Genomic DNA, 57,671 nt, shown 5'->3' with positions numbered 1-57,671 from the left:
CCCAACATTGGTCTGAATCGGCGCAAAAAACGCTGGACAGCCCCCGGCGTGTCCCAAGGCAGCCAAACCTGCCGATCTCCGGGTTGCAGCAGCTTCTGGCCTTCAGTGCGGCCTGTGGCGGTACTGTGCGTTAGCAGCAAGCGCAAATGGGGCCGCTGTTGGCGCAGCGCCGTCAACAAGATAGCGGCCGCACGGGTTTCACCCAGTGATACCGCATGAATCCAAATCCAACCAGCCTTAGCATCTTGTTCGGGTGTTGCTGCGCTATGGTGATTTCCGTAATGCCCGAACCGTTCTTCCACAGCCAGCCCATACCCTGGCTCGGCCACAGCCCGACGGCGCAACTTGTACCGTAGTAAAGGTTGTGCCAAATAGATCAGGGTGCTATAGAGAGCACGGGCCAAGGAGGGCATCAGCATCAGGCGTCAACGCAATCAGTGTGCAGCATGGCCCAGCTGGGCATCTGGCTTAACACGCTGCAGCAGGGCTAACATGGTCGCTTCAATACGCTGTAGAGCCTCGGGGGTTTGTCCCTCAAAACGCAAAACCAGTACTGGTGTGGTGTTGCTGGCCCGAATCAGCCCAAAACCATCTGGCCAATCCACCCGCAAACCATCAATCGTGCTCACTTGGGCTGGAGCAGCGAAAGTTTGGGCGGCCAAAGCCTGTAATTGGGCACTGAGGCGGTGCGGCTCCCCTTCAACACAGGGCACATTCAGTTCGGGGGTGGAGTGGCTGCAGGGCAGGGCATTGAGCACAGCACTGGGATCGACATGGCGGCTCAGGATTTCCAGCAAGCGGCAACCGGCATAGGTGCCATCATCAAACCCAAACCAACGCTCCTTAAAGAAGATATGGCCGCTCATCTCGCCACCCAGCGGGGCCGCGAGTTGCTTCATTTCTGCCTTGATCAGTGAATGGCCTGTCTTGTACATCACTGGTATGCCGCCTGCGGCCACAATGGCCGGTGCCAGCCGCTGTGTGCATTTGACATCGAACACGATATGTCCCCCTGGCACACGGCTGAGCACGTCTTGTGCAAACAACATCATTTGGCGATCGGGAAAGATGTTCTGTCCATCTTTGGTGACGATGCCTAAGCGGTCTCCATCGCCATCAAAGGCCAATCCCAATTCAGCACCACTGGTGTGCAAAGCGGCGATCAGATCGCGCAGATTTTCGGGCTTGCTCGGGTCAGGGTGGTGGTTAGGAAAATTGCCGTCTACTTCGGAGAACAGCTCAATCACTTCGCAACCCAATGCCCGAAAAATCGCTGGAGCCGAAGCACCAGCAATCCCGTTGCCACAGTCGACCACGATCTTCATTGGACGGGCCAAATGCACATCATTGCAAATACGCGCTTGGTAAGCAGCCAGAACGTCTGCTTGACGCACCTGTCCGCCCGGAACCAATTGCCAGCTTTCCGTCTCCATGGTGTGGCGCAATGCTTGAATTTCTTCACCATGAATGGCCCGCCCCGCCAGCACCATTTTGAAGCCGTTGTAATCTTTAGGGTTGTGGCTGCCTGTGACTTGAATACCCGACTGGCACAAGGTGTGGGCCGCAAAATACAGCAGCGGTGTAGTGACCATGCCCACGTCAATCACGTCAATGCCCACGTCGATCAAACCGGCAATCAAGGCAGCACTCAATGCAGGCCCAGACAAACGACCATCACGCCCTACGGCAACGGTGGTTTGCCCTTCGGCCCGCGCCGCAGTGCCAAAGGCCCGGCCCAGCCCCCGTGCCACCTCTTCGTTTAATGTGGCAGGCACGATACCGCGAACGTCATAAGCCTTGAAGATAGAGGGAGAGGGCTGCACAGGTTGGAACTTTCAGGAAAGGGAAAAGAAAAAGTCGGCGGCATTGTAGGCGGCAGGCCATTGTCAGGAAAATGCCTACATCCCTTGCTATAAGTCTTTTTGTATTCCATCCTTTGTAGGAAACACATGCCCTTTCATCCCAACACCGTTCAGTACCGTGCCCACAGCCCGTGGGGGGAGCTGGCCTTGGCTGCATCACCGCAGGGTTTGTGTGGTCTGTGGTTTGTCGGTCAGCGCCACATGCCAACATGTCTAGATGCGTGGCCACACCATGCCGACAACCCGTATGTGCATGCTACCTTGGAACAATTACAAACCTATTGGGAAGGCCAACGAACCACATTTGACCTGCCGCTGGATTGTTCCAGTGGCACGCCCTTCCAACAATCGGTGTGGCAGGCGTTGCGCCACATCCGTTACGGCCAAACATGCAGCTATTCGGCGCTGGCCAAGCATTTGGGTAAACCCTCTGCAGTGCGTGCCGTGGCGGCTGCCGTAGGCCGCAATCCGATCAGCGTGATCATTCCTTGCCATAGAGTGCTGGGCCAAGATGGCAGCCTGACTGGCTATGCCGGTGGGTTAGAACGCAAGTCTGCTTTGTTGCAGCTCGAATCTGCACAGTGCCAAAGCATGTCAATCGGGTTAACCCCTGCTCTTTGACCAGCGACAGACGGCGCTGGTGCAACGATACTCCACGCCGACACACAGGAACACTGACACATGAACGCGATGGATCCGCTCCAGGCTCTGAGCCAGCGTGAGCAAGAACTGCTGACCACCTTGGAGGCCACTGGCGGCGGACGCTGGACTTGGGACTTGCGTAACCACCAGCTTTCATTTCATGGTGATTTCTACCGTCCTTATGGTTTGTTGGAGTTGCCCGAGCGCCAGCGTACGGCCTATTGGCGCAGCCTGCAACATCCTGACGATATGGCTGTCACAGCAGCACAGCTGCGGCCTGTGCTGAGCGGAAAGACCAAAAACTACGAAGTCGAATTCAGGGTGCGCAACACCGTTGGTAGCTGGCGCTGGGTGCGGGTGCGTGGTTGTACCACCGCACAAGAACACCGGGGCCGGGCACTGCGTATTGTTGGCATCATCACCGACGTTACCGAACAGCGTGCCACAGAAGAAGCACTGCGGGCCTCAGAGGCCAAATACAACACGATCTACCAAGCCCTGCCAGATCCAGCAGGGATGGCCCGCGTGGCCGATGGCTGCTTTGTAGAAGTCAATCCAGCGTTTTGCACTTTAATGGGCCTGCCCCGCGAGTCCATCGTGGGGCACACCTCGGCAGCACTGAAAATATGGGCCACTCCCCATGAACGCTCCCGGTTGATGCAGCTCTATCAGCGCCACGGCAAGGTAGACAAATTACCCATGGTGGCACAGCGCCCTGATGGCACCAAAGTGCATGGTCTAATGTCGGCCTACCCGGTGCCTACTGCCGATGAAGAATGTTTTGTCTTTGTGTTTCACGACATCACGCGTGAGCAACGCATCTACGAGGAGTTGCAAGCCAGCAATAGTCTGTTGCAACAAGCCGGACGTTTAGCACGTTTGGGCGTCTGGGAGGACTTGCCGGGTCGTGGGCCCGTGTACTGGTCAGACGTTTGTTACGAAATTCATGGTTTGCCGCCGGGCAGTCCACTGCCGCGCGATTATGTCCAGCGCCATGTGGCGCCTACTTGGCACGACACGTTTCGCAATGCGCTGCGCCAGTGCATCCGCCAGCGGGTGGAGTGGAATTTAGAAATTGAGATCGTCAGGGCTGATGGCCGCTTGGTTTGGATGCGTGCGCTGGGTGAGCCTGTCGTGGAAGAGGGCCGGGTAGTGCGTATCCGTGGGGTTATGCAAGACATTGATGCATCCAAACGGGCCGAGGCACAGGTACGTGAGCGCGAGGCACTGCTCTCACTCACTATGGCGGCTGCCTCCCTAGGGCGTTGGGATTGGGACATGCAAACCGGCCTCATCCAAGGTGACGTCCGCTGGCGGGCCATGCGGGGACTGCATCCCAATGAAGAAGGGGCCAGTGAACCAGTGCCGTGGCAGCAATGCACGGTGGCTGAAGATGTACCCAAAATTGCACGAGAACTGGATCGGCATACCCGACATTCGGTCACGCACTTTGATGCCACCTGGCGTGTCCCCCAACACAGTGGTGGTATGCGCTGGATTCGCAACCTCGGTAAAAGTGTGGCCCACGATGTCAGTGGTCATCCCGTGCGGATGTTGGGGGTGTCGATGGACGTCACGCCCCAACACGAACACGAACAACAACTGCACCGGCTGGCACACCACGATGCACTCACGGGCCTGCCCAACCGTGTGTTGTTAGCTCGTTGCCTCACGCAAGCCATGGAACAGGCCCGCACCTTGGGCACCCTCCTTGGAGTAGCCTACCTGGATCTGGACGGCTTTAAACCCGTCAATGACCAACACGGACACGAAGCAGGAGACCACTTATTGGTGGTGGCTGCCAATCGCCTCACCCATGCATTGCGTGCCACCGATTGTGTGGCCCGATTGGGAGGAGATGAGTTCATTATTTTGCTGCCCGGTCTACACAGCAGCATCGATTGTGAACAAACCCTACACCATGTCATGGAAGGTCTGGCTGCACCGTACAGTCTTGGCCATGAATCAGTCACCGTCACCGCCAGCATTGGCTACACCTTGTATCCACAAGATGATGCCGATGCCGACACCTTGCTGCGCCATGCCGATCAGGCGATGTACCACGCCAAACAAGCGGGGCGCAATCGCTTCTTTCAGTTTGATGCAGCTTCTGAACGCGCGGCACAGCAAGTGCTGGCCCATACCGCTCGCCTACACACAGCCCTGACCCAACACCAGTTTGTGCTCTACCTGCAACCCAAGGTTGATATGCGCCAAGGCACGGTGATTGGTGCCGAAGCCTTGGTGCGCTGGAATCATCCTGAAAAGGGACTGTTGGCCCCTGGCAGTTTTTTGCCGCAAATGCAAGGCACCGCCTTAGAAACCATATTTGGTGCCTGGGTGGTAGACACCGCGCTCGATATGGCGGTGACACTGCACAACCACGGCTTGCTGCTGCCCGTGAGTATCAATATTGCGGCACCGCATTTGCAGCAGGCAGACTTTGCTGATTGGTTGGCCCAGCGGATGGCCTGTTATCCCCAACTCCCCAAAGGCAGCTTACGCATCGAAATCACTGAGACGGCCGCCCTTTACAACCTAGAGCCTGTGGCACAAACCCTCTTACAGCTGCGGGAAATGGGCGTATGTACTGCATTGGATGATTTTGGCACAGGCTACTCCTCCCTGACCTACCTGCGCCGTTTGCCCCTAGAGACCATCAAGATCGACCAAAGCTTCGTGCGAGGCATGGCCGATGATGCTGGTGATCTGGCTATCGTGCAGGGTGTCATTGGATTGGCACGGTCATTCGACTACCGCGTGATTGCCGAGGGTGTAGAGACGGTAGCCCAAGGCAGCATGTTGCTGCAAATGGGTTGCAATCTCGCACAAGGGTATTGCATTGCCCAAGCCATGCCTATAGAGGAGTTCATTGAATGGGTGGGGCGCTGGCAAGCGCCACTGCCTTGGCAACAACCATGACACGCTGAGACATGGCCCAGCTTTTGCATTCTGTTTCACAGCCCTGTCCAGAAAGCGAAGTCCGCCATGTCCTCAAGTGCCACTGTCCACACGGACACCTTCATCCCCTTCATGCGCGATGTTGCACGTTGTGAAAATGCACTGCGCGAACTCAACCTGATGTGGCGGCTGATTGAGGCTTCCGCCAAAATGAACTGCCCTGAGGAAGCCCGAAGCCTATTGCCCATGATGAGTGCCACCCGTGAAGGTTTCCAGCGGCTCGAGAGCGAACTGGTGACTTCACTGGTACAAGAATCCATTCAGGAAGTGATGGCCGAGATTGGCACCAGTGCGCGCCATGTGATTGATATTGTGGTGCGCAACCTGTACGAGCGCACTGCCGATGTGGGCTTCTTGGCTACCGATCAGAACTTGTGCAGATTTGTGGCCGGTATTGACACCGACCCAGAACCCGTTCTTGAGCGTTTGCAGGAATATCGCAACAAATACACGGTATATGACGAGATTTTGCTGCTTGATGCACAAGGCACCGTGCTAGTTCACACAGATGCCGACTCCCGCATCGAAGGCAGTCACGACCCGTTGATTGCCCAGACCTTGCAAGGCCGAGGTTACATCGAGACTTTTCGGGCAAGCAATTTGCGTCCCAGCAAAACCCATGCACTGCTGTATTCCCATCGGATGTTAGATCCCCGCAACGGAGAAGCCGTGGGCGTGCTTTGCCTGAGCTTTGCCTTTGGTAGCGAGATGGAAGGTATCTTTCAAGCCCATCAACACCAAGATCACCACAGCATTGCCTTGCTACTAGATGCCCAGCAACGGGTGATTGCCAGCAGCGACCCTTTATGGATTCCGGTGGGTGCCCCTGTCCCTGTGAACCATAGTGGTGCGCCAAAACCAATGGTGTGTGGTGGCCGCACCTATCTGGTGCAAACAGCGGTAGCCCAAGGCTACCAAGGCTATCCTGGGCCCCAAGGTTGGGCAGGACAAGTCATGGTTCCTATTGAGTTGGCTTTCTCCACCCAACCAAGCCAGACCATCGACCGCCTTGAACCATCGGTCGCACTGGGATTGTTGGCCCATGCTCAAACGTTTTGCCCGCCGCTGAATGAAATTGTATTGGCAGCACAAACCATCCGGCGTGTGGTGTGGAACGGTCAGGTCATGACAGCCACCGAACGGGGCAGTGAGCAAAAACTCAAGGCCGTACTAGAACAGATTGGTCAAACTGGCGCCCGAACCAATGAAGTTTTCAACCAATCTATCCGTGATTTGTATGGCACGGTGCTCAGCTCCCGTACCCGCGACAGTGAATTGCTAACCCATTTGCTGGTGGATCTGCTGGATCGCAACCTTTACGAGCGGGCCAACGACTGCCGGTGGTGGGCGCAGACCCCAGAATTAGGCACTTTGCTGGCCCATCCACAGCCCGGAAAAGACGCCTTGGCACGCATCACGGCCATACTTGAGCACATCCATGCTCTCTATACCGTTTATGCCCGCTTAGTGGTGTACGACCGGCAAGGCCGTATTGTGGCGGCCAGCCGCCCCCATTTGGCCGATGGCAGCAGTGTGCTCGACATGCAGATTGAAGCAGAAGCACTGTCCGCAGTGCTGGCGCTGCCCAACACCCAAGCCTACCATGTCAGCCCGTGGCATGTTTCGGCACTGTGTGATGGGCAAGCTACCTATACCTACCATGCGGCCATTCGGGCGCCAGGCTCCCATGCAGCAGTGGTGGGGGGTATTGGGATTGTGTTTAACGCACCTCAAGAATTTGTTGCCATGCTGCATGGCAGCACATTAGACAAGCCGGGGATTCAAGCCGCCTTCATCAACCGCCAAGGGCACGTTCTTTCCAGCACCCACGCCAGTTATCCAACGGGCAGTAGCTTGGGTTTGCCCCCAGACCTCTTGCAACTTGAGCGCGGACAAAGCCTGTCGCGGGTGATGGTCATGGATGGGCACTATTGCATCGTTGGTTGTTCGGCATCATCGGGTTATCGCGAATTCAAACGCAGCGATGGCTATCGCGAGGACGTGCTGGCAGTGTCTTTTGAGCGTCTGGGTGCCTTGCAAAGCACAGCGGTCGATGCAGTACACCGACAACGGGCCGCATTGCTGACCGAAGTGCCTGCCACCGAAGGGGTAGAGATGGCCACATTTTTTGTGGGTTCCTCGCTCATGGCACTGGAGGCCAAAACCGTACTGGAAGCATTACCGGCCAGCGCCATTGCCCCGGTATCTGCTGGACGACGGCCCTATTGCGTAGGCACCTTGGCACGCAAAGCCCAAGGCAGTATCTCTGGGTATGTCTGGGTGTTTGATTTGGGCCACCTGCTCTCTGGGCAAGCCTCTGTCTGGACGCAACAAAGCCAAGTCATTGTGTTGGAGCATGGTCAGCAATGCGTTGGTTTGCTGGTCAGTGAATTGCATGGTGTTGGCACATTTGCACACCAACGCATTGTCAAAGCACCTGCATTATCTGGTGTGGCTGGCAAACTGATCACCCACTTGATCAAAGCCCATCCGGGACAAATGCTGATCCAATGCTTGGATGTGAGCCAACTGATGGCCCTGCTTTATCGCCATGCTACAGGAACCATAGACGTCTTGGCCGCATAGCCCTTGTGTGCAGAAAGACACCCACTATTGCACGCCAAGGGGCACAATGTGGGCCTATGTTTATGTCTATTTCCTCTAGTGGCTTGGCACTGGCGCTGCTGGTGGTGTCGGGGTCGGCCTTGGCGGCTTCCACCGCTTGTCCTGAACATTTTGTGGGGGGACAGCCGCCCGTGCTCGTCCAGGCCAAGCTCAAGCCACGCACCCAAGAACTGTGTTTTATTTCATTCGCTGTGCTGCATTCGGGCGTCAGCCGAACACCTCTCTATGCGGCAGAGCACTTAACACGCGACAATTTGGCATTGGCAAAGAAGCTATCGCGCAAGGATTCGTTTCGTGCCGAGTCGGCGCTGCCCCCCTCAGACCGTGCAGAGTTAGAAGATTACCAACGCAGCGGTTATGACCGGGGCCATCTGGCACCCAATGCAGACATGCCTACCCGTGAGTCTCAGAGGGACTCTTTCTCGTTAGCCAATATGGTTCCTCAAGTCCATGCCAACAATGCGGGGGTATGGGCAGGCATTGAAGCGGCTGCACGGCAGCTGGCTATAGAGGAAGGTGAACTCTATGTGATCAGTGGCCCCGCTTTTGTGGGTAACGACATTCGGAAAATCGGTAATGTGTTGGTACCAACCCACCTTTGGAAAGCAATCTACAGCCCCAAACAGCAACGGGCAGGCGCCTATCTGATCACCAATGATGACACCAAAGACTATGCCATGATCAGCATGGCGGATCTTGAAAAAATGGTTGGCATCAATGTATTGCCCACTTTGCCAAGCAAAGTACGTGAAAGCGGAATGAATCTTCCAAAACCAGTGTCACAGCGCGGCGGTAATTCACAGAACAAAAACCAACCCCCTGAAGATGAGTATCAACTCAAAGATTTACTACACGGTGTACGAGATTTTATTCAGCGTGTAATCCAAAAATAAACAACGTACTTTTTGGAACAAGGTTACCATGCAAGAATTCAAGCCTTACAGCAATGAGAAAGATGTCATTCGCATTGGCGGTTTCGAAATTGAGAACCGCCTAGACAGGGTGGCTATCACAGGCGATTTAGTATTAACCAAAGATCAAAATGGGCTGGCACTGGCTAATGATTTACGAATTCTAGCTGGGCGCATCGTTAAAATTTTGGAAAAAGAAAAAAAACTTCCAAAATCTATAGAAGAAAAAGCTGCCAAAGTAGTAAAAAATCCATTTATTTGAGATTTTTCACACTCCCGTTTTTACTGCAATGGCCTCTTGTTTCCAGCGTTGGCTCAATACTTCAGCTGGTTCAGGGCGGCTAAACAAATAGCCCTGTAAACGGTCACAGCCATGTGCAGCCAAAAAGCTGCGCTGTGCTTCGTTTTCTACCCCCTCAGCGACCACCTGTAAACCTAGGCTATGCGCCAATGCCAACGTTGCGGTACTAATCGCAGCATCATTGGGGTCGGTTTCAATGTCGCGCACAAAGGCACGGTCTAATTTGAGGGTTTGAATAGGCAGCAGTTTGAGGTATGCCAACGATGAATACCCTGTACCAAAATCATCAATAGAAAGCTGCACATCCAAACCCCGCAAAGCTTGCAACTGTTTGATAGCGTACTGGGGATCTTCCATAGCGACTGATTCGGTAATCTCTAACTCTAGATCTGATCCGTGCAGTGCATAGCGGCATAGTATAGTTTGCACCTGTTCGATCAACTCTGGCTGGCGCAACTGGTGTGCCGATAAATTGACGGCTACTGTCAGCCCTTCAATTCCTTCGGCCTTCCAGCGTGCAGCCTGGCGGCAGGCAGTATCGAGCACCCAGCTTCCCAATGGCAAAATTAATCCTGATTCTTCAGCGATTGGAATAAACTTGGCAGGAGAAACTGCCCCTAAAGTTGGATGTGCCCAGCGAACCAATGCTTCTACACCATGTACTTTGCCATCGGCTGCACAAATTTGAGGTTGATAATGCAATTGAAGCAAACCATTGTCAATCGCTAAACGTAATTCACGCTCTAATTCCAACCGCTCTGCCGTAGATTCATTCAGTGCAGCAGTAAAAAATTGGGTGTTGTTGCGCCCTTCACGCTTAGCATGGTACATCGCCACATCGGCATTCTTCATCAAAATATCAGGTTCATTTCCATCAGAAGGAAATAACGCAATCCCGATACTCGGACTGGAATGCAACTCATGAGGACTGATGAGATAGGGAACACGTAAAATTTCGAGAAGTTTATTGGCTACCCGCGAGGTAGCGGCTGCATCTTCTACATCACTGAGAACCACCACAAATTCATCACCACCAAAACGGGCCACAATATCGCTGTCTCGCACATTGGCACGTAGACGGTCGGCCACCTGTTGCAGCAAGGCATCACCACATGCGTGGCCGAGCGTATCATTGATCGTTTTAAATCGATCTAGGTCAATAAACATGACAGCCAGCATGCGACCAGCCCGACGTGCTGTGGCTAAGGCCTGTTCAAGCTTGTTCAGCAGGCTGTAGCGATTTTGCAATCCAGTGAGCGTATCATGGTGGGCGAGATAGGCAATGTGATTCTCTGCTTTTTTGCGTTCAGAAATATCCATAAATCCACCTACATAGTGCGTTAAATTTCCTTCTGAATCACGCACTACGGAGATGGATAGCCACTTAGGATACACAGAGCCATCTTTGCGACGATCTACAATTTCTCCTTGCCAATGGTCACTATGGTTCAGATCAGCCCACATGGCTTTATAAGTATCTGGTGTATTTTGTCCTGACGAAAGTATTCCTGGATTTTTACCCCGTACATCTTCTAATGTATATCCTGTCAATTGAGTAAATGCACGGTTTACTGCGAGGATGCGCCGTTCAGGATCGCATATCAATTGCGCCTCTGCACTGTACGAGAAGATGCTGGCATATAGCCGCAATTCACTTTCTGTCTGCTTTCGGGCAGTGATATCACTGTACAGTCCTAGCAAACCCACAACCTCCTGCTGCGCATTGCGCAGTGGCACTTTGGAAACATTGGCAACCATCTTTTGACCATTGGCCAATGTCAGGTTGATTTCATGTTCTAGCAAGGGAACACCTGCTGCCAGCAAATTCTGTTCTTGTGCTAACTCTTGATTAAGCTCGTGGCGCCAGTGCAATTCGTCTTCATGACGCCCTGTCAACTCATGTGGTTGGGTATATCCAGCATCTGCGGCAAATAAACTATTGCACCCTTGGTAGCGTAAATCACGATCTTTCCAAAAAACCCGAAACGGTGCATGCTCTAGGACGGATTGCAATAGTTCTTTATGCGCTTGCTGTTGTTTGGCATCTTGGACTTGTTGTTGCAGCAACAGCCCCAATTTTTGGGTCATGGCATTGATTCCATGCTGCAACTGCCCCAGTTCATCGTTGGACAATACATCAATTCTGGCATCTAGTTGCCCATGTGCCACCTGTTCTAACATACGCAGCGAAGCTTCTACACGGCGTGCCACAATCCGTTGAGCTACCAATACCAAACAAGCTGAGCTAAGCAAAATAAACAGTGTGGATACTGCCAAACCCCAACGAAAAATTGCTTGTTTTTCAGCCTGAATTTCTACTGTGCTAATTGTTAATACTATGGTGTACAAGGGGCTACCATCTGCATGGTGCTTAAAGGGCTGAACCCAAGTCAGCCGATCTTGATCTGCTACAAATATTCCTTGCCTAAGTTCATTAGTCTGGAACCAACGATTGTCGTAAGTTGGTAATTCTGATACTTGGCGCCCCAAATGGCGTGGATCGTGCGATACGATCACGCGGCGATTGCCACCAATCACCAATCCATCGATATAAGGTGCCCCTAATAAATCACCCATTAGATTTTGGCGAGCTACCGCACTGATAGAGATTTCTTCACTCTCTATCATGCGTACTACCTGTTGCAGGCCATCGCGCAAACGTTGATCAGCAGAATGGCTGAACCGATCTGTGTAATACCAGACCAAGACGCTGAACGAAACCAGTTCGACCAACACCACCAGCAAGGCAATACGTGGAATTAAACCAATGCTGGGCATGGTGGTACAGTTTTTTATTAAGGACGGTGGCGAGGGGTCTGTGCCAGAGATTCCAATTTAGTCTGGCGTTCTAGCTCGTACTCTGCTTCTTCTGGGGGCACAATGGCTACGATCTCAATACGCTGTTCTGGTGCCGAAATGTGTGGATTCCAGCGGGCAATATAAATGGTTTGCTGCACATGGTGACTGCGCGGGTTCATCTTGGCAGTGTGGTGCTGCATGCGTTCTTTGGCCGTTGCTTGGTATTGCTCTAACTGGGCAATGACTGCATGGTTGTCGGTAGTGCCAGCCCGTATGATCGCCTGTAATAGTGCCTTGGTTGCCAAGTACGCTGCATGGGTGACATCACCTGGGTAATTCAATTTGGTGTGTGCATACCGCTTACGGTAGCGTGCTACAAAATCAGAGGTTCCTGGGGTGTCAAGATTCCAAGCCCAAGTTGTGCCAAACAAAGGACGGGCAGTTCCTGGTGCCGGATAGAGCTCTTCCCAATCTACTTCACCAATCAACCAAAGTTGGCGCTCAAATATTTCGGGATCAATTTGAGAAAAAAGTTTGATTTGATTGCCACCGCTGATGACAACAGCCACCACATCAGCAGACACTGCGGCAACTTGTTTCAAAATGCCTAGAGGGTCTGTGAGGTTCTCAGGGGCTAGGATTTCTGCCACTACTTGACCACCATAGCGGCTGATGTAAGGGCGCATTGCCGTTGCATTGCTATGCCCAGCTTCATTGTCTTCGATCAATAAGAGTACGCGGCGTGATGCACGTTGGGCTAAAGCATGGCGAAACAGTGCCCGATTGAAATTGGCTCCGTTGGCGTCGAAGACGAATTTGGTGCGGTGGGCATTTTCTACCGCCTCGGAGGGGGCTGATGAATTGGTATTGATGAAGAGCACGCCATGTTGTTGGCACACTTCTGACATGCTGGCTGCTACGTTAGAAGCAATGGCGCCTATCATCAAGCCAATTTGGTTGTCACGAATGAGAGTCTTGGCTACCTGTGCTGCTTGTTGCGCATCTAAGGTGGGGTCGCGGGAGATGAGAATGATTTCACGACCCAGCACACCGCCACGGGTATTGAATTCTTCGACGGCCATCTCTACGCCTCGCCGGTCGGCTTCGGCGTGCAAAGCAAAGCGCCCACTAGAAGGGGCAACGTGGGCAATGAGCAAAGGTTCTGCAGCCCATGCTGAATATGGGAGCCATAAAAGCCAGAACAACGTGAAGACATGCGTCCATGCTGACATTTGAAAGGCTCCAAGTCTTCTTGGATTCAGATTCATGTGTTCTGTGTGTATAGCTTAATTTACCATTTTACAAGCATGGTTATCTGATCAAATGTTTTTGAAAGGTAATTATTTTTACTTGTCTTAAAAATTATGTAAGTTACATTGATTGCATCAGAACAGGACACAGTCTGCATTCATATTGCATCAATTTTTCTTAGTGACGATCAGCAATCCCCGTGCCTTCCCACTGACGCTGTCATGGTTTTGTGCGCCTTGCAACAAATCAACCAGTGGCACCCAAACTGGTGGATATTTGTACCGTGCCACATCCATCAACAGCACCGAATCACTCGCTTCATGGTATGCGGCCAACGGCGACCAATGGCCGCCTCCCGCTTGACCAATCAAACGACGGTTGAAGTTGAGAAGCACAAAACGGTCTTGCTCGCGCAAATGTTTTTTGAGCAGCTCACGCAACTGACTGGCATCCAATGTATCGGCAACCACTTTCTCGACTGTCACTGTATAGTGGCCTAGAACAGCCTCTAACTGTTCCAGTGTCATTCCTTTTCTAGCCACCACCTCGGGGTCGGCGATACGCCGGTCTACATTGGCAAAGAAGTCTTCCTGTGTGAAGAAAGGAAAATCTGGATACAACACAGTGGCCGGACGAGGCACCCCCAAGGCATTGAGCGCCATGACAGAGGTAGCTACCGAGCAATAGGCTTGGTTGCGCTGGGTTTCAAAGTAGGTTGCCAGCGGCCAATAGGCTTGGCGATAATCGCTCTGGAGCAGGCGCTGCTGCCCAATCGGGTGTGACAACGCAAACAGACGATTGGGAATTTCTAGCGGTTGCCCGGCTGCCACCACCGTGGCAGGTGGTGCAATCAACTCCCGTGCCATCAATGGCTGGGGCAGAGCCACTACGGCGGCCACTGTCAGCAGACCACTGCACCAGCGTACTGGCTCAAACCAAGAAGCAATATTTTTCATCAGGGTATAGGGGTTGGTTCTGATGGGGCATGGCTTTGAGGCAGCCACAAGGTCACGGTGGTTCCACTGCCCTGTGTACTGGCCAAGGCCAGATAACCGCCCAACAATTCGATAATTTCTTTGACGATACTCATGCCCAATCCTGTGCCAGGAATCGTGCCTGACTCATCGGCTCGATAAAACCGCTCACTCACCCGAGCCAACTGTGCAGGGCTTAGGCCTATGCCATGATCTTGTACCTCGATACCCACCATTAGGGCATTGGCATCTCCTTGCCGCACCAAACGCACCAACACCGCCCCTCCAGCAGGTGAGTATTTATAGGCATTGGACAACACATTCAGGACGGCCTGCGATATCTTGTTGCGGTCAACCTGTACCCAAGCTGGCTCCATCTCTAGTGTCAGCGTTGCCGGTGTGCGCCCGTTAGGTGGCTTAAAGTCATGCAGCAGATCTTGTACCAGCCAACGCAGATCCAAGGTCTCTAAGATAAAGTCTTTGCCCCTACGGGCTTCGATCCGTGATAAATCCAGCAACTCGTTGAGGATAGCAATCATGAGTTCAGCCTGACGGCGCATGGTGGCGAGCAAGGGTTGGTATTGCTCAGGTGTCATGGGCCGCATCTGCATCAACTCCATGAAACCAAAGATGCTGGTCATGGGCGTGCGCAGCTCATGGGCAGCCGTGCTGAGAAACTCACTCTTCATCTGCTCGACCTCTGACTCATGTGTCACATCGCGCAATGACAACACCTGTGAGATCACGTCTGAAGCACTTTCATGCAACCCAATTTCAAGCACACGCCGAACCGGGCGCAACAACTCGATGCGGTCGTGTCTGGGCCCATGGCCTTGTTCGCTCTGGTGTTGTAAGTCTTGGCGCAATGCCTCAAAGCTGCGCCACGGCAGGTTCTGGCTGCACTGCCGGTGCAGCAGTGCCTCTATATCCCCTTCGCTGGCGCCTAGCACCTGCACTTTGCTCACACCCGTCAGGCGAATAAAACCCGGACTGACATAGTTGGCCCGACACTGTGCATCAAAAGAGACAAAGCCATCTGGGCTCAGGGCAAAAATGGCATTGAGCTGCTCATTGCGGGTACGCAAACGCTCCACCAAAGCCGAAATCATGGCGGATATGGCAGCCAGGTCGTCGGTGTCTGCGGTGATATGGGTCGCAGCGGTTTCACTGCTCAACTCCTCTAGCACCGTACGCAATGAGACCATCGCCCGCTCCCGTGCGGCCAGTTCTGTATGTAGGCGCTGATCCAGTGCGTGTTGCTCACTCACATCTCTACAAGCCAACACGTAACCAGCTACTTGGCCATCGGGCGCACAAATCTGCGATAGGGTGGTATCTAGCACCACAGTGCATTGCTTATGGGAATTGTGCAGGGTATAGCGGCGGCCTGTCCACGACGACACCGGCTGTTCTTGGGTTGGCAGTAGGGCTGGAAATAATGTGCTGATGGTCTCGCCCAGTACGGTTTGAATCGGCAGCCCCAAGATCTCGCAAGCCGCAGGATTGACCAACACCACCTGTTTTTGCACGTTCAGGGTGAGAACGCCATCGGCAATCGACCCTAGGGTGACGGCTGCCTGCACCCGCTGCGACTGTAAGCTGGCAGCGGCACGGCCTAGCACAGCAAAGGTTTCGCGGAATTCAGAGGGTGCATCTTCGGCAGCCCGCCATGCTTGGGAAGCATCGCCACTTTGCACGGCCTGCTCAATACTTTGGATACGGCTCAGATTGCCCAACCAACGCACCAAGGGATAACGGATGAGCGCCAACCCCCCCCCAATGGCGACCAGCCCCAGCACCAGTGCAAAACGCATCTGCTCCCACAAACGCCCCGCAATGGCATCAGCATCAAAACTCAGACGCAAAATGCCATAGTCTTTACCGCCCACTTGGATGGCGGTGTTGTTGTCGTACAAGCGTGCCGCCACCTGATTGCGCAACCAAGTAGGCGGCTGGGTGTCGGGCCGGTTGTTGTGGGGGGCATGTACCATGCCACCAGCCAAATCAATGAAACGTGCCGATGCCAAATCAGAATGTTCTACGGCACTCTGCAAGGTGCGCAAAATGGTGTCGTAGTCACCAATCACCGCACTGTCGAGGATGGTCGGAGCGATCATGCGCCCCAGGCTGTCGGCCAAGGTTTGTTCATGCTCGAGCTGCACCACCAATTGGTAGTGGTAGAACAGGCCCAACCCCGCCAACACAAACCCTGCCAGCGTGATGGTGTAGAGCATGAACACCCGCCCGACCAAAGACCGGGGCAACAACGGCGACAACCATGCCATGAAATTTCAGCGCAGTGCAGCCGGAGCGGTACGATAAAAATCGCGGTAGGGCGCGTATTCGCTGCCGTCTGATGGTATGAAATACGCTTGATCACTGAGACCGACCTGCTCAGAGACTTTTTGCAAAATCTCGCGCCCCACTGGGTCTTTGTGCATGCCAGTAAAAGCCTGTGCCACCGCCTTTTGTGTTTTGTCTGGCACCTTGGAAGATGCCATCAGGGCCAAGTCGTGCAAAGGGGGAGACGACCACAGCACACGGTATTTTTTTCCTTCACGCCGAGCGTAACCCTCGGCCAACTGTGAGTTGGCACCCACTGCAGCCACTTTGCCGCTAAAAAGCTGTGCCAAAGCACCATCCATATTGCCTCCAAAGACAAATTTGGCATTGACTTTCTGGGCCATCAACTGCGCCGCAGGAAATTTGTACGCCACCAAGGCTTCTGGCCCTGGAAAGGCTACCTCTTGGCCCTGTAACTGTGCCAGTTTGGTGATGGGTGAATCGGCAGGCACAATGATCTGACCATGAATAGGGGGAGTTTGGCGCCGGCTCAACACCTTCCAGCCCAATTGTTCACGCTCTGGACTGAAAAGATGGTTGCTGAAGACGAATTCGACCTCCTGCGCCAGCACATAAGCAGTGGTATCTGCAGAGGTGCGCCCGATCTTGAGTTCGAGCTTGACACCGCTTTTTTCTGACACATACGCGATGATGGGATTCCAGTAGGAAGCCGTGAGCTGAATACCATACTGGTTGACTGGTGAAAAACGATACGCCGTGTGGCTGGGAGATTGGGCCCAAGCCGCCCCTACCCACATGACAGAGGCCAGCAGCCCCACACCCCAATGCCGACGAGAGATCAAAAAATGTTGCATAAGCTTTGGCCTTTTCTTCACTACAGGCATGCGCCCGCAGCTGATTCAGAACACCTGGAAACGATATGTCACCAAGTGTAAATTGAAGTTGATGAACTCCCCTAACATGGGGATTTGCATGAACCCCGCACTGTGCGGTCAAATTTGGAAAGAGTCCACCACTTGCATCGACCGCTTGTCGACATACATCTGCGCATCTGCCACGCGCAACAGGTCGTGGGCCTGGGTGCCGTCGTGAGGATAGCGTGCAACACCAATACTGGCACCTACTTGCAACAGTTCATCTTGCCAAGCACAAGGTTGTCGCAGAACGTCTTTCAAACTGTCTTGCACACGGGCCACAGAGGTACCTGGTTCTAGGTTTTCCAAGATGACCACAAACTCGTCACCCCCAATGCGCGCCAATGTATCTGTTTCGCGCAATACCGAACGCATCCGTTTCGCCAGTTCTGTCAGCAATACGTCACCAGCCGCGTGACCATACAGATCATTGATAGGCTTGAATCGATTGAGGTCGATCAACAACACGGCCAACTCATGTTGATAGCGTTGCGCTCTGGCAATGGCCTGCTTCAGGCGCTCATCCAATAGCATCCGGTTCGCCAAGCCGGTAAGGGGGTCGTGGTAGGCGTGTTCCACCAACTGCGCATTGGCCACACGCAACGCATTGGTGCGTTCAGCCACGCGCAACTCCAACTCCTCGATGTGGCGCTGCTCTGCCTCGTGGGCGTTTTGCAGTCGAAGATAGGCACTGTTGAGGCTGTCTTGCAAGCGCCCCAACTCGTCGTCTTGGTAGGCTGGGCTGCGATGGAGTACCAGCAAGGGCTGGCTGCTTCCGGGTTGGTACTGGCTGGCAAAATCGGCCATGCGTATCAGGTGGCGTGTCACCATCGAAAACACCAGCCAGAGCAAACCCAAAGAGATCACTGTGGTTTTGGCCGTTTGGGTCAAAAATACCACCACTAAACGATCAAAGCTCTTTTGGTAGAGCTGCTGGCGGTTGGGCACCAACACAATGCTGCCCACCTGAATGGCATGTTCGCCAGAGCCATGCACCAGCGGTAGCTCATGCGCTGCTAAATGCTTGGCATCCAGACGGCCTTGCTGAATCACCTCTTTGTCGCTGGAGCCGTAACGTAACATGACCCCTGCCACCCACGAAGAGCGGGCAATGCCATCGACCTGCGCATGCAGTTGCTGGCGGTCAAAGTTCCAAGCCGCTTGGGCCAGCCCAGGAATCTGGCTGATGCGAATAAAGTCCAAGGCGTCTTGCATGTCCACCACGTCTTGGCGATAGTTGGCGTAGAGTTGGACAGAGGTGGCCACCAACGCGCTGACACCATTGATCAGCAGCATCCAAAGCAGCAGGCGCTTGCCCAACACACCAAACAACTGATCAAACCGAATCATGGCTTGGTGGTGCTATGAAAAGGACTGTGTCGGGCCAACAATTGCTCAAAACGGCTGATGCTGGCTGCGTCCATATACGAGAGTTGTGTATCCACCCAAGGTGGCCGAGGGCCAGCCTGTGCCAGAACAGTATTGATTCGGGCAATGACTTCACGCCCCCAAGCACTTTTGGTGCAAACCACATGCCCCACGGTGTAGTCTTTGGTGCCAGCAATTGGCAGATAGACCAAATCCAGCGGTGCAGTAATGCGGCCCTGCATGTTGTAATAGCCTGGCTCCACAGGATAGGCAAAGACATAGTCTGTCCATCCGGCAGCCAAGTGGCGAAAGGGGGCATCAAAATGCACGCCTGTGGTCTTGAGATGGGCTTGACCTTGGTGCCGTGCCAGCGCCGCATCGATTTCGGTGCCCAGGGCACGCCCCTCCGTCAATGAGGTGCTCAACTTGGAATCGGACAGCAAAGCCTGCACATCGACTTTGCCATCGGAGCCGATGTGCTCACGCAGGCGTGCCAGATTCTTGCGTTGGATTACCACATGGTGGGTGAGCGCAAAATGCACTGGGTTGCTGAAATAAGCCAACTTTTCTCGCTCTGGGGTGCGCAACAGCGCCGGATGGCACACTGGCGCGCCCTGTGCCATCAGCCCTTGTAAGCGTGCAACGCCAGCCACTTCGAACCGATGCTCGAAATCGGGCATGTGCTTGACAAAGTACTTGACCGCCGCATCCACAAAGCCAAGCCCTGGCAGTTCTTTGTCGACCAAAATGAAAGGCGGAAAATCATTCAGCAACCACAAAATGGTCTTGTTGGCCTTCGTTTCTTGTGCCGAAGCAACGCCCACAAAACCCAGCAGACAACACAGCAACGCCGCCCAACGAGACACCCGTCCCGCCATGACAACCCCTCGACTTTGCTTCGGTTTGGCAGATACGGTCACATTTTCTCCTCCGGCCTAAACATCTCATCCATTCTGATGATGATTTGAACCATCATAGCGGCTATCGCTCTCACGGCCTGCCTAGGTTCTAACAATCATCAAAAACTACTTTCCCCCGATGCAGGCAAGGCGGGGGAGGGTGTTAGCTCCTGCATTTCTAGGGGTTGTAGTGGTGGTTCCTCCTGAATCGGTGGGGGATCTGGCCATGCAGGCACTGGGCTGGTTTCTATTGGCAAAGCGCCAGAACGGCCAGACACCGCGGTCGACTCGGTGATTTCTGGTGCTGTGGGCAGCACGGGAGCGGGCACTGGAACTGCTGGGCGCGTTGGTGGCGTTTCTATTTTTTCTGGCACAGGACGGCTGGCCCACCAGTCCTGTAGCCAATCGCGCAGGCGCTCCTTGAAGTCTTGCCACCAACGTGAACGCGGGGTATCGACAAAACGAACCTGGGCATCAATCTGTTTGCTGCGCAAAGCCTGCTGAAAAAACTCACCCACCATTGGCAGCGCACTGCGGGCGCCTTGGCCCCAATGGTCACTGCGCAACGTGATACGGCTATCATTAAAGCCTGCCCAAGCCCCCGCCACCAGTTGTGGATGCAACAAGATGAACCACCCATCGGCATTGTCTTGGGTGGTGCCTGTTTTGCCTGCCACATCCGCTTGAATGCCATAACGGGTGCGGATGGCACGCCCCGTACCTTGATCAATCACACCGCGCAAGGCATTGCGCAAATCTTGGGCCGCTTGCACGGGCATGGCTTTTTGGGGGCGTGCCGATGCAAATTCCTGCAACAGCTCACCACGGCGATTTTCGATGCGGGTGACCCACAGTGGCTCTACATAGCGCCCCGTATTGGCAATGGTGCCATAGGCAGCCACCATTTCTTTGAGCGTCACGGGACTAGTACCCAATGCCAAGGCCGGTACAGGATCGAGTTTACTGTCACGCACTCCCATGACACGGGCCAGCTCCACCACCCGCTCGGGGCCCACCTGCTGCATCAATTGGGCAGTGATGGTGTTTTTGGACTGTGCCAATGCTGTGCGCAAGCTCATGGCTTGACCACTGGGCGGCCCACCATCACTGGGACGCCAGACCTCACCGCCCGGGAGCTTGATTTCTACGGCTTGATCTATCAGTGTATCGGTGGGGTTCAAGCCCTGCTCGAAGGCCGCACCATAAACAAAAGGCTTGAAGGTAGAGCCGGGCTGGCGGCGGGCTTGCTGCACATGGTCAAAAGCATCTTGAGCAAAATCCCGACTGCCCACCCAGGCCCGAATTTGCCCTGTTTCTGGCTCCAATGCCAAAAATCCGGCCTGCACCCGCACTTTGGTCTGACGCAGTGTGCGCAAAAAAGCCACATCGGCCAGCAAAGCCTTGGCGGCCTCATCAGGGGTTTGGCCCTTGGCAACAGCGGCACGAAACTCGGTGGATTCTCGCACCAAGGTTTCTACCAAGGGGTTGCGGGGCTGCCAGCCATTGCGCTGACTCCAAGCCGCATCGGCCACCGCCTGCAACTGACGGCCCTGACGGGCCACAGCCTGATTGGCCACAGCTTGCAAACGAGAATCGATAGTGGTGTGAATGACCAATCCATCGGTGTACAAGTTGTAGCCATTGCGATCAGCCCAGGCAATCAGCCATTTTCGCAACTGCTGTGAAAAATGGGGTGCTGGGCCTTGGGGCTCGGCTTGGCGCTCAAACTCGATGCGCAGCGGCCGTTTTTTGAGTGCCTCGAACTGTGCAGGTTTGAGTTTGTCACGCTTGACCATCTGCGCCAGCACGGTATTGCGCCGGTTTTGTGCCCGCTCTGGGTTGAGTACGGGGTTGTAGTAACTGGTGCCCTTGAGCATGCCGATCAGGGTGGCGCTTTGCAATACTGTGAGCTTGTCTGCCGAGGTATCAAAATAGGTGCGGGCCGCCATCTCTATGCCATAGGCGTTGTACAGAAATGGAACCGTATTGAGGTAGGTCTCCAGAATTTCTTCTTTGGAGTAGAGCAGCTCAATCTTGAAGGCTGTAATGGCCTCTTTGAGCTTGCGCGTGAGCGTGGGGGCGCGGCCAATCTCTTCTGGAAACAGATTACGGGCCAATTGCTGGGTGATAGTAGAGCCGCCTTGGCGGTCTCCAGAAAACGTGGCCAAGGCAGCGCCAACCAGTCGGCGTCCGTCCATGCCCCAGTGCTGGTAGAAGCGATGGTCTTCGGTAGCGATCAGTGCATCCACCACGGCTGGGGCAATGCCCTTGAGTGGCACCCATTGGCGGTGGGCCCATTTGTATTCGGCCAGCAGTTTGCCATCGCGCGATAGCACTTGGGCTGGTTGTTCAGTCTTGGCTTTACGGATGTCGCTGATGGCGGGGGTAAAGGGTATGAGCAGCAGGGTATACAACAGGAGCAGGACTGGGCCTGCGGCCAGCAACCCCCACAAGGTACGGCGGTTGGGGCGGTGCAGATGTTGCATGAGTGATGGACCCAGCCATCTCCCCACTCCAGACAACCGACCCCACATGGAAAGCACAAAAGGAGGCATCAACCCAGACTCGTCAAGGCACGCTCAGGGTTGCTGCGCCAACAGCGCCAGCAAGCCTGCTTCATCCAGCACTGGCACGCCCAACTCTTGGGCCTTGGTCAATTTGCTGCCTGCTTCGGCTCCAGCCACCACATAGCTGGTCTTTTTACTGACTGAACCAGAGACCTTGGCACCCGCAGCCTCTAGCATGTCTTTGGCAGCATCACGACTGAGGGTGGGTAGCGTGCCCGTCAAGACGATGGTTTGACCAGCCAAGGGTTGTAAAGCCCGTTCAGATGGCGCACCTTCGGGCCACGCAAGGCCACAGGCGCGCAACTGCTCCACCACCTCACGGTGATGGGGTTGGTCAAAGAACAAGCGAATACTTTGCGCCACTACTGGCCCCACATCATTGACCTGTAGCAGTTGCTCGACCGTGGCATCCATGATGGCATCTAAGCGGCCAAAGTGACGGGCCAAGTCCTTGGCCGTGGATTCACCCACATGGCGAATACCCAAGGCAAACAAAAACCGGGGCAAGGTGGTTTGCTTAGATTGCTCTAACGCAGCCAGAATGTTTTGCGCCGACTTTTCAGCCATGCGCTCCAAGGCTACCAGTGCAGTAAGGCCCAATCGGTACAGATCGGGCAGGGTGTGGACGATACCTGCATCAACCAATTGATCGACCAATTTGCCGCCCAAGCCTTCGATGTCCATCGCCCGGCGGGCGGCAAAATGCAAAATAGCTTCTTTGCGTTGCGCTGGACAAAATAGGCCACCCGTGCAGCGGTATTCGGTCTCGCCCGGCTCGCGCACCACAGCACTGCCACACACAGGGCAGGCGGTGGGCATACGAAAGTTAGCCACATAGGGTTGGCGGGCAATCCATGCTCCATCACCAGCAGGGCTCACCACAGGCGGCACCACACCAACGACCTCAGGGATCACATCGCCAGCACGGCGCACGATGACTTGATCGCCTACACGCACCTTTTTGCGGCGCAATTCAAACAAGTTGTGCAAAGTGGCATTGGTGACGGTCACCCCCCCCACAAACACTGGAGCCAACCGCGCCACAGGCGTGAGTTTGCCAGTGCGGCCCACTTGAATGTCGATGCCCTCGACCAGCGTCATCATCTCTTGCGCTGGGTATTTGTGTGCTACGGCCCAACGTGGCTCACGGGTTTTGAAACCCAGTTCCTGCTGCAATACCAGATCGTCTACTTTGTAGACCACACCATCAATATCGTAGGGCAGCTGATCACGCTGCTGACCAACGCACTGGTGAAACGCAACCAATGCCTCAGCACCCACCACCGGCTGTACCTGCTCGGCCACCGGAAAGCCCCAGCTTTTGAGGGTTTGCAACAACCCATAATGACTCTGCCAATGTGGCGTGCCTTGAGCCAGCGGGGCTACTTCACCCACGCCATAGGCAAAAAAGCGCAAGGGCCGCTGGGCCGTGATGCCTGCATCCAACTGGCGCACAGCCCCGGCGGCCGCATTGCGTGGGTTAACAAAAGTCTTTTGCCCACGGGCGCGCTGTTCTTGGTTGAGGCGGTCAAAATCGGCCCGGGCCATGTAAACCTCGCCGCGCACCTCTAGCACAGGGGGCACGCCAGCGGGCAAAACCAGCGGTATCTGACGAATGGTGCGGATGTTGTGCGTGACATCCTCGCCCACTTCGCCATCGCCACGGGTTGCCGCCTGCACCAGCAAGCCGTTTTCATAGCGCAGACTCATTGCCAAGCCATCAAATTTGGGCTCGGCCACATAGCCGATAGGGGCTCCAGCCACCACTTCCAGCGCCAGCGGGCACAGGGCGGGGCGTTCGCCACGTTCGGCCCGCTTTTGTTCTGTGGCCAGATAGGAGCGCAATTGCTGCTCGAACTTTTCGGCGCCTGCCGCCGTCACATCAGTTTCAGTCCGGATAGAGAGCATGGGCACAGCATGGCGCACGGGGGCCAGTCCGTCCATTACTGCGCCAATCACCCGCTGCGTGGGTGAGTTGGGAGTGACCAGCTCTGGGTGCTCAGACTCTAGTGCCTGTAAACGCTGATAGACCCGGTCGTATTCAGCATCAGGCACCTCTGGTGCGTCCTGCACGTAATATTGGTGTGCCCAACGGTGCAGACAGGCTCGCAAGCGAGCGACCTCTTCAGCAGCGGGGGCTGGTGCGTTGGTCTGGGCTGTCTCTGGTGGTGTAGGAAAAAGATCAAGAGATTGGGTCACAACAGCCTACCTAGCCTAGACGTTAACTGAACAGGCGCCGAGCCAATACCGAGCCAGCAGACAGCCCGTGGCTGTCGAGCTGGTCATATAGCAGCTCCAAATCGGTGGCAATGGGGTCCATAGCCATAGCAGGCAGTGGTTGACCATTTTGATCGCACAGCACACCATCCATGACACGGCACAGTACGGTGGCAATCTCGCGCAAGCGGGTAAATGGCTGCTCAGAACGGTTGACCTGTGCCACATCCAAACTCAACATCAAATCGCGTACCGCCGATTGCTCCAAGTCTTCCGCCAGGGCCGCTTGGGTATCAAAGGCCAGCGTGAGCAGCGGTGGCAAGCCCGCGGTGGGGGCTGGCAGTAGCATTCGGCCTGCCATTGAGCCGGGTAAAAAACCCAACCGGGAGGCGTTTTGCTGCAAATAACCCGCACTCCAAGCAGCTTGGCGGGCACGCAACACAAAAGCCAGTTGGGCATCGTGTTGTCCGGCAAAATCGTCCAAGGATTTAGCACGGGCCACTTCGTGCAGCATTTCAGGAAACTCTGCGGCTGCGTGCAGCATGTCGGCAAAGGGTTGCACCTTGTGCACAAACTCGGAGAATTCGATTTCGTTCAGTGCTCCCGTGCGATTGGCCAACTGCACGCCCGCCTGAAAACGGCTGTAGCGTTGGGTCGCTACCGGGTGTTCCCACTGCTGGCTGGTCTCATTCCAAGCCTCTATGGCAAAGGGCTTGCTGCCGACCCGGCGGGTAGGGGGCAGGGCAGCCAACACCGCATCGCCGGGCACCGCCTGCTCGCAATGCAAAGTGGCAAGCGCATCAATCAATTTGTCCAAGCCCAAACGGCGATCAGGTGCAGCGTTGGGTTTGGCAGTGGGTGCCGCAGCAGCTTTTGGTGCTGCTTCAGCAGGGGCAGAGGCCACCGGAGTGCTGGGCACCTCTGCCCGTTTTTCAGGGAATGGGGTGTCATGGTCATGGTCGTGCTCTGACGCCGATGCCACTGGCGGGGGCGCAGGTGGCGTGCCATGCAGCGCCTGATCCAACAAGTGGTCAAAGGCAGGCTCTTGGCGCAATGCCGGCTCGGCAGGCGTGCCCGGTTCGGCAGGCCGCGGCTTTTTGGGGGTGTTGCGGTGGTTGGTCCAGGCGTTGTAGGCGACGATCAGGGCCAGCAACACGGCGCCGATGACGGCCAGACTGATTTGCAAGTTGCTCATGAGAGTGGTGTGCGGGTAAATGGTTCAGGTGGCATCGGCCATCGACAGGGCCGATTCCATGTCTACGGCCACAATGCGCGAGACGCCTTGCTCCTGCATGGTGACACCGATCAATTGTTCGGCCATTTCCATGGCAATCTTGTTATGGCTAATGAACAGAAATTGGGTCTGCTGGCTCATACTGGACACCAGTTTGGCATATCGTTCGGTGTTGGCGTCGTCCAAAGGGGCATCCACCTCGTCCAGCAGGCAAAACGGGGCTGGATTGAGTTGAAAAATGGCAAACACCAAGGCAATGGCCGTGAGGGCTTTTTCGCCACCAGACAACAGGTGGATGGTCTGGTTTTTCTTGCCCGGCGGCTGGGCCATGACCTGTACGCCCGAATCCAGAATTTCATCACCCGTGATGATAAGGCGTGCATTGCCACCGCCAAACAGTTCTGGAAACATACGCCCAAAATGCCGGTTGACGGCATCGAAGGTGCCTGAGAGCAGGTCACGGGTTTCGCCGTCGATTTTGCGGATCGCATCTTCTAGCGTCTGCATGGCATCGGTCAGATCGGTGGTCTGGGCATCCAAAAAGGTTTTGCGCTCGCGGGCAGCCACCAATTCTTCTAATGCTGCCAAATTGACAGCCCCCAGCGCCGTAATCTCGCGGTGCAGGCGGTCAATCTCAGATTGCAGGCCCGTAGCGCGCACTTGGCCTTGGGCAATGGAGCGTTCCACGGCCTCTAGGTCGGCTTGGGCTTCGGTCAGCAAGGTGCTAAATTGCTCTAACCCTAGCCGAGCGGCCTGTTCTTTGAGCTGGCAGTCGGTGATGCGTTGGCGCAGCGGCTCCAGGGCGCGCTCCAGTTGCAGGCGCTGCTCGTCGGTGCTGCGCAATTGCGCAGTGAGATCATCGTATTGGCTGCGCTGAGCGGCCAAGTGGTGTTCGCGTTGCATTTTGAGCGCCAGCAAGTCTTGCAAACCGCCCTGGGCAGCAGCATCAGACAGGCGCTCCAGCTCTGCTTGGGCGCGCACACGCTCATCGGCCAGCGTGGTGGCTTGCTGGCGGGCGGTATCTAAAGTACGCGACAACTCGGCCCGGCGGGCCTCTAGGCTGCGTTGGGCAAACAGTGCTTCTTGGGCTTGACGCTCTAGGCTGCGTTGCTGTTCGCGGCATTGGTTCAAGCGGCGTTCGGCATCAAGCACGCGGTCGTCAAATTGTGCATGGGCCTCTTGGCTGTCGGCCAATTGCATATCCAAGGTTTCAAAACGCGCTTCTGCGGTGACGCGGCGCTCTTGCAAGTCATCGAGTTGGACTTGCACCTCATCCAGATCGGCACCAATCTGCGCGCTGCGGGCTTGGGTTTGCGCTAGCAATTGCGCCAGCCGCAGATGTTCTACCTGCAAGGCATGGGCTTGGGTTTGGGCCTCAGTGGCGGTGCGGCGCAACGTGGTGAGCTGCTGCACCGTATCGGCATAGGCCGCTTCCGCACGCAACAAGGTGGTACGGGCTTCTTCGGTGATGAGCGTTTGGGCGCGCAGTGCTTTGTCCAGATGCTCGATGTCTTGCGCTCTGGCCAACAGCCCAGCTTGTTCGGAGTCTTGGGCATAAAAGGCCACACTGTGCAAGGTGACAGCATGGCCCTCGGGCACATACAAGGTTTCTCCGGGCTGGAGTTGTGCGCGCCGGTTCAGGGCTTCATCCAACGTCTGGGCGGTATAGCAGCCCTGTAGCCAATCTTGCAACACCGCCTGCAAGCGGGCATCGTGCAAGCGCAAGTGGTCGGCCAGCTGCGGCAAAACGGCCCCCGCAGATCGCAACACGGCTGGTTGGGCTGCACTAAAAAAAGCCAATTTGGCAGGTGGCCCATCACCCGTGGCCCCAACCAGCCCGCGCACCCGGTCTAGGCTACCCACCTCCAACGCAGACAGGCGTTCACGCAGCGCGGCCTCTAGGGCGTTTTCCCAACCCGGCTCGATATGCAGGCGAGTCCACAAAGCGGGCAAGTCGTCTAAGCCGTGGCGCTGCAACCAAGGATGCAGCTTGCCATCGGTTTTGAGCTTTTCTTGCAGGGTTTGCAACGCTTCGAGCCGAGCAGACAACTCGGCCTGTCGAGCGTTTTCGGCATTGAAAGCCTGCTGATATTGGCGGCGGGCCTCGTCACGTTGCGGCACGGCCTCTTGGGCTTCGGCCAAACTGGCTTGGGTGGTTTCTAGCGCCTCTTGCGCCGCTTGCAGTTGCTGTTGCAAATGCTGCACACCGCTGGCATCGGGGGCAGTTAAGGCTTGGCGCTCGGCGCGCAGGCGCTCATAGCGGCTTTGCAGTTGGCGGCTTTGCTCCTCAATGCTACGTTGCTCGGCGGCCAGCACTTGGATTTGCTGCTGCACCTGTACCACCACGGCCCGCTGGCTGTTGGCCCGGCTTTGGCTGTGGCGCAGGGCCTCTTCCAGATCGGGCAGGCGCATGGCCTGCTCTTCCAGTTGGGCTTGGAGCAGTTCAGTCTGTTCTTCGGCCTCTAACCCGGCACCGGCCAGATTTTCGAGTTCAAAGTGGGCCTCTTCGCTGCGCGCCTCCCACTGGCTGATTTGTTCGGCCAGCGTGCCTAGGCGCAACTGCACGCGCTGGCGGGCCTCCACCACATAGCGGATTTCAGCCTCTAGGCGACCAATCTCGGCATTGGTCTCATAAACTTGGCCTTGCGCTTGGGTGACACCATCGCCCGCTGCATAGTGGGCTTGGCGGATGGTTTCCAATTGCGCCTCTAGGTGGCGCAAGGCGGCCATTTGTGCTTCCAGCTCATTGACGGCCTGCAAGCCTTGGGCCTGCACAGCGGCCTGATCAGCTTGGGCATCTGCGCGGCGCAAAAACCAAAGTTGCTGCTGCTTGAGGGTGGCGCTGGCGTGCAAAGTTTGGTACTTTTGTGCGACCTCGGCCTGTTTTTCGAGCTTCTCGAGGTTGGCGTTGAGTTCGCGCAGGATGTCTTCTACCCGGATCAGATTCTCGCGGGTGTCGTGCAGGCGGTTTTCGGTCTCACGGCGGCGCTCTTTGTACTTGGAAACCCCGGCAGCCTCTTCTAAAAACAGACGCAAGTCTTCGGGGCGGGACTCCAGAATGCGGTTGATGGTGCCTTGGCCGATGATGGCGTAAGCCCGTGGCCCCAGCCCGGTGCCCAAAAACACGTCTTGCACATCACGCCGACGCACAGGCTGGTTGTTGATGTAGTAGCTACTGTTGCCATCGCGGGTGAGCACCCGCTTGACGGCAATCTCGGTGTATTGGTTCCATTGGCCACCCGCGCGGTGGTCATCGTTGTCAAACACCAGCTCTACGCTGGCGCGGCTGGCCTGTTTGCGCCGGGTGGTACCGTTAAAAATCACGTCCTGCATCGACTCGCCGCGCAGCTCTGAGGCCTTGCTTTCGCCCAACACCCAGCGCACAGCATCCATGATGTTGGATTTACCACAGCCGTTGGGGCCGACCACGCCCACCAACTGCCCCGGCAGCATGAAATGGGTGGGTTCAGCAAAAGATTTGAAGCCAGAGAGCTTAATGGAATTGAGACGCACGGATCACCCTGTAACACCGCGCCGCTGGCGCAGCCGCCAGGGCCACGCGGCCAACACCGCCCGGCATGTCACCATGCCTAACGATTCAAGGTGTGAATGTTACCCGAGCTGGTCAGCTCCAGTATGGAGCAGCTGCAAACCCGGCGGCAGCGCCTCACCAAAGCTGCGGCGTTGGTCGGCTTCGTCCAGCGCCAGCACTTCGCGCACCATCGCCCCCCACGCCGGGGGAGCCTTGGCAGCTTGCAAACGTGCCATCACCTGCTCACGCACCGGCCAAGGCAGGTCGCGGGCGCGGTCGCCACTACAACGGGCCAACTGAACGGCAGCAAAAGCGGCAGGCTCTACCTGTTTCCAATCCAGCCCCAGCAGCACCTGCAACCAGAGTAGGGCTGTATCGGCAGGCACCACATGGTGGGCACTGCCATACAACGGTACACGCGCGCCCAAACGCCCCAGCGCCCACCAAGTGTGGGCTTTTTCAGGGTGACGCTGCCAGCGGTCGAGCAACCAATGCCCAATATCCACCCGATGCCCTGCCGGCACCTGCTCGAGCGTGGCGGCCAAGCGCACCATGTCGTCATAGCTGCCATGCAGGGGAGACTTGCTGCGCGGGGCATCTGCGATGGTTTCCAAATGGCCGACCAATGGCTCCAATAGTTGCAGTTGTTGGGCCTCGTTCAGGCCTGCGGCAGTACGGCGCCACAGTGTCCACCATTCTGACCAGTTGCCACTTTCGGCCACATACTGGATGCCTTGGGGAAACAACGTCCAAAGTTGTTCTACCCGCCACGCGTCCAACGGTGCGCCAGTACCCGGCCGCAGACAGTAACCTGCCAAATTGAGCCAAACACGCTCGTGCTCGGCACTGCGGCGACGGCGCTTGGCACCAGCCCACAGGGCATCAAACAAACCACGCAGCAGGGGCAGACTCCATTCTTCACGGCGGCCCAGCAGGCGCTCTAGGGTTTGGCGCAACTGGCGCACCTCACGGGCCTCGGGTTTGTGGGTGCCGGTGCCAAAAATACGCTCAATCTGCGCCAGTGCCTCGGGCAGCCGTGGGTGCGGTGGTGCTGTGGCGGCAGTATGCTGCGCATCAGCGCCTTGCACACCGCCACGCAGCTCAAAAGCCAACGACCAACGTTGCGCTGCGTCATCTGCCTGCGTGCAATGCATCTCCAAAGTACCTACTTCGGTGATGCTGGCTGTGAGCTGCACTCGCACCTCCCGACGGCGTTGACCTTCGGGGCAGGGCAACACCGCCGACAATTGCGGCAGCCGCACAAACTGTGCTGCATCATCGCCCTCGAGCAAGACCACATCTCCTGCTTGCCAAGGTGTGCTGGCCGAGGACGACAGCAAATGGAAACGCACGGCCTGCCCCAAGCGCAGCGCAAAAACATGATCGGCCAGATGCACTGGCACACCCTCTGGCGTGCCCCGTGGCAGCACACAAATGCCCTGTGGCTTAGTGTCTGGGTTGCTATGTTCGAGCAGCAAAAAATAGCTGCGCGCCGACCCACCACCAATTCCAGCCCCCAAAGCAGGCACCCGGCCAGCGCGCACCAGTGCATGGGCTACCGCACCACGGGCCACAGCCACATCGGGCGCATCGTTGTGCAGCACCTGCAACGGTGCGCCGCGCCAAGAGGCCAACACCTGTTCCAGCCGCTGTGCCAAGGCCGGAGCGCGAAACACACCACCGTTGAGCAGCAAGGTATCGGGCAGCCCTAGTTCGGCATGGCGGGCCAAGAAATCAGCCAAATGGCGGGTAATAGCGGCATCAGCCGGGTAGGGCAGACCAAACTCCACAATGCCCGACCGCCGCCGCTGGGGCCGGGCGCTGGCAGGCTCGTGCGGCAAAAAGCCATCGACCACCAGCAGCTCCAGATCTGCACGGCTGATCTCGACCGAACGGGCCGCCCCCAACAATTGCGAACCCGCACCCAACAAGGTGACCGTGGCGCGTTCAGGGGCGTCTGGCCCCAGCAGCAGTTCTTTAGCCACCCGGCACCGCTGCACCAATTGCGCCAAACGTGTGGCCGATAGCGGCGCTGTGCCCCCCAAACGGCGCTCTACCCAATGCGCCAGCGCCAAGTCCATGTTATCGCCACCCAGCATCAGGTGGTCACCCACCCCCATGCGCGTGAGCTGGGGCACAGCACCCTGGCCATGCTCTACCTGAATCAACGTTAAGTCGGTGGTACCGCCCCCCACATCGCACACCAGCACCAGCCGCGACTGTGCCAACGTATCTGCGCAATGCTGGGCATGGCGCAGTAGCCAGTCCTGAAAAGCCGCCTGTGGCTCCTCCAGTAGCCGCACTGTGGGCAAACCGGCGTGGCAGGCAGCCTCCAGCGTCAAGGCGCGTGCCCCCTCATCAAAGGAGGCCGGCACTGTGAGGATGATGTCTTGCTGTTCTAGTGGCGATTTGGGAAAACGCGCATTCCATACCGCACGCACATGGGCCAAATAACTGGCACTGGCCAACACTGGCGATATTTTGGGGACATCGTCCGCCGCCCCCCAAGGCAAGATAGCCGCCATGCGATCCACCCCCGCATGGGACAACCAACTTTTGGCACTGCTGACCAAGCGCCCCGGCACCTGTGCCCCCAAATCACGGGCATAGCGCCCCAGCACAGCAGGTGGCTGTTGGGCTTGACCTTGGTGCTGCGGCTCTAACCACATTGGCTGCAAGGCCACGGGCGGCAGCTCTCCCGGTGCTGGGTGGTAGCGCACCGAGGGCAGCAGCACCTGCTCGGCCAGTGCCCCCGGCCCCACCAGTTGCTTCATGGGCAGCAACTGCACACCTGCGGCATCTTTGGCCCGGCCCAAGGCGGCATAAGCCACTACCGTGTGGCTCGTGCCCAGGTCAATGCCAACGCTATAGCGTGCGCTCACGGCTGTGCGGGCTGGGCCTCACCCCGAGCGTCCAACTCAACCTTCCAACGCTCCGTGCCCCCCACGGGCAGGGCTTCCAGTTCCAGCACACCCGCTTCGGTGATACGGGCGTGGAGGCGCACACGCACCACCTCGCCAGCCGTGCGCCCTTGGGTGGGCAAGTGGGCTTCAATGGCTTGCAATTCGTGCAGCTCATCAGGTGCCCAGAAATCGAGCGTTGTGCCAACTTGGTCTTGGCGGCGCACCGAAGAGCCGAAGAAGCGAAAATGCACCGACTCGCCCACCACCAAGCCAAACTCTTGGCCGGGTAAGGTAGCCTCACTGCCTTCTTCCATGCCAAAGGGCGCCAAGCACAGCGCCTGAATCGGCGGCTCCATCCCCGGAATAGCAGGCATCGAAGACTCCACAGCCACGTAATAAGCCTGTGCCGTACCGCCCCGAATGCGCACGCCTCGGCCCCGGCGCACATAGCCATAGTAGGCCGCACCGCGGGCTACGGCCAAATCCAAATCAGCACCAGCCAACAAACGTGCTGGGGCGGCTCCTTCGGCTTGCAACCAACCATTGAGGGTGCCCAGCACGCGATCAGCAATCGCACCCGACTTGAGCACACCGCCATTGAACAGCACCGCCGTCGGGTGTAAGAAGGTAGCGGCCTCTGGCAAGCTGCTGCCCAAGCCCTCCAATTGCGCCGTGGCACCGCGTTGACGGGTCAGAAAGGCCGCCAAATGCCGGGTGATAGCCGCATCCTGCGCATAGGGCAGGCCCAATTGCGTCAAGGCGGCACGGGCACGGCTGATAGGCTGATCCGACACCGCTGCGGACGGGAAAAACCCCTCCAGCAAGGTTTGCTCTAACTCTTGGCGCGTGACTTCAGTGCGGATAGAGCCACCAATCAGCTTGGAGCCTCGGCTAGGCACCACCACTGGCACGGCCATCACGGTAGCATCGCTGAACAAGGTTTCTTTGGCGCTGCGGCAGGCATGGGCCAAAGCCCGCGTCTGCCAAGGGTCTAACTGTTTGCCCTCAGCGGCCAACTTGCGCGCTACACCGTAGGCCAGTGCCAAATCCATGTTGTCGCCACCGAGCAAAATATGCTCACCCACCGCCACACGCTGCAACTCCAAATTGCCATCGCGCTCGAGCACCGCCATCAGCGACAAGTCGGTGGTACCGCCGCCTACATCCACCACCAGAATGATGTCGCCTTGGCGCACTTGCTTGCGCCACTGACCAGCACTGCGCTCAATCCAGCTGTACAACGCCGCCTGAGGCTCCTCCAACAAGGTGAGGTGATGAAAACCAGCAGACTGGGCGGCTTCTGCAGTCAATTCGCAGGCCGCCGGGTCAAATGAGGCTGGAATAGTGACGGTCACCTCCTGCTGTGCCAGCGGCGCCTCGGGATGCTGCTGATCCCAAGCAGCCTTCAGGTGCGACAAGTAACGGATAGAAGCCTCTAACGGCGAGACGCGCTGCACCTCTTCGGGCGCATCTACCGGCAAAACTGGGCCACGCCGATCCACACCGGGATGGCAGAGCCAGCTTTTGGCACTGCTCACCAAACGAATGGGCGTGGCCGCCCCCCGACTGCGCGCCAGTTCACCCACGGCAAAGTCTTGTGCTGCCACCCAAGGCAGGGCCAAATCACCAGAGGCCATCTCGCTGGCATGGGGCAGATACATGAACGAGGGCAACAACGTCTTGCCCTCCACCGCACCGGGGCCAGTGAGTTGCGGGATTTCTAACACACCCTGGGCCACTTTTTCGCCATCGCTGGTTTGGGTATCTACCCAAGACAACGCGCAGTGGGTGGTGCCCAAGTCGATGCCCACGGTATAGCGGGGGGGTTGGTTCAAGGGGGCAAAGCTCACAGTTCTACCTCCGCCGGGGCCAGCACACGGGCATCATGGCCTTGGGCCAGTTGGGGCAGACGGCTGTCACTCACGCGCCAGCCTTGGTGTACCAGCGTACCCGTAAAGGGTGGCTGTCCCACCACATTCCCTGTAACACGCACCGCCGTTGCATCAAAACCGGCAGGCAACGTAATGCGGCTGCCTTCAGCCTCAGTGCGCACCGTGGCAATGGTGAAATGCTCACGTAATACCTTGCGACAGCCCTCATGCACAACACGGGCTGCACCACCAATCTCAGCATCCGAGAATGCGGCCACATCCTGCTCCATAAAATCGACAAACCGTGCTTCACGCTGCAAGAGGCCCAACAGTTGCAAAGCAGCCGTCTCTGGCGGTGCCTGCCATACTGGGGCGGCAGGCGCTGGTGCCACAGGTGTGGCTACAGGGGCAGGCGCTACTGGAGCAGCCACTGGCACGCCATCGCGCAACTGCGCCACACTGGCCGCAAAATCAGGCCGGGCAATGATGGCAAAAAAACTGCTGATAGCCAGCGCAATGCGCCCCATCAGGGAAGGAGGTGGTTTTGTCATGCACAAATCTTTTTGTTGCGGGCTGGGACGCCCTAGGGCTGCGCTACAAAAAGCTGCGCACCTGACAGCGGCCCAGCAACGCCGGGAGGGAAGGTCGTAGCATCGTATTATCCAACGGGCCTGAGCCGTACTGACGGTAGCCCTGTGCAGCCCCAGAGGATTTGGGGGCTGTCTGGCGCAGTAGGTCACTGCGCGGGGTTATACTTAACGCACTGTGCCTACACCTGCCGTGTCACCTGCTACACCTTCCCACCTCGTTGACCTGCACGATCTGCGTCTGGACGAGGCGCGGGCGTTGGTAGGCCCGGTCACGGCGCAACCTACAGCCCCCCCCAACGCCACCCGCTATCTGCAATCCATGATTGATGGGTTGTGTGAGCTATCGCTGCGCGACCCCTTGACGGGGCTGGCCAACCGGCGCCACTTCCTGAACGTGGTCGAATGCGAAATCGACCGTGTGGCCCGCTCAGGCGAATCCGCCCTGCTGCTGCTGCTGGATATTGACCACTTTAAGCAAGTCAATGACAACCACGGCCATTTGGCCGGCGACAGGGTGTTGCAGGAAATTGCCCGCATCCTCAGCACCTGTGTGCGCCCTATGGACACCTTGGCCCGCTACGGCGGCGAAGAATTCGCGGTGGTATTGCCTGGCTGTCAGGCGGCTTTTGGTCACACCGTGGCCGAGCGCATTCGGCAAGCTGTCGAGGCCACCCCCATACGCATTGCCCCCTCCAAAGAAGTGCATGTCACCATCAGCATAGGCGGTGCCTTTGCACTGCAATGGATACGTTCAACGGCCTCGCTGTGGGTAGATCGGGCCGACTTGCAACTCTACAAAGCAAAATCGGCCGGGCGCAACCGCGTACACATAGAAGAACAACCCAGCAGCACCGTGACTGCAGAAGAGAAAGGCCTGCTGTTTGGCACGCTTTACCCGCCGTCCGGCTGGGATGATCCGTCTCCCCAAAACCCGACCGACAGCGCCTTTTGAAAGCGACGAGATGAGCGACGCGCCGTCCACCCAAACCCTCCATGCAGACGCCCCTGAGGCGTCCCGGTACTCCGGTGCCCGCATCATTGCCGTGACCAGTGGCAAGGGTGGTGTGGGCAAAACTTTTGTTTCTGCCAATCTGGCCGCTGCCCTGGCCCGGCGCGGCAAACGTGTGCTGGTACTTGATGCCGACCTCGGTTTGGCCAATCTGGATGTGGTGCTCAACCTGCATCCCAAACTCACCTTGCACGATGTGTTCACTGGTAAGGCACGCCTTGAAGAAGCGGTCGTGGCGGCACCCGGTGGTTTCTCGGTGCTATTGGCGGGTTCGGGCATGGTCGAATACTCGCGCCTGACACAAGAGGTGCGCAGCCAGTTCTACCATGCCGTGCAAAAGCTGGCCCCCTACTTCGATGTGATCTTGCTCGACACTGGTGCCGGCATCTCCGAAGTGGTGCTGTTTTCTATCTCGTTGGCCTCTGAGGTGCTGATTGTGGCTACACCAGAGCCAACCTCGCTCACCGACGCTTATGCCGCCATCAAGGTGTTGGCCATGCAGCAAAAACGCCAGCATGTTCGCATGATCGTCAACCAGGCAGCACGCCCCGGTGATGGCCGTGCCATTACCGGCCAGTTGCAGCAGGTCATTGACCGCTTTGTCATGACCGATTCGGGGCGGCCTTTGCGCCTGATCCACATGGGTGACATCCCTGCCGACCCCGCAGTGCGCGAGGCCGTGATGCGCCGCCAACTGCTGCAATTGCTCACTCCCGGCTGTCCGGCGGCATTGGCCGTATCGCAATTAGCCAACAAAATCGTCGAGACCTTGCTGGCACGCGCTGCCTAAATACCACCGCCGCCCAGCCCCTTGTTCTAAGGTATCAGGGGGCCAGATCAAACACCAGCACTTCAGCCGCTTGCGCTTGGTTCAGCGTCAAATGGCTTTCTGCACTGAGCAAGGCGGCATCCCCGGCGCTTAAAGGCTGTCCGTTCACTTGTAAACTGCCACGCGCCAAAAAGACATAGGCTTTGCGCGTGGGGTTCAGCGCCAGCGTCACCTCGGCATGGCCATCTAAGAGCCCCGCATACAACGAGGCATCCGCATGGATTTGTACCGAGTCTTGTGCGCCATCGGGTGATGCCAACAGGCACAGACGGCCCTGTTTACGTTGAGCCTCAAACCGTTTTTGCTCATAGCTTGGTGCCATGCCACGGGTATGCGGCATGATCCATATTTGCAACAGATGGGTTTGCTGCCCCGCAGCATGGTTGAACTCGCTGTGTACCACACCGCTGCCTGCACTCATGCGCTGCACCTCGCCAGGAGAGACCGTGCGAACATGGCCCATGCTGTCTTCGTGCGCCAGCTCCCCCGCCAGCACATAGGTAATGATTTCCATATCTCGATGGCCGTGGGCACCAAAGCCGGTGCCGGGGGCAATCCAATCCTCGTTAATCACGCGCAGATTGCCAAAACCCATATGCTCTGGGTCGTAGTAGCCCGCAAAAGAAAAGCTGTGATAAGAACGCAGCCAGCCGTGGTCGGCATAGCCTCGATCTTGTGATTTGCGAATAACCAACATGGCATTTCTCCTCTCATCGATTAGAAGCCTTGACTGTAGGCGGCAGCGCCTGCGTTGGCGTGCAGGCCACTTGACGGGATAATGCAAAAAATTGCAATCAATAACCCGCCACCATGCGAAATCCACGCGATGTCCTGACGCCCGATAGCCTGGCTATGTTGCATGAAATTGCGGTGGCTGGCAGTTTTGCCGCTGCGGCTCGCACACTAGGGCTTGTGCCCAGTGCACTAACCTACCGCGTACGCCAAATCGAAGAGGCTCTGGATGTACTGCTGTTTGACCGCAGTTCCCGCCAAGCCCGCCCTACCCCGGCAGGCACCGAGTTACTGCGCGAAGGCCAACGCTTGTTGCAAGACATCGATGCCGTAGCCCACCGGGTGCGTCGTGTTGCTACCGGCTGGGAGCCACAGCTGACCATCGCCATCGACGGCGTGATCTCCCCCCACACCATCTTGGAGCTGGTACAGGCGTTCTACGCACTGCATCCCCCCACCCGGCTCAAACTGCGCGATGAAATTCTCTCGGGCACCTTAGAAGCCCTGACCTCAGGACGGGCAGATTTGGCTATTGGTGTGGGAGTCAATGCGAGCAATGTAGCCGGATTGCAGTTAGAGGTGCTGGGCGACAGCACCTTTCTGTTTGCCGTGGCACCACACCACCCATTGGCCCATACGCCAGAGCCAATCAGTGATGCCCACTTGCTACAACACCGGCTGGTGGCAGTGGCCGACTCAGCCCACAGCGACAACACCAGCATCGGTCTGCTGGGTGGGCAAGATGTGCTGACCGTCGATTCGATGCAGGCCAAACTTCAGGTGCAACTGCGGGGCTTAGGCTGTGGTTTTCTGCCCATCGCGATGGCCCGGCCCTATCTTGAGGCAGGTCGGCTGGTTGCGCGGCGGGTTGCCCGCTCTGAGCGCAATGTGCGTTTGCACTATGCCTGGAAGGGCAGTGCCAAACCACCGGGACGGGCACTGCAATGGTGGCTAGAACAACTGCGCAGCCGTGCGACCCGAATAGCCCTACTGGAAAACCACCATCACTTTTAGCAGAATCTGCCTGCGGGCAGTGTAGAGTGCCAAGGTCTGCTTCCCCCCTCGCTTGCTGAAAGGTCTGCCATGCCTCGCCGTACCCCTGCCACTTCTTCTGTTCGCTCCAGCCGCCTGCACAGCAGCCATTCTCCCCAGAGTCCACGCCACTTTGCTGTGGTTGGTGCCGGAGTCGCAGGCATTGCCTGCGCCCGCACACTGTTGCAAGCAGGCCACCAAGTCACAGTGTTCGAAAAATCCAACCAAGTGGGCGGGCGCACTGCCACCCACGATTCACCATTTGGCAGTTTCGATGCTGGGGCGCAATACTTCACTATCCGCGATGAACGCTTTGCACTGGCGCTGGACACCGCGCCCAACGTGTTCCGGCCTTGGAGTGCCAATGCCATTCGGGTACTCGACGCCACAGGCCATGTAGCCTCTGCCAGCCAACCCCCTGGAGAAGCCCATTGGGTAGCCACACCGGGCATGTCCGCCCTGGCCGATGCTTGGGCTGAGCCTCTGCGCCAAGGCGGCCACTTGCACACCAATGCCCATGTCGTCGCCATTGAGCGCGATCCGGTCAAACCACAGCATTGGCAGGTGCGTGCCCAAAGCCCAGACGGCGCCCAACAGGTAGTAGCAGGCTTTGATGCCGTGCTGCTGGCACAGCCTGCCGATCCCGCCAGATCGCTGCTGACCCAGTCGGGCATTCAAACCCCTTTGGTGGCAGAAATTGCGGGCGTTATCACTGCCCCCTGTTGGACGATGATGCTGGCATTCCCACAATCAGTACGTCCCGGCCTGACCACCTTAGGGCCACAATGGAATGCAGCCCGCAGCACCCACCACCGCATTGCGTGGCTGGCGCGTGAATCCTCCAAACCCCAACGCGGTATCGTAGAGCGTTGGACCGTACAGGCCAGCCCAGCTTGGTCGCATGAACACCTCAACGATGACAGCAGTCGGGTACAAGCCAAACTGCTCAAAGCCTTTGCCGAAGTCACGGGCATCCATGCCCAACCCGGCTATGTTGAAATGCGCCGCTGGCGCCACGCCCAAACCACCCAACCCTTAGGCAGAAGCCACCTGTTGGACAGCCATATGGGCATTGGCGCTTGCGGCGACTGGTGTTTGGGCCACCGGCTAGAAGACGCCTTCCTTTCTGGTCTGGAACTGGCCTTGGCCGTGGATTTCAGCGTCAACTTCCAGCAGCAGATCGCCACAGGCATGCTCGAGAGCATGAAGGCCATCCCTCCAGGCGCATGAACATACAGCCTGTCTATGTGGGCCGCTTTGCCCCGTCCCCCACAGGGCCATTGCATGCAGGCTCCTTGGTCGCAGCACTGGCCAGTTGGCTCGATGCCCGCGCTTGGAATCAAGGACGGGGCGGGCGCTGGCTGGTGCGCATCGAAGACATAGACACACCGCGCTGCATGCCTGGTGCAGCCGATACCATCCTGCACCAGCTCGCTACCTGTGGACTGCAACCCGATGCGCCACCGCTGCGGCAATCCAGCCGCTCGGCAGCCTACCAACAGGCACTGGATCAATTGGCCGCCCAAGGCTTGGCCTACCCCTGCGCCTGTTCACGCAAAGACATTGCCGAAATCCACGCTGCGCAGGGGCAGTCCCGCGAACGGCATGCCCTCATGCCTTATCCCGGCACCTGCCGTCAAGGTCTGCATGGACGCACGGCCCGTGCCTGGCGCTTCAACACACAGGACGCGCCTACCGTCACCTGGAACGACCGGCGTCTGGGGCCACAACAGCAAAATGTGGCCCAAAGCGTGGGGGACTTTGTGCTGCGGCGGGCCGATGGGCTGTGGGCCTACCAACTGGCGGTGGTCGTGGACGACGGCGCCCAAGGGATTACCCACATCGTCCGTGGAGAAGATTTGGCAGACAATACGCCACGCCAAATGTTGTTACAACAGGCATTGGGCCTGCCCACCCCCCACTACCTGCACACCCCGCTAGTGTGTGCAGCCAATGGAGAAAAGCTCTCCAAACAGCACGGCGCTCCTGCCCTCGATCTGCGTTCGCCCTTACAGGCCTTGTCAGCAGCCGCCCAAGTGCTCCAACTACCCAAAGTGACATCAGAGCAGGCTACACTGTCAGATGCCCTGGCCCTGTGGATCAGGGCTTGGACGCATCTCTACAATCAGCCCCTGTGACTGCAACCCCCAACCCCACCCCCATTCTTGGCATGGATGCCACTTCTGTTGCCGCTTCCCAGCCCAGCCCCCAAGCTCCTGCTGGCGTGGCCTACCCCAAAACCATCAAGAGCTTCGTACGCCGCGCCGGACGCACCACCTCGGGCCAAACCAAGGCTTTTGAAGAGTTGGGGCCACGCTTTATCCTGCCCTACAGCGGCCAGCTGTTAGAGGCACCTGCTGTGTTTGGCCGCAACGCACCCTTAATTCTGGAAATTGGCTTTGGCATGGGCGAAGCCACTGCACATATTGCCCATGTGCGCCCCAACGACAACTTTCTGTGCTGCGAAGTGCATGAGCCCGGCGTGGGCGCTTTGCTCAAGCGCATTGGCGAACAAGACATCCAAAACATCCGCATCCTGCAACACGATGCCGTAGAAGTGATTGACCACATGCTGGCCCCAGCCAGCTTGGATGGCATCCATATCTTCTTTCCCGACCCGTGGCACAAGAAAAAACACAACAAGCGCCGCCTGATTCAACCCCCTCTGGTTGCTAAACTGGCTGCACGGCTCAAGCCCAGTGGCTATCTGCACTGCGCCACCGACTGGCAACCCTATGCAGAGCAAATGCTAGAGGTGCTTGGTGCCGAACCACTCCTGCACAACAGCAGCCACCAAACCGATGGCTATGCTGTCCAGCCTGACTATCGCCCTCTGACCAAATTCGAGAACCGGGGTTTGCGTCTGGGCCACGGCGTTTGGGATCTGGTTTTTTTGCGCCGCTCCTGAAATTACCCATTCAAGGCACACCGACACCATGAAGCCCATTTTGCAAAATCTGGTCGAAATGACAGGTCAGCGCGACCACCTGCGCCTGGAAGTATCGGTGTTATCCACCTTACAAAAGCTCTCCAACATCGTAGAAGTGCGTGCGCTGGAGTTGTTCACCATCGATGGCGTGATGCACCTGCGGCCCCGCACCTGGAAAGGCCCCCAAGACTGGGTGTCTACCGATATGGAGCCGAGCAAAGACCCGCAGCAGCAACCCCTAGAAAACCTGCCCGAGCTGGCTGCCTGTGTGCGCGGCCACGAAAGCCATGTGATTGCCTCTCCCCGGCGGGGCTACCATGTGCTGTGGTTACCGGTATGGATGCACGACAAAGTCAGTACCTGTTTGGAAATCAGCCAAAAACGCCCTTTTTCAGTGCATCGGCTGGAGGTCATCACGGGCATTTTCAATGTCTACCAAAACTACCAAAGCCTGCTGGACTACAGCGAGCGCGATGCCCTGACAGATTTGTACAACCGCAAGACCTTTGACGAGCAGTTCTCCCGGCAAAGCTACAGCAGCGCCAGCGACAATACGCCCCACAAGGCAGAGCAATGGCTGGCAGTGATCGATATCGACCACTTCAAACAGGTCAATGACCGTTTTGGTCATCTGTATGGCGATGAAGTGCTGATTTTGGTGGCCAACGTGTTACGCAGCTCTTTTCGCTCAAACGACCGGATTTTCCGTTTTGGCGGCGAAGAGTTTGTGGTGCTGCTGCGCTCGATCAGCCTCGAAGAAACACGCAACGCCCTGAACCGTTTTCGGGAAGCTGTGCAGGTTTACCCCTTTCCACAGGTAGGGCAGGTCACCGTGAGCATCGGCTTTGTCAATGCTACCCACGGTGCCCCGGTAGAAATCTTGGGCCAAGCGGATCAGGCACTCTATTACGCCAAAGAACATGGCCGCAACCAAGTCTGCTTTTATGACGATCTGATAGCCAGTGGCGATCTGGTGGTGCAGATCGCCCACGACGATGTCGAATTCTTCTAAAACACCGCCGATTACCCGCCCATGTTCAAAAGCTGATGGCGAATTTTTTGCATCAACAGATCGTCAAAACTGTAGAACCCCTTGTCACATCGGGCCAGCTCTTCCAAAGCAAACGCTGCACCCGTGCCAAACGCCTCGCGCCGAATAGAGTCATGGACTAAACGCACCGTCTGGTGCGGAAAACCAAACACCACTTCGTGGTGCCCCACGATGCCCCCCAAGCGCAAGGAGGTGATACGGTCATCTTCCAAATGCAAGGTTTCGGCAATTTTGCGGGCAGTGCCCGACACTTCTGGTTTGTCACGGAAATGCTGCTCTATCACTTCCACATCGGCAAACGGCGCGATCTCACGCAACATCTTGGCTGCCAACAACAGAAAATTGATGCCCAAGGTGATATTGGGTGAACTCATCACCCGGGTGTCTTGGCCCATCTGGCGCAGATACTCCAGATGCTCGGGGCTATAGGCAGAAATGGCACTGACCAACATGATGCCGCGCTCGCGCAGCAGCTCGCCATAGCGGTAGACCGCGTCCGCCTGCGAAAAATCGACCACGGCATCGACGGGATGCTGATCGAACCACTGCTCTAAATCCAAGCCCTCTAACCCGACCAACAGAGCTTGCTCCAGCCCTTCCAGCGGTGTAGCTGTGGCAGCGCGGCCCCGCATCACCCAACGCAATTCAAAGCGTGGGTCGCTGGACAGCACGTTCACTACCGCCTTGCCAGCCCTGCCATAACCCAACACACCTATTTTCATCATCCATATCTCCTTTGTCAGTTGTTTCAAAGTAGCCGGAAAGCCAGTATGGCTACCAGCGTTGGCGGTAGGGCGGCTATCAGCAAACCCAAAGGCTGAATGGACTGATCAGAGAACTTTCCTTTCAAGATAGCGGCCCCGGCGGGATTGGGAGCGTTGGCAATCAGGGTCAAACCACCGCCTGTGACAGCCCCAGCCACCAAGGCGGTTTTGAACTCCAGGCTCAGGCCATCGACCAAAGATCCCAGATAGGTCAAGGCGGCGTTGTCGGTGATGGCCGTCAGCGCCACTGCGCCAAAAAATACCGTATTCGCGTCCATCCCCATCAACAACGGCTCCAACCACCATTGTTGCAAACCACCGAGCACCACCAACCCCGCCAGAAAAAAGGCCACCAGCAAGGCCTCGCGCAAAATGAGCGGGGTCTGGTGGCGCTGATAGGCCGTCCAAAACCCCAAAAAGAACAGAAACAAGCCCATGAACACCGCCGGGTGGTGGGCAAAAACGACCACCAGCGCCAAAAATACCAGATGCACCAGCACCACACTGACAGGCACAGCCGGGTCTTGGGCATGTGGTGGTGTAGTAGCCACATGCACCAACTCTTTGCGAAACAGCAGCATTGCACAGCCTGCATTGATAAAAACGGCCACCGCTGCCTTCCAGCCAAAGTGGGCCACCATAAACCAGATGTCCCAGTTCCATACAGCAGCCACCATCAAGACCGGTGGTGCCGCAAAAGGCGTCAAGGTGCCACCAATCGAGATGTTGACAAACAGCACCCCCAGAGTGACATATTTCAGCGGGGTAGATACTGAACGCGCCAACACGGTATCGCGCAACATCAAAGCGGCCAGGGTCATCGCCGCAGGCTCGGTGATGAAGGAGCCTAACAACGGCACCACCGAGAGCAACAGAAAATACAAGGCCATGCCAGAAGGCAATGGGGTGTAGCGTGCTATAGAGCGCACCAGCGCACCCACGCACTGCAAAATAGGCCGGGTGCCAGCCATCACCATGATGGCAAAGACAAACACGGGTTCGGTAAAGTTTCTGGAATCCAGATAAGCCACGGCCTTGTCTTCGCCTTCAATGCCAAACATCCATAGCATCAGCACCATCGCCCAAAAACCGAAAACCACCTCCACCTCACCCAGCAAATGCCAAATACCCGCATGGCGGGGTCGGGTGTGGGCTAAGCGTTCAAAAAATTTGGTGGAAAAGGTGTGCAGCACTGCCAAAGCAAACAGCACCGCACCAATACCGTGGATCAGCGTAGGGGGCATATAAAAAGACGAAGAGGAACCGCGAGGCGGCCCGACCTTCGCATGAACCTGCCCAACCCCCACGGTTTGGCACCCAACTTCAGTATATCGCGACACAGGTTTGTCATAAAATGATTTTATATTTCAACAAATATCAAATCATTTGCACCAGAAAGGCAAGACTGCGATGAAAGTGGGCATCAACGGCATGGGCCGCATTGGGCGTTTGGCACTGCGTGCGGCTTTGGGGGCGGCAGAACGCAGCTTGGATGACCCACGCGCAGGCAACCGCTTAGAGGTGGTGCACCTGAACGAAATCAAAGGCGGGGCTGCTGCCACCGCGCACCTGTTGGCCTTTGACAGCGTGCAAGGCCCGTGGCGCACCCCCATCCATGCCGAAGGGGAACAAGCGGTGGCTATTGGCGCGCAACGTTTGTCCTTCAGCAGCCATGCCCAACCCGCTGATATTCCTTGGGGAGATTTGGGGGTCGAGGTGGTGCTGGAATGCACCGGCAAATTTTTAACCCCCGAGACCATTCAAGGCCACCTGCAACGTGGGGCCAAACGGGTAATCGTGGCAGCGCCGGTCAAGGTGGGCGGGGTGCTCAACATAGTGGTTGGTATCAACCACCAGCAATACGACCCGGCGCGCGACCAGATCGTCACCGCAGCCTCTTGCACCACCAATTGTTTGGCCCCAGTGGTCAAAGTGGTACACGAGAACATTGGCATTCGGCATGGACAAATCACCACCATCCACGACCCCACCAATACCAATTTGGTAGTGGATGCCCCACACAAAGACCTGCGCCGCGCCCGCAGTGCCATGCTGAGTCTGGCCCCCACCACTACCGGCAGCGCCAGCGCCATTGCACTGATTTATCCCGAACTGAAAGGCAAACTCAACGGCCATGCGGTGCGCGCACCCGTGCTCAATGCCTCACTCACCGATTGCGTGTTTGAGTTGCAACGCGCCACCAGCGCCGAAGAAGTCAATGCCCTGTTCAAAGCAGCCGCAGCCGGGCCACTGGCCGGTATTTTGGGCTACGAGGAGCGCCCGCTGGTCAGTGCCGACTACGCCCGCGACACGCGCAGCTCGATTGTCGATGCCCTGTCCACACTGGTCACAGATGGCACCTTGCTCAAGGTCTACGCTTGGTACGACAACGAAATGGGTTATGCCTGCCGCATGGTCGATTTGGCTTGCCACATGCAACAGGTAGGCATCTAGCATGAATGCCGCCGAGCGCCACTATGCCATCGTCACAGCTTCCTACTGGGGCTTCACGCTCACTGATGGTGCTTTGCGCATGTTGGTGCTGCTGCATTTTTACCAGTTGGGTTATTCCTCCGTCACGCTGGCCTTTTTGTTTCTGCTGTACGAGGCAGCTGGCATTGCGGCCAATTTGCTGGGCGGTTGGCTGGCTACGCGCTACGGCATTACCCGCATGTTGACGGTGGGGTTGGCGACGCAAATTACCGGCTTTACCCTGCTGTCGCTGCTGAACCCTGCATGGACGGCAGCCATGTCGGTGGCTTGGGTGGTGCTGGCACAGGGCGTTTGCGGTGTAGCCAAAGATTTGACCAAAACCGCTAGCAAATCGGCCATCAAAGTCACGCAAGCACAGGCCAAAGAACAGGGCACGGGCCAGTTGTTCCGCTGGGTGGCATGGTTTACTGGCAGCAAAAATGCCATGAAGGGCATTGGCTTCTTTTTGGGCGGCTTGCTGTTGCAAACGCTGGGTTTCCAAGCCTCGCTCTGGGCGATGGCGGCATTGCTGGGGCTGGTGTTGCTGGGCGTAGTCACCTCGTTGCCACAGATGATGGGCAAGAGCAAAGCCTCTGGCTCGGCCAAAGAATTGTTTGCCAAAAATGCCGGTATCAATGCCTTAGCAGCAGCCCGGGTAGTGCTATTTGGTGCCCGCGATGTGTGGTTTGTGGTCAGTTTGCCGGTGTTTTTGTATTCGGCGGGTTGGAACTTCACTATGGTCGGCAGTTTTTTGGCTGCTTGGACTATCGGCTACGGCTTGGTGCAGGCACTGGCCCCCCACTTAGTGCGGCGCAGCAGCGATGGCCTCAGCAGTGAAGTGCCAGCGGCGCGCTGGTGGTCGGCTTTGCTGGCCTTTGTCCCGATGGGGCTGGCCTTGGCCGTGGCATTCCAAGCACCCGCTTTGGAGTGGGTGGTGGTGGGCGGACTGTGCCTGTTTGGTTTTGCTTTTGCCGTCAATTCTTCGGTGCATTCGTATTTGATTTTGGCTTATGCGGGTTCAGAGAAGGCGGCAGAAGATGTCGGCTTTTATTACGCGGCCAATGCGCTCGGGCGTTTTGTCGGCACGTTGCTGTCGGGGCTGCTCTACCAATGGGGCGGCTTGCTCTATGCCCTGATAGGCTCGGCCCTGATGCTAGGGCTGTGTTGGTTGGCAACGCTGGCCCTGCCCTTATCAAAAGAAACCAGCAACAACCATGGATGAAGCACAAGTGGTGCGCGCCTTGGGCGCTTTGGCACAAGAGACCCGGCTGCGTTTGTTTAGGCTGCTGGTGGTGGCTGGGCCGCAAGGCTTGACCCCCAGCAGCATGGCTGAGTGCTTAGGAGCCTCGGCCACGGTGTTGTCTTTTCACCTGAAAGAGTTGCACGCTGCTGGCTTGGTACAGGTGCAGCGCCAAGGCCGACACCAAATCTACCGCGCCGCCATTGCCTCGATGAATGAATTGCTGTCTTACCTGACAGCGCATTGTTGCCAAGGTGAAGCGTGCCTAGAAACACCTTTGCTGGCCTGCACGGCCTGTGAAGCTCCATCCACTCCAGAAAGCGTTCTTACCATGTCCAGTCCCGTCTACAACGTGCTGTTTATTTGTACGCACAATTCTGCCCGCAGCATCATGGCCGAAGCCTTGCTCAACCAATTGGGTGGTGGCAAATTTCGTGCTTACAGTGCTGGTAGCCGCCCCACCAGCCAAGTGCATCCGCAAGCGTTGGCCCTGCTGCAACGCCACAAAATCCCCACCGAAGGGCTGCGCAGCAAAAATTGGGAAGAGTTTGCCCAGCCCGATGCACCACCGATGGATTTTGTACTCACGGTGTGCGACCAAGCCGCTGGCGAAACCTGCCCCATCTGGCCGGGCCAGCCCATGTCAGCCCATTGGGGTTTGCAAGACCCAGCCAACGTGAAAAGCAGCCCCGACAATGTGGAGAAAGCCTTTAGCGAGGTGTTCCGTCTGTTGCATCGGCGCATCTCGCTGTTTTTGAGTTTGCCATTAGCCAAGCTCGATCAGCTCTCGTTGCAACAAGAGTTGGGCCATATCGGCCATACCTGCGACTGATGGGGCCAAGGCATGGGCTTATTTGAGCGTTTTTTGACCCTTTGGGTCGCCTTGGGCATTGGGGCTGGCGTTGCCTTGGGCCTGATGCTGCCCAGCCTGTTTCAAGCCATTGCGGCACTGGAAGTGGCCCAAGTCAATTTGGTGGTGGCCGTATTTGTCTGGGTGATGATTTACCCCATGATGATCCAAATTGACTGGGCTGCCGTCAAGGATGTAGGTAAAAAGCCGCAAGGCCTGGCGCTGACTTTGGCAGTCAACTGGCTGATCAAACCATTCACGATGGCGGCACTGGGGGTGGTGTTTTTTCAGTATCTGTTTGCACCGTGGGTAGATGCCTCATCGGCCCGTGAATACATCGCTGGCATGATTTTGCTCGGCGTAGCCCCCTGCACGGCGATGGTGTTTGTTTGGAGCCAATTGGTCAAGGGCGATGCCAATTACACGCTGGTGCAAGTTTCTGTCAATGACTTGATTATGGTGGTGGCTTTTGCGCCCATTGCTGCCTTTTTGCTGGGCGTGACCAACGTGACCGTACCTTGGGAAACGCTGTTGCTCTCGACCGTGCTCTATGTGGTGTTGCCGCTGCTGGCGGGCATGGCAACGCGCCATGTATTGCAGCAACGTTCGGCGCACGCCGTGGCCGATTTTGTCGCATGGATTAAGCCGTGGTCGGTTACTGGGCTGATTGCCACCGTGGTGCTGCTGTTTGGTTTTCAGGCAGAAACGATTGTGGCTAAACCGCTGGTCATTGCCATGATTGCCGTGCCCCTGATAGTGCAAAGCTACGGTATCTTTTTTATTGGCTGGTGGGGTGCGCGCTGGCTGCAACTACCGCATAACGTGGCCGGGCCTGCGTGCTTGATTGGCACCTCCAACTTCTTTGAATTGGCCGTGGCAGTGGCAATTTCTCTGTTTGGTCTGAACTCGGGTGCAGCACTGGCTACGGTGGTGGGCGTACTGGTGGAAGTGCCAGTGATGCTATCACTGGTGGCTTTAGTCAATGCTTGGCATCCACACAAAACTCAAGAAAACCGTTGACAAATCGGCCCGCCATGCTCGCTGATGCCCATGATAGGCATCGTTTTTGTCATGGGCATAGTCAACCGCTACTTTACCGATGCCTTCAACGGGGTTTATAACAAGACCGTGACACCATCTGAAATTTTCTTACCGTCAGGAGTTGCGTCATGGAAAACTCGGTTCATCGCTTCCACGATTTGTTCGCCCAGTTGGGCCTGCCTGCCGATACAGAGGGCATCAGTGCTTTTTTAGCCGCCCACCGTCCGCTTGATAGCCATGTTTCTTTGGCAGATGCCCCCTTCTGGAGTAGCGCCCAAGCCGCCTTCTTGCGCGAAGCCTTGTTGCAAGACTCCGATTGGGCCGAACTGGTCGATCAACTCAATGGGGCTTTGCGCGAGCCACCACGACAAGGTAGCTGATGGGTGCAGCACACAGCCATAGCAGCCACAGCCACGCCCCAGCCAACTTTAGCCGAGCGTTTGCCATTGGCATTGCGCTCAATTTGGCTTTTGTGGCTATCGAGGCCTTTTATGGCTGGAGCATCAACTCTCTGGCTCTGCTGGCCGATGCGGGGCACAACCTCAGCGATGTGGCCGGTTTGGTGCTGGCTTGGGCAGGGGCTTGGGCCGCCAAACTGCGCCCCAACAACCGCCACACTTATGGCTGGAAGCGTGGCTCCATCGTGGCAGCAGTCCTGAATGCCCTGCTGTTGCTGTTGGCCATGGGGGCTTTGGCTTGGGAAGCCATTGACCGTTTGGGCACACCCCAAGCCACTGAAGGCTGGGCCATCATTGCGGTGGCCGGGGTGGGTATTGTCATCAACACCGCCACAGCCTTGCTGTTTATGCGTGGGCGGGCCACAGATTTAAACATCCGTGGCGCTTTTTTGCACATGGTAGCCGATGCACTGGTGTCGCTAGGGGTGGTGTTGGGGGGCGGGCTTTATCTCTGGCAGGGCTGGAGCTGGATTGATCCAGTGATGAGTTTGGCGATTGCCGTGGTGATTGTGTGGGGCACTTGGGATCTGCTGCGGCAATCGGTGCATCTGCTGTTGGATGGCGTGCCCGAACGCATCGACACCACGGCAGTGCGCCAGCACCTGCTCGCACTGCCGGGCGTGACTGACGTACACGATTTGCATGTGTGGGCGCTGGGCACCTCCGAGGTAGCACTCAGCGCCCATGTAGTCTTGCAATCGTCCCAAACTGATGTAACAACCATACTGCACCAAGCAGAACATCTATTGCATACGCACTTCGACATCCACCATGCCACCTTGCAGGTAGAGCCCCCCGCTTACGCGCAGTGCTGTAATTTGCGTGTGGGTGTCGGTGGCTGTTGTGGTGTCTAAAAAAGGGAAATGTGATGGCGTACTTTCTGCAATTGCTTGAAGGTGGTGCAGGCAACTTGGCGGCCTATTTGGCAGCCCATGTGCTGTTGTGCCTGTTGCCTGCCTTCTTTATTGCTGGGGCTATGGCCGCACTCATTCCCAAAGCCAGCATCACACGCTGGCTAGGCCGCAATACACCAGTTCATATATCGTACCCAGCAGCGGCGGCAGCGGGCTCACTGCTGGCGGTCTGCTCTTGCACTATCGTGCCTTTGTTTGCCGGTATTTATCGCAAAGGGGCGGGTGTTGGCCCCGCCATCACTTTTTTGTTCTTTGCCCCAGCAGGGAACATCATGGCTCTGGCCTACACCGGCAGTATTTTGGGGCTGGAGTTTGCTGCTGCACGATTTGTGCTGTGTCTGCTGTTTGGCATGGGTATCGGGCTGCTCATGGCCATGCTGTTTTGGCGTGATGATGCCAGCCATGATGCCCAAACCGATGCCCTGTTTGCCGAGAAAGCCCGCGTGGGTTCTGCGGCCACCGGCCTGCTGCTATCGATGGTGGCACTGCTGATAGCTGGCACGCTCAAACTGTGGCCTTTAACCAGCACCCTGGGCACCATCACGTTGCCGCTGGCGTGGGCACAAGATTGGCAAGACACCTTGTTCCAATGGGTTCCCTACGATGCTGCGAAAGGCGAAGAAGGGGTCACTTTCCAAGGCTCGGTGTTAATTCTGCTGCTGTTGTTCATTGCCAGCACCGCTTGGCAGGGGCTAGAGAACATCATTGAAGGGGCCAACCGTTGGACATGGGTCACGTTGGGCCTGACCGCTGCCACGCTGCTGATAGCAGCCTTGCGCCTGACCCCCAACACCCAGGGGCTGGAATTGGCGCTGACCGGGCGCTTCTTTGGCGTGGGCCTGTGTTTGTGGGCCGTTTGGCATTACCTGCAAGCCTTGGAGGCGGATGACCGCCAAGCTTGGCTTTGGGAGGCTTGGCGCTTTGTGAAACAAATTTTTGGCCTGTTGGTCATTGGTGTTTTTATCGTTGGCATGGTGCGCCAAGTGATTCAACCCGAATGGATTGAAAGCTGGGCCGGCAGCAACACCATAGCGGCCAATATGGTGGCTGTGCTGTTTGGTGTGTTTATGTATTTCCCAACGCTGGTCGAAGTGCCAGTAGCCAAGATGTTTTTGGACTTGGGCATGCACCCAGGGCCATTATTGGCCTACCTGATGGCCGATCCAGAGTTAAGCCTGCAAAGCATTTTGATGGTGATAGCGGTGATTGGCCGCCCAAAAACCTTTGCCTATGTGGGGCTGGTGGCTATTTTCAGTGTGCTGGCTGGGCTTTCGTATGGGGCTTGGGTAGACGGCATAGCGTGGCAAACGCTGGCCTTGGGCTTGGCTATTTTTGTCACTATGTTGGCTGGCTTGTTGGTCTGGCTGCATCGCTTACAAGCAGCACGCACACCGCTATGAATGGTTTTTTCAACCCGCAAGGAGATTCTTATGTTGACTGTCAAAATCCTCGGCTCTGGCTGCTCTAACTGCCGCAAACTTGAAGCCGTGGCCCGCGAAGCGGCCACCGAGGCAGGCATTGAAGCCGAGTTTGTCAAAGTAACCGATATGCAGGCCATCATGGCCTATGACCTGCTCTCAACACCAGGGCTGGTTATCAATGAAAAGCTGGTTGCCAGCGGACGCATTCCAAACAAAGCCGATGTGCAGCAATGGCTGCAAACTGCCGTATGAAATCGCTGCCGATTGTCTGGCAACGCTTGGTCACCCCCGATGGGCAAACCTGTCAACGCTGCCACAGTACCCACCAGAACCTGCTGCAAGCCGTGGCCCAGTTAAAGACAGCACTGGCCCCACTGGGGTTGCAGCCAGTGTTAGACACCCAAGAAATCCCCTTAGACAGCTTCCGGACACAACCGGCCGAATCCAACCGCCTTTGGATTGGCGGCCAACCGTTGGAAACTTGGCTAGGTGCCGCTACCGGCCAAAGCAACTGTTGCGCTGCTTGCGAAGGCGCGCCCTGCCGAACCTTGGAATTGGCCGGACAATCTTACGAGGCCGTGCCAGAGGCCGTGATTGTGCAAGCCGCTCTGCTGGCTGCAGCTGCGATGTTGGGGGCAAGCACCACGCCAGCAGCGCAGGGCTGCTGTGGCCCGGCCCCGTCCGGCTGTTGCGGCTCCACTTCTCGCACCCTTGGGCAGACTACATAGCCTGCCCCTCAGTCAGCCATCAAAGGCGTTCAGCCACCCAAGCCTGCACGCTCGCCAACGCAGCGGGCAATTGGGCGGCGTTGGTGCCGCCAGCCATCGCCATGTCGGGCTTGCCACCACCCTTACCCCCCACTTGCTGGGCCACAAAGTTGACCAGCTCGCCAGCTTTGACTTTGCCCACACTGTCGGCAGTGACCCCAGCGGCCAGTTGCACCTTGTCGCCATCCACAGCGGCCAGCACGATAGCAGCCGTCTTGAGCTTGTCCTTGAGCTTGTCGAGGGTGTCACGCAGAGTTTTGGCATCGGCACCGGGCAGCACTGCGGCCAGCACTTTCAAGCCTTTCACATCGGTGGCTTGGGTGGCTAGCTCATCGCCTTGGCTAGAGGCCAGCTTGCCCTTGAGCGCCGCCACCTCTTTCTCTAGCGCCTTGATTTGCTCCAACGTCTGGGCGATGCGGCTGTTGACCTCTGTTGTAGGGGCACGCAAGGCCGATGCAGCTTGGGCTACGGCATCTTCTAATGCTTGCAGATAGGCCAGAGCGTTGTCGCCCGTCACGGCTTCGATGCGGCGCACACCTGCTGCCACGCCGCTTTCAGCGACGATCTTGAACAGACCAATATCGCCCGTGCGCTGCACATGGGTGCCGCCACACAGCTCGCGGCTGGAGCCGATGTCCAGCACGCGCACGGTTTCGCCATACTTTTCGCCAAACAGCATCATCGCGCCGGTTTTTTGTGCCGATTCAATGTCCATCACCCGCGCTTGGGCAGCGGCATTGGTCAAAATTTCTGCATTCACCAAGGCTTCAATCTGGCGAATTTCAGCATCCGTGACCGGCGCATTGTGGGCAAAGTCAAAGCGGGTGCGTTCGGCATTAACCAAACTGCCTTTTTGTTGCACATGGCTGCCCAGCACTTCGCGCAGGGCTTTGTGCATCAAGTGGGTGGCACTGTGGTTGCGTACGGTGGCGGCACGCAGCACAGTGTTCACTTGGGCGCAGACATGGTCGCCCACGTTGAGCGTGCCTTGCTCCAGTGTGCCGTGGTGGCCAAACACATCGGCCTTGATTTTGAGGGTATCGGCCACAGCAAACTGTGCCGAACCACTGGTAATACGGCCTTGGTCGCCCACTTGGCCGCCACTTTCAGCATAGAACGGTGTGGTATCGAGCACCACCACACCACTCTGGCCGGATTTGATTTCGGCCACGCTCACGCCATCGACATACAGGGCAACAATTTTGGCGGCCCCTTCTTGCACATGCTCGTAGCCGGTAAAGGTATTGCCTGCGCCCGTGTAATCGAGCGCCTTGTCCATTTTGAACTTGCCTGCGGCACGGGCCTGGGCCTTTTGCTTTTCCATCGCGGCAGCAAAACCGGCTTCGTCCACGGCCACGCTGCGCTCACGGCAGACATCGTTGGTCAAATCCAACGGAAAACCGAAGGTATCGTGCAGCTTGAAGGCGATCTCGCCAGGCAGCGTGTTGGCACCATCGGCCAAGGCCGCATCCAAAATTTCCATGCCGTTGGCCAAGGTCTCGTAGAAGCGTTCTTCTTCGGCCTTCAGTACCTCGGTAATGCGTTGCTGTTGGGCACGGATTTGCGGGTAAGCATCGCCCATGAGCTGTGCCAAGTCGGCTACCAGCTTATGGAAGAACGGGGTTTTTTGGCCCAGTTTGTAACCGTGCCGAATAGCGCGGCGCACAATGCGGCGCTGTACATAGCCTCGGCCTTCGTTGCTAGGGATGACACCATCGCTGACCAAAAAAGCCGTTGCGCGGATATGGTCGGCAATCACGCGCAGCGACTTGTGGCCCAGATCGGTGCAACCCGTTTCGCGGGCGGCCGCTTTAATCAGGGCATCAAACAGGTCAATCTCGTAGTTGCTGTGAACATGTTGCAAGATGGCAGCTAAACGCTCCAGCCCCATGCCGGTATCCACGCAAGGTGCAGGCAGCGGCGTGACCGAACCGTCTTCGGCCATATTGAACTGCATGAACACGTTGTTCCAGATTTCAATAAAGCGGTCGCCGTCCTCTTCGGGGCTGCCCGGAGGGCCGCCGGGAATGTGCTCGCCGTGGTCATAAAAGATTTCGGAGCAGGGGCCACAGGGGCCAGTGTCGGCCATCATCCAGAAATTGTCTGATTTGTAACGGGCACCCTTGTTATCGCCAATGCGAATCACGCGCTCTGGGGGCAGGCCAATTTCTTTAGTCCAAATATCGTAGGCTTCATCGTCTTCGGCATACACCGTGGCCAGCAGACGCTCTTTGGGCAGCTTGTAAACCTCGGTCAGCAGCTCCCAAGCCCATTTGAGACTTTCGCGCTTGAAGTAGTCGCCAAAGCTCCAATTGCCCAGCATCTCAAAAAAGGTGTGGTGGCGCGCGGTGTAGCCCACATTTTCCAAATCGTTGTGTTTGCCGCCCGCACGCAAGCACGCTTGCACCGAGGCCGCGCGCACATAGCTGCGCTTGTCAGTGCCCAAAAACACGTCCTTGAACTGCACCATGCCGGAATTGGTGAACATCAGCGTCGGGTCATTGCCCGGCACCAACGGGCTGGACGCCACAACAGTGTGCCCCTTGGAAGCGAAGAAATCCAAAAAGGTCTTGCGGATGTCGGCAACGGTAAAAATGGGTGTGCTCATGGGGTGTGTGAGGGGGTATTCAGGAGGGCAGGTCAACCAGCGCCCTACCCTTGGAGGATAGCCAGAGATTATAGATTTGGCCTTGCCTGCTAGGGTCACATCTGCATCGACCACCAAACCCGCCCGGCCAGTCAACAAAAGTATGAGCATGGGCGTGTCCTTGGGAAGCAAGGTTTTGGCTATTCTGCTTCAATCCCGTCTCACGCCTATCCCCCTTTTTCTGCACTCATTCTCCATGACAACTTCCCCCCTCGCCCTGCTCCAAGACCCCAGCTTGCTTCAAACCAACGCTCTGCTCAACGGCCAATGGGTGTGCGGCAGCGACCGCTTTGCCGTACACGACCCCGCCACTGGTGCCCTGTTGGCACAGGTTGCCAATCTGGGGCCACAAGAGGCCGAAGCCGCCATTGCAGCCGCAGCCGCTGCTTGGCCCGCATGGCGCAACACCACGGCCAAAGAGCGCAGCATGGTGCTGCGGCGTTGGTTTAATTTGCTCATGCAACACCAAGACGACTTGGCCCGCATCATGACCGCAGAACAAGGCAAGCCACTGGCAGAGGCCAAAGGCGAAGTCGCCTACGGTGCCAGCTTTGTCGAGTGGTTTGCTGAAGAAGCCAAACGCGTCAACGGCGAAACCTTGCCCCCATTCGACAATAACCGACGCCTGCTGGTACTCAAACAACCCATTGGTGTTTGCGCTGCCATCACGCCTTGGAACTTCCCCTTGGCCATGATCACCCGCAAGGTAGCTCCAGCACTGGCAGCGGGTTGCCCAGTGGTGATCAAACCGGCCGAACTCACCCCGCTAACGGCGCTGGCGGTGGCTGAACTGGCGCTGCGCGCAGGCATTCCGGCAGGGGTGTTGCATGTATTGACGGCTGACAGTGCCAACAGCATTGCCATTGGCAAGGTGCTGTGCGCCAGCAGCACCGTGCGCCACCTCAGCTTTACCGGCAGCACCGAGGTAGGCCGCATTCTGATGGCCCAATGTGCGCCTACCGTGAAGAAACTGGCGCTGGAACTGGGTGGTAATGCGCCTTTTATTGTGTTTGATGATGCAGACATTGACAGCGCCGTAGAAGGTGCCTTTGCCAGCAAATACCGCAATGCGGGCCAAACCTGCGTTTGTACCAATCGCTTCTATGTCCAAGATGGAGTCTATGACGCGTTTGTCAACAAGTTTGCCGCCAAAGTGCAGACGGCCAAGGTGGGCAATGGCTTTGACGAGGGTGTCAACCAAGGGCCGTTGATTGAAGAGGCTGCGGTGCAAAAAGTGCAGCGCCATGTGGAAGATGCCATCGCCAAAGGAGGACGGGTACTGACTGGCGGCCAACGCCTGTCTGGTTTGGGCAGCGGCCAGTTTTTTGCGCCCACCGTGGTGGCCGATGCTGCTGCCCACATGCTGTGTGCCAGCGAAGAAACCTTTGGCCCACTGGCACCCGTATTCAGGTTTCAAACCGAGCAAGAAGCCATCGAGGCGGCCAACGCCACCGATTTTGGTCTGGCCAGTTACTTTTACAGCCGCGACATTGGCCGAATTTTCCGTGTGGGTGAGGCCTTGGAATATGGCATGGTGGGTGTCAATGTGGGCCTGCTCGCCACTGAACACGTACCGTTTGGTGGTGTCAAGCAATCTGGCTTGGGCCGAGAAGGCTCCCACCACGGCATAGATGATTATCTAGAGATCAAATATTTGTGCTTGGGGGACATACAGTCTTGACTCTATTATTTATTTTTTTCTAATTTCATACCATCTCCCTTGACCGCTAAAGCTTGTGATGTACGCGGTGGTGATCCGTTTTAGGGCGGCAGGGAAAAATCCCGTGCTTTATTACGGACATCGGAGGGGGATGGCATGCGGAACATGATGGGAAAGTTACCCTTGTCCAGCACCCTCCGAGTTCATAAAAGGCTCTAGGCTTTACTGCCTTGGGCTACCGCTGATCTGCTATGGTAAGTTATCGATCACTGCTGCACGATTTGACTTCCCCTGACCACAAAAGTGAGCACACCAAAATAGCGATTATTTGCCGATTCCGTAACATCAAACGCTTCTTGGGTGTTTCCTTTGCTGTCAGTAGCAAATACCTTCAAATACCAGGTTCCATCAGGGAGCATTGGCACCAGCCATTGGTTCTCGGTCAGATCGTTTTGCATCTTGACACTGGAGAAGTCGGGGTTTGCCGAGATCATTGCGGTATAACGAACCGGGTCGCCCTGTAAATCGACCGATTGACCCCAGTTCAACTGAATTTGATTGCCTTGGCTGGTAGCCGACTGCCAGAAAGGCATCGGGTTTTCCAACGTACTGGTGAAGTTGGTGAGATTCGTTTGAATCACTTTGGCGATTCGGGTGCGTTCGGCATCCCATTCGCTGCTTGCAGCATTGCTGACAAGTGGGAGATGGTCGAGATCTGGAGAAGTGGTAATCGATGGCTCAACCAATGGCCGATAAGCATCCATCTTGGCCTTGATTTTGGCTTCGGTTAGGTAACGATCGGCAAGCTCATTCACCATTGCCACCAGTTCAGCCCGGTGCTGAGGATCGCTCAAAAATCGCTGGTGCAGGGGAACGCCCCACCAATTGGCTACGGTTTTCTGGTAGGCTGCATAAAGCGGGCCGGCGGCCCTTTGGCTCGGTTGGTCTTCAAAGCCAAAGGCGCCGTCATAATCCCAGGGCAAGAAGTAGAACTTGTCGTTGGCCTTGGGTTGGTAAAGCGCGAAGTTCTGGTTGATGGTGTCCCGGTTACCCATCAAGATGCTTGTGGCTAACCAGGTCAGGTAATTTTTCCGATCGAAGTATTGAGTGAATACGGTATCGAAGTCCGT

At 56.9% G+C, this 57,671-nt stretch carries 43 protein-coding genes and 1 pseudogene (2 of these 44 only partly in view); 23 read left to right on the top strand and 21 right to left on the bottom strand.

Annotation, left to right across the window (positions count from 1 at the left end; all coding sequences use genetic code 11):
- Both ACYVB2_RS06220 and ACYVB2_RS06215 read right to left on the bottom strand, forming a co-directional pair.
- Window positions 1–413, bottom strand: partial view of a 3-deoxy-D-manno-octulosonic acid transferase gene (locus tag ACYVB2_RS06220; RefSeq protein WP_382434114.1) — the 5' end (the start) only. The gene continues 895 nt to the left of window position 1, outside the view; the window shows 413 of its 1,308 coding nt (coding positions 1–413); it begins with the start codon at window positions 411–413; the stop codon falls past the left edge of the window.
- A 21-nt stretch (window positions 414–434) separates the two neighbouring features.
- Entirely contained in the window at window positions 435–1,823 is a 1,389-nt protein-coding gene (locus ACYVB2_RS06215; protein WP_382434025.1) for a phosphomannomutase/phosphoglucomutase, read from the bottom strand.
- A gap of 126 nt (window positions 1,824–1,949) precedes the next feature.
- Here ACYVB2_RS06215 and ACYVB2_RS06210 point away from each other — a divergent pair, with 126 nt between their 5' ends.
- The 5 genes from ACYVB2_RS06210 to ACYVB2_RS06190 all read left to right on the top strand — a co-directional run bounded on the left by ACYVB2_RS06210 (window position 1,950) and on the right by ACYVB2_RS06190 (window position 9,263).
- Window positions 1,950–2,483 carry a methylated-DNA--[protein]-cysteine S-methyltransferase gene (locus ACYVB2_RS06210; RefSeq protein ID WP_382434027.1) on the top strand — a complete coding sequence of 178 codons (534 nt, stop codon included), beginning with the start codon at window positions 1,950–1,952 and terminating at the stop codon, window positions 2,481–2,483.
- Between the two features lie 60 nt (window positions 2,484–2,543).
- On the top strand, window positions 2,544–5,426 hold the full coding sequence (locus tag ACYVB2_RS06205) for a sensor domain-containing protein (RefSeq protein WP_382434029.1): 2,883 nt from the start codon (window positions 2,544–2,546) through the stop codon (window positions 5,424–5,426).
- A gap of 66 nt (window positions 5,427–5,492) precedes the next feature.
- Window positions 5,493–8,051: a chemotaxis protein CheW gene (locus ACYVB2_RS06200; protein WP_382434031.1), complete on the top strand. Its 2,559-nt coding sequence runs from the start codon at window positions 5,493–5,495 to the stop codon at window positions 8,049–8,051.
- A 62-nt stretch (window positions 8,052–8,113) separates the two neighbouring features.
- Window positions 8,114–8,983: a DNA/RNA non-specific endonuclease gene (locus ACYVB2_RS06195; RefSeq protein ID WP_382434033.1), complete on the top strand. Its 870-nt coding sequence runs from the start codon at window positions 8,114–8,116 to the stop codon at window positions 8,981–8,983.
- Window positions 8,984–9,011: 28 nt separating this feature from the next.
- Window positions 9,012–9,263 (top strand): hypothetical protein, encoded by a 252-nt coding sequence (locus ACYVB2_RS06190; protein ID WP_382434035.1) that lies wholly within the window; start codon window positions 9,012–9,014, stop codon window positions 9,261–9,263.
- 6 nt (window positions 9,264–9,269) lie between these two features.
- Here ACYVB2_RS06190 and ACYVB2_RS06185 read toward each other — a convergent pair whose 3' ends face one another.
- The 14 genes from ACYVB2_RS06185 to ACYVB2_RS06120 all read right to left on the bottom strand — a co-directional run bounded on the left by ACYVB2_RS06185 (window position 9,270) and on the right by ACYVB2_RS06120 (window position 34,686).
- Window positions 9,270–12,080: an EAL domain-containing protein gene (locus ACYVB2_RS06185; RefSeq protein WP_382434037.1), complete on the bottom strand. Its 2,811-nt coding sequence runs from the start codon at window positions 12,078–12,080 to the stop codon at window positions 9,270–9,272.
- A gap of 17 nt (window positions 12,081–12,097) precedes the next feature.
- Entirely contained in the window at window positions 12,098–13,258 is a 1,161-nt protein-coding gene (locus ACYVB2_RS06180; protein ID WP_382434039.1) for an ABC transporter substrate-binding protein, read from the bottom strand.
- Between the two features lie 261 nt (window positions 13,259–13,519).
- The gene (locus ACYVB2_RS06175) at window positions 13,520–14,308 is read right to left on the bottom strand and encodes a phytochelatin synthase family protein (RefSeq protein WP_382434041.1); all 789 of its coding nucleotides are present in this window, start codon (window positions 14,306–14,308) and stop codon (window positions 13,520–13,522) included.
- Complete coding sequence (locus ACYVB2_RS06170; protein WP_382434043.1) at window positions 14,308–16,611, bottom strand: PAS domain-containing sensor histidine kinase; 2,304 nt, start codon at window positions 16,609–16,611, stop codon at window positions 14,308–14,310. Before ACYVB2_RS06170 ends, ACYVB2_RS06175 begins: the two co-directional genes overlap by 1 nt.
- A gap of 6 nt (window positions 16,612–16,617) precedes the next feature.
- Entirely contained in the window at window positions 16,618–17,484 is an 867-nt protein-coding gene (locus ACYVB2_RS06165; protein ID WP_382434045.1) for a phosphate/phosphite/phosphonate ABC transporter substrate-binding protein, read from the bottom strand.
- A gap of 138 nt (window positions 17,485–17,622) precedes the next feature.
- Complete coding sequence (locus ACYVB2_RS06160; protein WP_382434047.1) at window positions 17,623–18,894, bottom strand: diguanylate cyclase domain-containing protein; 1,272 nt, start codon at window positions 18,892–18,894, stop codon at window positions 17,623–17,625.
- The gene (locus tag ACYVB2_RS06155; protein WP_382434049.1) at window positions 18,891–19,832 is read right to left on the bottom strand and encodes a TIGR02285 family protein; all 942 of its coding nucleotides are present in this window, start codon (window positions 19,830–19,832) and stop codon (window positions 18,891–18,893) included. Before ACYVB2_RS06155 ends, ACYVB2_RS06160 begins: the two co-directional genes overlap by 4 nt.
- A 98-nt stretch (window positions 19,833–19,930) precedes the next feature.
- A complete protein-coding gene (locus ACYVB2_RS06150) occupies window positions 19,931–22,366 on the bottom strand; it encodes a penicillin-binding protein 1A (protein WP_382434051.1) in 2,436 nt (811 codons plus the stop codon).
- Between the two features lie 24 nt (window positions 22,367–22,390).
- Window positions 22,391–24,577, bottom strand: coding sequence for an NAD-dependent DNA ligase LigA (gene ligA, locus ACYVB2_RS06145; RefSeq protein ID WP_382434053.1), 2,187 nt, complete (start codon window positions 24,575–24,577; stop codon window positions 22,391–22,393).
- Between the two features lie 22 nt (window positions 24,578–24,599).
- Window positions 24,600–25,790, bottom strand: coding sequence for a cell division protein FtsZ (locus ACYVB2_RS06140; protein ID WP_382434055.1), 1,191 nt, complete (start codon window positions 25,788–25,790; stop codon window positions 24,600–24,602).
- 24 nt (window positions 25,791–25,814) lie between these two features.
- Window positions 25,815–29,342, bottom strand: coding sequence for a chromosome segregation protein SMC (gene smc / locus ACYVB2_RS06135; protein WP_382434057.1), 3,528 nt, complete (start codon window positions 29,340–29,342; stop codon window positions 25,815–25,817).
- Window positions 29,343–29,441: 99 nt separating this feature from the next.
- Window positions 29,442–32,243: an Hsp70 family protein gene (locus ACYVB2_RS06130; protein ID WP_382434059.1), complete on the bottom strand. Its 2,802-nt coding sequence runs from the start codon at window positions 32,241–32,243 to the stop codon at window positions 29,442–29,444.
- Window positions 32,240–34,114, bottom strand: coding sequence for an Hsp70 family protein (locus ACYVB2_RS06125; protein ID WP_382434061.1), 1,875 nt, complete (start codon window positions 34,112–34,114; stop codon window positions 32,240–32,242). Before ACYVB2_RS06125 ends, ACYVB2_RS06130 begins: the two co-directional genes overlap by 4 nt.
- Window positions 34,111–34,686, bottom strand: a complete 576-nt coding sequence (locus ACYVB2_RS06120; protein ID WP_382434063.1) for a DUF2760 domain-containing protein — start codon at window positions 34,684–34,686, stop codon at window positions 34,111–34,113. The genes ACYVB2_RS06125 and ACYVB2_RS06120 overlap by 4 nt, the downstream gene beginning before the upstream one ends.
- A 229-nt stretch (window positions 34,687–34,915) precedes the next feature.
- Between ACYVB2_RS06120 and ACYVB2_RS06115 the strand changes: the two genes are divergently transcribed.
- Together ACYVB2_RS06115 and ACYVB2_RS06110 are read left to right on the top strand one after the other, a co-directional pair.
- The gene (locus tag ACYVB2_RS06115) at window positions 34,916–35,677 is read left to right on the top strand and encodes a GGDEF domain-containing protein (RefSeq protein WP_460535721.1); all 762 of its coding nucleotides are present in this window, start codon (window positions 34,916–34,918) and stop codon (window positions 35,675–35,677) included.
- Between the two features lie 10 nt (window positions 35,678–35,687).
- The gene (locus tag ACYVB2_RS06110; protein ID WP_382434067.1) at window positions 35,688–36,524 is read left to right on the top strand and encodes a MinD/ParA family protein; all 837 of its coding nucleotides are present in this window, start codon (window positions 35,688–35,690) and stop codon (window positions 36,522–36,524) included.
- Between the two features lie 34 nt (window positions 36,525–36,558).
- Here ACYVB2_RS06110 and ACYVB2_RS06105 read toward each other — a convergent pair whose 3' ends face one another.
- Window positions 36,559–37,260, bottom strand: coding sequence for a pirin family protein (locus tag ACYVB2_RS06105; RefSeq protein ID WP_382434069.1), 702 nt, complete (start codon window positions 37,258–37,260; stop codon window positions 36,559–36,561).
- A gap of 113 nt (window positions 37,261–37,373) precedes the next feature.
- Between ACYVB2_RS06105 and ACYVB2_RS06100 the strand changes: the two genes are divergently transcribed.
- From ACYVB2_RS06100 to ACYVB2_RS06080, 5 genes are all read left to right on the top strand, one after another.
- Window positions 37,374–38,309, top strand: a complete 936-nt coding sequence (locus ACYVB2_RS06100; protein ID WP_382434071.1) for a LysR family transcriptional regulator — start codon at window positions 37,374–37,376, stop codon at window positions 38,307–38,309.
- 69 nt (window positions 38,310–38,378) lie between these two features.
- On the top strand, window positions 38,379–39,557 hold the full coding sequence (locus tag ACYVB2_RS06095; RefSeq protein WP_382434073.1) for an NAD(P)/FAD-dependent oxidoreductase: 1,179 nt from the start codon (window positions 38,379–38,381) through the stop codon (window positions 39,555–39,557).
- Complete coding sequence (gene gluQRS / locus ACYVB2_RS06090) at window positions 39,554–40,465, top strand: tRNA glutamyl-Q(34) synthetase GluQRS (protein ID WP_382434074.1); 912 nt, start codon at window positions 39,554–39,556, stop codon at window positions 40,463–40,465. The genes ACYVB2_RS06095 and gluQRS overlap by 4 nt, the downstream gene beginning before the upstream one ends.
- 32 nt (window positions 40,466–40,497) lie before the next feature.
- Window positions 40,498–41,235 carry a tRNA (guanosine(46)-N7)-methyltransferase TrmB gene (gene trmB, locus ACYVB2_RS06085; protein ID WP_382434116.1) on the top strand — a complete coding sequence of 246 codons (738 nt, stop codon included), beginning with the start codon at window positions 40,498–40,500 and terminating at the stop codon, window positions 41,233–41,235.
- A 28-nt stretch (window positions 41,236–41,263) separates the two neighbouring features.
- Complete coding sequence (locus tag ACYVB2_RS06080) at window positions 41,264–42,268, top strand: GGDEF domain-containing protein (protein ID WP_382434076.1); 1,005 nt, start codon at window positions 41,264–41,266, stop codon at window positions 42,266–42,268.
- An 11-nt stretch (window positions 42,269–42,279) separates the two neighbouring features.
- On the opposite strand, the gene ACYVB2_RS06075 is transcribed toward ACYVB2_RS06080, so the two are convergent.
- Together ACYVB2_RS06075 and ACYVB2_RS06070 are read right to left on the bottom strand one after the other, a co-directional pair.
- The gene (locus ACYVB2_RS06075) at window positions 42,280–43,032 is read right to left on the bottom strand and encodes a 4-hydroxy-tetrahydrodipicolinate reductase (protein ID WP_382434078.1); all 753 of its coding nucleotides are present in this window, start codon (window positions 43,030–43,032) and stop codon (window positions 42,280–42,282) included.
- A 23-nt stretch (window positions 43,033–43,055) separates the two neighbouring features.
- Window positions 43,056–44,315 (bottom strand): putative Na+/H+ antiporter, encoded by a 1,260-nt coding sequence (locus tag ACYVB2_RS06070; protein ID WP_382434080.1) that lies wholly within the window; start codon window positions 44,313–44,315, stop codon window positions 43,056–43,058.
- 166 nt (window positions 44,316–44,481) lie between these two features.
- Between ACYVB2_RS06070 and ACYVB2_RS06065 the strand changes: the two genes are divergently transcribed.
- From ACYVB2_RS06065 to ACYVB2_RS06020, 10 genes and pseudogenes are all read left to right on the top strand, one after another.
- Complete coding sequence (locus ACYVB2_RS06065; protein WP_382434082.1) at window positions 44,482–45,525, top strand: ArsJ-associated glyceraldehyde-3-phosphate dehydrogenase; 1,044 nt, start codon at window positions 44,482–44,484, stop codon at window positions 45,523–45,525.
- Between the two features lies 1 nt (window position 45,526).
- Window positions 45,527–46,765, top strand: a complete 1,239-nt coding sequence (gene arsJ / locus ACYVB2_RS06060; RefSeq protein WP_382434084.1) for an organoarsenical effux MFS transporter ArsJ — start codon at window positions 45,527–45,529, stop codon at window positions 46,763–46,765.
- Window positions 46,758–46,937, top strand: a pseudogene (locus ACYVB2_RS06055) (ArsR/SmtB family transcription factor); the annotation flags it as partial. The gene arsJ and the pseudogene ACYVB2_RS06055, both read left to right, overlap by 8 nt.
- A gap of 177 nt (window positions 46,938–47,114) precedes the next feature.
- Entirely contained in the window at window positions 47,115–47,615 is a 501-nt protein-coding gene (locus ACYVB2_RS06050; protein WP_382434118.1) for an arsenate reductase ArsC, read from the top strand.
- Between the two features lie 12 nt (window positions 47,616–47,627).
- Window positions 47,628–48,653 (top strand): ACR3 family arsenite efflux transporter, encoded by a 1,026-nt coding sequence (gene arsB, locus ACYVB2_RS06045; RefSeq protein ID WP_382434086.1) that lies wholly within the window; start codon window positions 47,628–47,630, stop codon window positions 48,651–48,653.
- A 149-nt stretch (window positions 48,654–48,802) separates the two neighbouring features.
- The gene (locus ACYVB2_RS06040) at window positions 48,803–49,054 is read left to right on the top strand and encodes a DUF2789 domain-containing protein (protein ID WP_382434088.1); all 252 of its coding nucleotides are present in this window, start codon (window positions 48,803–48,805) and stop codon (window positions 49,052–49,054) included.
- A complete protein-coding gene (locus tag ACYVB2_RS06035; protein WP_382434090.1) occupies window positions 49,054–49,986 on the top strand; it encodes a cation diffusion facilitator family transporter in 933 nt (310 codons plus the stop codon). Before ACYVB2_RS06040 ends, ACYVB2_RS06035 begins: the two co-directional genes overlap by 1 nt.
- A gap of 14 nt (window positions 49,987–50,000) precedes the next feature.
- Window positions 50,001–51,446, top strand: coding sequence for a permease (locus ACYVB2_RS06030; protein WP_382434092.1), 1,446 nt, complete (start codon window positions 50,001–50,003; stop codon window positions 51,444–51,446).
- 30 nt (window positions 51,447–51,476) lie between these two features.
- The gene (locus ACYVB2_RS06025; protein WP_382434094.1) at window positions 51,477–51,719 is read left to right on the top strand and encodes a thioredoxin family protein; all 243 of its coding nucleotides are present in this window, start codon (window positions 51,477–51,479) and stop codon (window positions 51,717–51,719) included.
- Window positions 51,716–52,195 (top strand): DUF2703 domain-containing protein, encoded by a 480-nt coding sequence (locus ACYVB2_RS06020; RefSeq protein ID WP_382434096.1) that lies wholly within the window; start codon window positions 51,716–51,718, stop codon window positions 52,193–52,195. The genes ACYVB2_RS06025 and ACYVB2_RS06020 overlap by 4 nt, the downstream gene beginning before the upstream one ends.
- A gap of 19 nt (window positions 52,196–52,214) precedes the next feature.
- Here the strand turns inward: ACYVB2_RS06020 and alaS are convergent, their stop codons facing one another.
- Window positions 52,215–54,842, bottom strand: coding sequence for an alanine--tRNA ligase (gene alaS / locus ACYVB2_RS06015; protein WP_382434120.1), 2,628 nt, complete (start codon window positions 54,840–54,842; stop codon window positions 52,215–52,217).
- Window positions 54,843–55,077: 235 nt separating this feature from the next.
- Between alaS and ACYVB2_RS06010 the strand changes: the two genes are divergently transcribed.
- Window positions 55,078–56,562 carry an NAD-dependent succinate-semialdehyde dehydrogenase gene (locus tag ACYVB2_RS06010; protein ID WP_382434098.1) on the top strand — a complete coding sequence of 495 codons (1,485 nt, stop codon included), beginning with the start codon at window positions 55,078–55,080 and terminating at the stop codon, window positions 56,560–56,562.
- A gap of 245 nt (window positions 56,563–56,807) precedes the next feature.
- Here the strand turns inward: ACYVB2_RS06010 and ACYVB2_RS06005 are convergent, their stop codons facing one another.
- Window positions 56,808–57,671, bottom strand: the final stretch of a protein-coding gene (locus ACYVB2_RS06005) for a CotH kinase family protein (protein ID WP_382434100.1). Its footprint extends 1,119 nt past the window's final position; the window shows 864 of its 1,983 coding nt (coding positions 1,120–1,983); the start codon falls outside the window, past its right edge; the stop codon is at window positions 56,808–56,810.

Source organism: Giesbergeria giesbergeri, assembly GCF_054779375.1.
The sequence above is the reverse complement of the archived record's forward strand: the minus strand, read 5'-3'. Positions and strand labels throughout refer to the sequence as shown.

Bases quoted from the DNA above. Each gene is read 5' to 3' on its own strand.
- ACYVB2_RS06210 (WP_382434027.1), top strand. From the start codon at position 1,950: ATGCCCTTTCATCCCAACACCGTTCAGTACCGTGCCCACAGCCCGTGG.
- ACYVB2_RS06205 (WP_382434029.1), top strand. From the start codon at position 2,544: ATGAACGCGATGGATCCGCTCCAGGCTCTGAGCCAGCGTGAGCAAGAA.
- ACYVB2_RS06200 (WP_382434031.1), top strand. From the start codon at position 5,493: ATGTCCTCAAGTGCCACTGTCCACACGGACACCTTCATCCCCTTCATG.
- ACYVB2_RS06195 (WP_382434033.1), top strand. From the start codon at position 8,114: ATGTCTATTTCCTCTAGTGGCTTGGCACTGGCGCTGCTGGTGGTGTCG.
- ACYVB2_RS06190 (WP_382434035.1), top strand. From the start codon at position 9,012: ATGCAAGAATTCAAGCCTTACAGCAATGAGAAAGATGTCATTCGCATT.
- ACYVB2_RS06185 (WP_382434037.1), bottom strand. From the start codon at position 12,080: ATGCCCAGCATTGGTTTAATTCCACGTATTGCCTTGCTGGTGGTGTTG.
- ACYVB2_RS06175 (WP_382434041.1), bottom strand. From the start codon at position 14,308: ATGAAAAATATTGCTTCTTGGTTTGAGCCAGTACGCTGGTGCAGTGGT.
- ACYVB2_RS06170 (WP_382434043.1), bottom strand. From the start codon at position 16,611: ATGGCATGGTTGTCGCCGTTGTTGCCCCGGTCTTTGGTCGGGCGGGTG.
- ACYVB2_RS06165 (WP_382434045.1), bottom strand. From the start codon at position 17,484: ATGCAACATTTTTTGATCTCTCGTCGGCATTGGGGTGTGGGGCTGCTG.
- ACYVB2_RS06160 (WP_382434047.1), bottom strand. From the start codon at position 18,894: ATGATTCGGTTTGATCAGTTGTTTGGTGTGTTGGGCAAGCGCCTGCTG.
- ACYVB2_RS06150 (WP_382434051.1), bottom strand. From the start codon at position 22,366: ATGCCTCCTTTTGTGCTTTCCATGTGGGGTCGGTTGTCTGGAGTGGGG.
- ACYVB2_RS06140 (WP_382434055.1), bottom strand. From the start codon at position 25,790: ATGAGCAACTTGCAAATCAGTCTGGCCGTCATCGGCGCCGTGTTGCTG.
- ACYVB2_RS06120 (WP_382434063.1), bottom strand. From the start codon at position 34,686: ATGACAAAACCACCTCCTTCCCTGATGGGGCGCATTGCGCTGGCTATC.
- ACYVB2_RS06110 (WP_382434067.1), top strand. From the start codon at position 35,688: ATGAGCGACGCGCCGTCCACCCAAACCCTCCATGCAGACGCCCCTGAG.
- ACYVB2_RS06105 (WP_382434069.1), bottom strand. From the start codon at position 37,260: ATGTTGGTTATTCGCAAATCACAAGATCGAGGCTATGCCGACCACGGC.
- ACYVB2_RS06100 (WP_382434071.1), top strand. From the start codon at position 37,374: ATGCGAAATCCACGCGATGTCCTGACGCCCGATAGCCTGGCTATGTTG.
- ACYVB2_RS06095 (WP_382434073.1), top strand. From the start codon at position 38,379: ATGCCTCGCCGTACCCCTGCCACTTCTTCTGTTCGCTCCAGCCGCCTG.
- gluQRS (WP_382434074.1), top strand. From the start codon at position 39,554: ATGAACATACAGCCTGTCTATGTGGGCCGCTTTGCCCCGTCCCCCACA.
- trmB (WP_382434116.1), top strand. From the start codon at position 40,498: ATGGATGCCACTTCTGTTGCCGCTTCCCAGCCCAGCCCCCAAGCTCCT.
- ACYVB2_RS06080 (WP_382434076.1), top strand. From the start codon at position 41,264: ATGAAGCCCATTTTGCAAAATCTGGTCGAAATGACAGGTCAGCGCGAC.
- ACYVB2_RS06075 (WP_382434078.1), bottom strand. From the start codon at position 43,032: ATGATGAAAATAGGTGTGTTGGGTTATGGCAGGGCTGGCAAGGCGGTA.
- ACYVB2_RS06070 (WP_382434080.1), bottom strand. From the start codon at position 44,315: ATGCCCCCTACGCTGATCCACGGTATTGGTGCGGTGCTGTTTGCTTTG.
- ACYVB2_RS06065 (WP_382434082.1), top strand. From the start codon at position 44,482: ATGAAAGTGGGCATCAACGGCATGGGCCGCATTGGGCGTTTGGCACTG.
- arsJ (WP_382434084.1), top strand. From the start codon at position 45,527: ATGAATGCCGCCGAGCGCCACTATGCCATCGTCACAGCTTCCTACTGG.
- ACYVB2_RS06050 (WP_382434118.1), top strand. From the start codon at position 47,115: ATGTCCAGTCCCGTCTACAACGTGCTGTTTATTTGTACGCACAATTCT.
- arsB (WP_382434086.1), top strand. From the start codon at position 47,628: ATGGGCTTATTTGAGCGTTTTTTGACCCTTTGGGTCGCCTTGGGCATT.
- ACYVB2_RS06040 (WP_382434088.1), top strand. From the start codon at position 48,803: ATGGAAAACTCGGTTCATCGCTTCCACGATTTGTTCGCCCAGTTGGGC.
- ACYVB2_RS06035 (WP_382434090.1), top strand. From the start codon at position 49,054: ATGGGTGCAGCACACAGCCATAGCAGCCACAGCCACGCCCCAGCCAAC.
- ACYVB2_RS06030 (WP_382434092.1), top strand. From the start codon at position 50,001: ATGGCGTACTTTCTGCAATTGCTTGAAGGTGGTGCAGGCAACTTGGCG.
- ACYVB2_RS06025 (WP_382434094.1), top strand. From the start codon at position 51,477: ATGTTGACTGTCAAAATCCTCGGCTCTGGCTGCTCTAACTGCCGCAAA.
- ACYVB2_RS06020 (WP_382434096.1), top strand. From the start codon at position 51,716: ATGAAATCGCTGCCGATTGTCTGGCAACGCTTGGTCACCCCCGATGGG.
- alaS (WP_382434120.1), bottom strand. From the start codon at position 54,842: ATGAGCACACCCATTTTTACCGTTGCCGACATCCGCAAGACCTTTTTG.
- ACYVB2_RS06010 (WP_382434098.1), top strand. From the start codon at position 55,078: ATGACAACTTCCCCCCTCGCCCTGCTCCAAGACCCCAGCTTGCTTCAA.